Genomic DNA, 57,671 nt, shown 5'->3' on the forward strand with positions numbered 1-57,671 from the left:
CGCAACGCATTGGCCTTACCGACACCCGATCATCCTATAGAAGGGTGAACGGTGCCTAATGTATAAGCCTCCTGCCCCACAAGTCAACGTCGTTCATACGCTGAAATGCTGGTGCCAGCGTACTGTTTTTGGCGTTGACTTGTCGTGATATTTCGTCTCAGGGCGGAGACCTCCCTTCAGCCTTTATAAATGCTCCAGCTTAGCAAAAAAGCATGAGGCCATCCAATTCATGCCCGATAGAGACACCACGGCGCCGCGTCGCTTGCCGGGGCACCTTGAAGCTGACGACGGAAGCGCTGGCGTCAAGCGTCCAGCAGGCGCGTCACCACCCGATGCCAGTCGATGCCATGCGCCGCGTAGGCGCGCCGGCCCTCTTGGCCCATCTCGGCGGTGCGCCGGGGGTGCTGCCAGGCATCGCTCAGCGCCGAGGCCAGGGCCTCTGGGGTGGGTTCGGCCACCCACCCCGTGACCCCCGGTTCGACGAAGGCCAGCGGCCCCCCGCTGTCATGGCAGGTGATCAGAGGCTTGGCGGCGAGCATGGCCTCCAGGGTGACATAGCCATAGTCCTCATCAAAAGGAGGGAAAACCACTGCGCGTGAATGGGCATAGAGCGTGAATTTCTCGGCTTCGCTGATTTGCCCCAGCAGCCTGACACGCTCTCCGAGGCCCAGGGCCTCGATCAAGGCAGCCAGCGCCGCCCGCTGGCTGCCATCGCCGGCCAGCAACAGCCGCACGGGCTGGCGACACTGCGCCACGGCGCGGATCACCAGCGCCTGGCGTTTGAGCGGCTCCAGGCGGCTTGGATAAAACAGGTAGCCCCAGTCATCGCCACAGGTGAAACGCTCGGCGCGATAGGGAGGATGGTAGAGAGGCTCGGCGGTCACCCCATTGTTGGCAGCCAGTCGCTCGGCCACCCTGGGGAGTTGGCGAAACATGCCGTGGCCGCGCTCAAGTGGCGGGTGTCGAATGCCTCAACCTCAGGCTTGAGCGCCTGCAGCTCGGGGCTGGCAACCGCGGGGTCGTAGAGTTCGTAGCACATGCGGTGCTGATGCATCAGCCAGACGACGTGCCGAGGATGTCGCACTCCGTAGCCGGGGAACTGAAGGCTGATCACCCGGTCGACTCGCGCCTCATTCGGCGCCACGACCTCCAGCCCCTCGGCGTAGGCCATCTGCCGGCGGATATGCGCCTCGCCGAAATGAAACGGCAGCCGCAGGCACTCGACCTCGTGCCCATGAGCCCGAAGGGCGGCGACCAGCCCCTCGACATGGTAGTTGGCACCTCCATGGATAAAGGGCGTGTGATTGGCGGTAACCAGAATTCTCGATTCGTCCCCCCGGGAGCAAAACCCACCAGGGCCCGCCGCCGGGCTGCGCCAAGCTCGCCGCCGGACTCTCGCCAGCGCAGCTCGGTGAAACCATGAAACCGCAACAGATGCTCGAGCGTCGCCGGGGTGAGGGGCTGCGGGTCTAGCGGCATGGAACCACCGGGGCCGGCCTCTTCGAGCAGCAACATGCCACCTGGCATCAGGCAGCGCCGCGCCTCACCGACCAGTTCATAGAGCTCATCCAGACGCGTGGCACCCAGCAGCTGAAACGCGCCGAACAGGGCGATGCCGTTATTGAAGGCAGACGGCAGCGCCTCGGCGTGATGCTCCCCATGCTCGAGGCCTTGCCCCTGGGCGGCGTCGCGTTGATCAGGAGCGCTCAAGGGCTCGAAGCCCAGGCGCACGAGGCCATCGAGCCAGTCGGCCGGCACCGCTCCCAGCACTAGCGCCTGTCGGCCGAGAGCGAGGGCGCATTTGAGTTCCTCGCTGAACGGGGCCAGGGCCTGATCGGGAGAGGCGTCACCTGCCTTGCACTCGGCAAGAAACGCCTGGAACCCCTCGGGCGACGCCTCGGCACCCACCTGAGGCGTTCGCCGAGACACACCGGCTGAACCGGGCTGATGCTCTGCGAGGTGCCGCTGGCGGTCGTTAAGCTCCAGCAGGGCGGCTGCCAACACCGGAAGGCCATGATGCAGACGGTGCGCCACGGCCTCTCGGGACCAATGCCGCGCCCGGCACTTGGCAAGCCCGGCCAGCGCTTTTGCCCAAGCCTTGAGCGCTACCCGGCGCAGCACCCCTGAGCGGTCGAGACGCGCTCGCCAGGCCAGAAGCCGGCTTAGGGTCTGCGGCAGAGTCAAGCCTTGGCGGGCCACATGGTGGCGGGCTTCCTCGGCGTGGGCCAGCTCCACCAACACCGTGAGGCGCCCTTGGGCGTGCGCCATCTTGGCGTAGTGCGCCCGCCCTTCCGCATCGGGGGAGCGCCCCAGCAGGTGGCGATAGGCCAGTTCCACAAACGCTTCGGCCGGGTCATCTACCGCCATGAGCTCGGCCAGGCACGGATGCCGTGGGTCACTCAGGTAGGGCCGCTGGCGGGCGTCCGCCATGCGGACGAGCTGTCGATGCCACCCCCCCAGGGGTGGGCCCAGGGGAAGGGAGTCAACATCCAGGTCGGCAGCCGTCTCCCGCAGGCGCCGAATCAGCTGGTCGAGGTCGGGCTGATGGCTCACGAGACGTCCTCGCCGGACTCGGTTGGCGCGTGGCTCATGTCGAAGCGGCACGACAGGCGGCAGACACCCGAGAATTTGCTGTGGCGGTACCCGGCCACCTCGAACTGTTGAACGCTATCGTGCCACCAGTAGCAGTCATCCAAGTGGTGATCGCTGGAGTGCAGGGCGACCGACAGGGTGTATTTCCCGGGGCGATCTCGGCCCCTATCAGCACGCGCACGTCACGCACCTCGCCCTTGGCCATGGCGAACGCGCCCTGGTGCTGGTGGGTGTTCTGGCCAAAGATGTCTTGGCCGAAACGGTCACGGATCAGCACGCCCAGCGCCACGTCATCCAGCGCTTCGCGCGCCTCCAGGCGCAGGTGCACCTCAAGAAGCTCACCGCTACTGATGGTGGCGCTCTGGCTGCTGTGTCCCCGCGCTTCGCAGCGGGTTACTACCACCTTGCCTGAGCCATAGGCACCGGCATGCGCCAGGTGGCGATCCTCGGCCTCCTCGGCCTGGCTGCCCATCAGGCGGTTGTAGAGGTTCACCGCGCTTTCGGGGTCGCCGCTATGCAGCACCCGCCCGCCATCGAGCACGATGGCACGGTCACACAGGACCTTGACGGCATTGAGGTCGTGCGAGACGAATACGATGGCGCCGCCCTCCTCCCTGAACTGGCGAATTCGTTTCATGCATTTTTGCTGAAAGTAGCCATCCCCTACTGATAGCGCCTCATCCACGAGAAAACAAGCCGGCTTAGCATGGATGGCGATGGCGAATCCCAACCGCATGACCATGCCCGATGAGTAAGTGCGCAGCGGCTCGTGGATATAGTCGCCCAGCTCCGAAAACTCGATGATTTCCTGGTATTGCTGGGCCACCTCCTGATGGGTCATGCCCAGCATCAGGGCATTGGTGGTGATGTTCTGGGCGCCGGTCAATTCAGGGTTGAAGCCGGTGCCAAGTTCGAGCAACCCGGTGACGCGCCCGCTGATATCGACATGGCCGACATCGGGCAGCAGCACGCCGGTCATTAGCTTGAGCAGCGTTGACTTGCCCGCCCCGTTGCGCCCCAGCACGCCGAGCACCTCGCCGGGGGCTACATGGAAGCTGACGTTGTCCAGCGCCTGGTGCGTGCTGTGCCGCACCCGTCCGGTCACCGCTTCGATCAAGCGATCGGCGGGCTTGGCAAAGAGCTTGAAGGACTTGCTGAGTCCGGAGACGATTATCATTGCTGGCCCCTAGAGACAGTCTCTCAGATCGCGTTCGGTTCGCTGTAACAGCCACAGCCCCGCCCCGGCAAGCAGCAGGGTCACCAGCAATACCCCCAGCAGCGAGGCAATATCGGGAAGCCGCTGATACATGATCAGATCGCGATAGGCGTCGATGAGATGATACAGAGGATTGAGCTGCAGATAGCGCATCACCCATTCGGGCAGTATCTCGCTCACATAGACGATGGGGGTGGTCCAGAACCATACCGGCAACAGCACTGTCACGCCTTCCTTGATATCCTTGAAGTAGACGGCGAGCACGGCAAGCAGCAGCCCCAGGGCGTAGGTGAAGCTCAGCTGGAGCGCGAACACCACGGGCACCCCCAGCCACCACAGGCTGAAAGGAAAGTCGATTAGCCACAGAAAGATCATGAAAAACATCATGCCGATGGCATAGATGATGGCCTCTGCCACCAGCACCGACAGCGGCAGAATCTTCAGCGACAGCTTGACTTTGGTGATTAGCCCGGCCCTTTCGGTGAAGACTTGGGTAATGGCCGACAGGCTCTTGGCAAACGCCGTCCAGGCCAGAATGCCGGCGATCAGGTAAATACTGTAGGTGTATTGTTCGATCTCGGCGCCGAACCCCTCTAAGCGCGCGCCCATGATTTGCGAGAACACCAGGACGAAAACGAGAATGTTGACCAGTGGCGAGACCAGCGTCCAGGCTCTGCCCATCAGCGAGCCCTTGTGACGGTCTATCAGCTCCTGGCGCACCAAGTGCCAGACCAGTGGCAGCTGGAGATGCCAGCCACGCAAACGCCGCCGGATGGCAGGTGTCATCATGATTTTGCTCCGGGTGAACTGGGGGCAACGGGGGCGGCAGGTCGCTCAGAATCGGCGATAGCCACTGCTGGTAGCTCTGAGCCCAGTCGTTGAAGGGCATGCCGTGGGAGTGTCGCTGCTGCCCCTGACACCAGCGCTCATACCAGGCAACCAGCTCCTCAGCCAGGGCCTCGGCCGTACATCCCTGAAAGTAATCAGCATACTCCCCTGCCACTTCACGAAAAACCGGGATGTCCCGAGCGATGATGGAGATACCGTGGTGTGCCGCTTCGATCAGCGGCAGGCCGAAGCCCTCGCCCAGAGAGGCGGCCACCAGGGCATCGCCTTCCTTGTAGAGCCGATTCAACAGGGCGTCGCTGGCATCGTCGATCCAGAACAGCCGTTTGCCGCGGTTGGGATGCTGCCGAAGCCGCTTTGCCAGCGAGTCTACCTGCCAGCCCTGCTTACCGACGATAATCAGGTTGAGCGGCATCCCCTGCTGCCAGCAGATGTCCAGTGCGTCCACCACCTGCTGGTGGCCCTTGCGCGGCTCGATGGTGCCGACCATCAGCAGGGCCGCCCCATTCTGGCGCCCGAGGGTTGACAGCAAGCGCTGCTCGCTGCTGCTCAATCGCCCCGGCCCATTCCGATTGGCGAAATCGGCACCGAGATGGAAGTGTTCCACCCAGGGAAGGTGCCCGTCAGGCAACGTCAACTGCTGGAGCTGCTGCCTTACGTCTGCCGCCACCGTGGACGACACACAGGTGATACCGTCGGCCAGTTCGGCAATGGCGGCAAACCAGCGCGCCATGGTGTCGGGCACGTCGGAGGGAAAGCGCTCAGGCAAGTGTAACGGCAACAGATCGTGGACAGTGAAGTAACAGCGCACACCATGCGCACGCATCCGCTTGAGCGCCTCTCCCGCCTGCTCCAGTAGCGGCGGCGCCCACTCCACGCTGATATAAACATCACCCGGGCAGGGCTGGTAAGGTCGATCTGGGCCCGGGGGGCCATGCCCAGCTGGCTGCTGGCGAACCCTCTTGCCAGATGAAAATCCTGTCCGCCCCAGCGTATTAGCTCGACGCGCCAACCGGGCGGCGGCGTGCGCAGCAAATGGTCGGCCAGGTGGCGGGTGACCCGCTCGATGCCGGTCTTGAGGTCGTTCCAGGCAATGGTGCTGACATCGAAAAGCAGCCGCGGCGCCCCCCGGGGTGCCAGGGTATCGGTGTCGCTGAGGCTGCGGGTGATGGCGGCCAACTCATCGGCAGGCTTCTCGGCGAGCCCGGGAAGGCCGGCCAGCTCGTCCAGCCAGGCCTCTCGACGCTGACGACGGGCGTGGCGGGCAAAGTGGTCGATCGCATCACGATACGCCTCGGCCACCCCCTTGGGGTCGAGCTGAGCGGCAACCCAGCGACGCGCCCGCTGCCCCAGCTCACGACGCCACGCCGGCGCATCGATCAGCCTTTGCAGACTGTCACTCAGCTGGGCAAGCTCGGCGGTTTCTGGCAGCATGCTCACCGCCTCGGTGGGCAGTTCAGCGCTGCTACCATGGGCATTCACAACAACGGCCAACCCATGGGCCATGGCGTCGAGTATCGCCCCGGAGCTCTCCCCGCGGGAGTGCTGGCGCAGCTGTACGGCTATATCCGCGGCGCCCAGCCAGCGGAGGTATTCGCGGCGGTCAACGTAGCCGGTCACGCGAATGCGGTCGCCTTGGGGATGGTGACGCAGGCGATTCTCCAGGCGCCGGCCGAAACTCCCGGTGTGCTGCGCCCCCACCAGCACCAGGTGCACGGGCGCCTGCTCTGCCCACTGCCCCTCGAGGATGGCATCCACGACGCGATCGGTCAGCTTCTTGGGGTTGATGCCGCCAAAGCTGGCAATCAAACAGGCATCTTCCTCGATGCCAAGCTCCCGGCGACACTGTTCTTTCCATGCCGCCGTTGCCGGCTCGGGCAGCTTGCGAAGATGCGGGATCACCGCTGCGGGTTCCTTCCAGGCCTCGTAGCGCCAGTGGCGGTCAAGCGACTTGGCAAAATGTGAATGGAGAATCAGGCCCGCGCTCTCTTGGGTGACGAAGCCGTTGACCGGATACTCCTCCGGGCCTCTTCCACACTTGTCGCCACTTCCGGAATGGGCATCCAGCGCCAGCACTGCCGGGTAGCCATGGTCCTGGAAAAGCTGGCGACGCAGGCCGTCTGGCCAGAGCCCGCTGTCATCAAGCCACCAGGCCGCATCGAAGAGGTAGATATCGTGCAGGACGACCGTGCCTGGACAGTCCCTCAGCAGCTCGAACTGAAAGACGTGGTAGGGCGAATTGCCAACCTGATAGAGCACGCGATCAAAGGTCGCAAAAGCAGCCCGGAACGCCGATGGCTCAAGAACGGGAAAGCGTTGCGCGAGCGGTGCCTCCACCACCGGCTGGCTGGCTACCAGGGTGATGTCATAGTGCAATGCCAGGTAGGGCAGCAGCTCAGCGCTGTAATCCGCAATGCCAGTGGCTTCCGGAGGAAGCGGAGAGACAAAGGCGAGGCGCGGCCTGGATGGCGATACGGTGCTGCCGTCGGCTGCCAGCAGGCCTTCCACATACGCCTGGCGCGATGGCTGCGCTCCATGCAGCCAATAATGGTGACGGTCGATATCCAAGCCGGCCACTAACCCCCGGATGGCTTCCGCCAGCAGTGCCTGCCCATGGGCAGCCAGCGCCTGTTGCGTATGCTGGCTGATAGCAAGGAGGTCTGTCTCGTCACAGCAGGCTGCCAGCCGCCGGCGAATGGCAATCAGGGCGTCATCGTCGAACCCCATCAGCAGGACCCTATCTCCGACCTCGAGCGCCTCGCCTAGCCGTGACATCCATGGAGGATCAGCCTCGAGCGGCAACCCCGTGGGGTTATCGATGATATACAGGGCTGTCATCTGTGTTGCCCCCATCGCTTGCGCAGGTCGTCCATCAGTCGCTGTTGATAGTCGCTGTGCGGCTCAACGTCATTGACCTTGCCTTGCCGTCCAAAAGAGAGCCACCATGCATCAGTCGCACGACCAGGCTGCGCAGCCTTGGCAGGCGATCCAGGGTTCGTTTGGCGAATGACTTGATGCGTGGCGATTGGGCTAGTCGCTGCAGAAAGCGCGATATCCACCTTCTTAGCGCCCGCTTCATGATACTGGCTCCCTCATTGACTCGATTCGTATTAGCAGCTGGTGCAGGTCACGCCAGAAATTCGGCCGAGCGAAACGCTGGGCTTGCTGCGTCAGCGCGGCAGGGGAAAAGGAGAGCGCTTCGAAGCCCTCGACGGCCGCCAACAGGCTGTCGATGGTCTGTTGCTCGAAGAAGATGCCCGTCGCCTGCTCGCCGGCTTCGACGCCTCGGACGGTTTCCAGCGCGCCCCCATGCCCGTAAGCAATGACCGGGGTTCCATGCGCCTGCGCCTCCACGGGCAAGATGCCGAAATCTTCATCTGCTGCAAACACAAAAGCGCGGGCGCGCGACATGAGGTCACTCAACGACCGGTCAGGCTGATAACCTAGCATCTGGATATTGCTCGCCCCTGCCGCCAGCTGCTCCAGCCGCTTTCGCTCGGGGCCATCGCCAACCACTTTAAGCTGTCGCCGACCATCGCGCCGGAAGGCCTCGATGATCAGGTCGAGTCGTTTGTAGGAGACGAGTCGCGAGGCCGCCAGATAGAAGCCCTCCTTCGGCACCTCTTCCGTTGCCAATGACTTTGACAGGTCTACGGGAGGGTGAATCACCGTGGCCTCGCGGCGATAGAATTTGTTGATGCGGCCTGCCACGTTGTTGGAGTTGGTGATGAAGTGGTCCACCTGGCTGGCGGTAAAGTGGTCCCACTGCCGCAGGCGCTTGAGGGTACGGCGCACGTACCACTCCACGGGAGCGGGGAAGTCGGCATCGCGGAGGTAGGCTTCCTTCATGTCCCAGGCATAGCGCATGGGAGTATGGCAGTAGCAGATGTGGAGCTGTTCGGGGCCGGTGAGTACGCCCTTGGCGACACAGTGGCTGGAGGAGATCACCAGATCGAAACCGCTCAGATCGAACTGCTCGATGGCATAGGGCATCAGCGGCAGGTAGTGGCGGTAGCGGCCACGCGCCATCGGCAGACGCTGAATCAGGCTGGTGTGCACGCGATGCTTGGCAATGCGCCCACGCTGGTCGGCAGGCAGGAAATCCACCAGCGAAAACAGCTCTGCCTGGGGAAAGGCTTCAAGCAGGGCGTCGAGCACTTTTTCGGCGCCCCCCTGAACCACCAGCCAGTCGTGGACGATGGCCACTCGCAGATGGCCATAACCGTCATGTAGCGCCTGGAGCGGAGCGATTTCTCTCATAACGCGCCGCTTGACCGGCCGTAGTCGTCGTTGAAACGCACGATGTCGTCTTCGCCCAGGTAGTTGCCGGTCTGCACTTCGATCAGCTTGAGGGGAATGACGCCGGGATTTTCCAAGCGATGCAGGGTGCCCAGGGGAATGTAGGTGGACTCATCCTCGCTGAGCAGGAAGCTGCTCAGCCGCTCGGCGTCGCCATTTCCCTCGCCCAGCGTTACCCGCGCGGTGCCCTGCACGACAACCCAGTGTTCGGCGCGGTGGTGGTGCATCTGCAGCGACAGTTTGGCGCCGGGTTTGACGACGATCTCCTTCACCTGAAAGCTGTCGGTGAGCACCATGGTGCGGTAGTGGCCCCAGGGCCGGTAGACCTCGGGCAGTGCCCGGTATTCCGGGCGGCGGCTCGCCTTTAGAGCCTCGACGATGCGTTTGGTGTCCTGGGCGTGGTGGCGGTCCGCCACCAGCACGGCATCTTCGGTTTCGACCACCAAGAGGTCCTTCACCCCCACCGTGGCCACCAGCCGTGAGTGGCTTTGGACGAGACTGTCACGGGTGTTATGGAGCAGCACGTCGCCCTGTACGGCGTTGCCCTCGCGCTCAGGGTCGCTTTTCAGCGTGAAGATGGCGTCCCAGGCGCCGATGTCGCTCCAGCCCGGGTCCATGGGCACCACCGCGGCATGACGGGTGTTCTCCATGACCGCATAGTCGATGGACTCGCTGCGACAGGCACCGAAGGCCTGACCGTCGACGCGCAGGAAGTCGAGGTCTTCGCGGCGGCCGGCATAGGCGCCGCGGCAGGCGTCGGCGATATCCGGCGCCTGGGCCTGCAGCTCTTCCAGATAGCGCTCGGCGGAGAACAGGAAGATGCCGCTGTTCCACAGGTAGTCGCCGCTCTCGAGGTAGGCCTGGGCGCGGTCGTGGTCGGGCTTTTCGACGAAGGCCTCGACGCGGTAGCCGGTGCCCAGCATCTCGCCCCGGCGGATGTAGCCGTAACCGGTGTGGGGGCTGGCCGGCTGGATGCCGAAGGTGACCAGTTGCCCCTCTTCGGCCAGCACTTTGCCCTTCTCGATGGCTGCCAGAAAGGCATCGCGATTCTCGATGACGTGGTCGGCGGGCATCACCAGCATCAAGCTGGCGGGCTGGGCATCGCAGGCATGGAGCGCGGCCAGGGCCAGGGCAGGCGCGGTATTGCGCGCACAGGGTTCCAGCACGATATGGGAGGGCGCCGCGTCAATGAGATGCAGCTGCTCGGCCACCAGGAAGCGATGCTCCTCGTTGCAGACCACCAGCGGCGCGGCGGCATCCTCGACCCCCGCCAGGCGCAGGGCAGCCTCTTGCAGCAGGCTGTGTTCCGGCGAGTTGAGCCGCTGAAACTGCTTGGGGTAGTGCTCTCGGGAGGCGGGCCATAGCCGGGAGCCGGAGCCGCCGGACAGGATGACGGGCAGAAGCATGAATGTCTCCTTGAACATGTCGTGGTGGCCAACACCCTATGGCTGCTGATTGATGAAGCCACGGGTAATGGTCATGGCCAGAATCTTCAGGTCCAGTCCCAGCGTCCAGTTATCGATATAGTACAGGTCATACTCGACCCGTTTACGCATCAGTTCGAGATCTTCGGTGATGCCTCGCAGGCCGTTGACCTGGGCCCAGCCGGTCATGCCCGGCTTGACGCGATGACGCTGCATGTAGGCGTCGATGGCGTCCTTGTAGTGATCGTTGTGGTCCATGGCATGCGGCCGCGGCCCCACCAGCGACATTCGCCCCTGCAACACGTTGAACAGCTGCGGCAGCTCATCGAGGCTGGTCCGGCGCAGAAACGCGCCCAGCCGTGACACCCGTGCATCGCCCGGCTGGGCCTGGCGGGTCTCACCGGCCTCGACATGGGGATGCATGGTGCGAAACTTGTAGATGCGAAAGCGCTTGCCATCCAGGCCGTGACGATACTGCTTGAATAGCACCGGCGCCCCCATCCGCCAGCGCACCAGCCCGGCGATCGCCAACATTACCGGTAGAAAGACCACGAACAGCAGCAGTCCCAGCAGGCGGTCTTCCAGTGCCTTGACGGCGCGCATGGGGCCGTTGAGCGGCGAGTAGTTGAGGTCGATGCAGTGCATGTCGGCCACCTGAGCCACCCGGTGGTTGATCAGCCTGATATCCGAGAAATCGGGGAAGTAGCGAATGCCCACCGGTACCGCCAAGAGGGCGTCGGCGAGCCGCTTGACGGTATCGCCATGCGACAGGGGGTAGGTGAGCCAGATTTCGTCAAACTCGCGCTGGAAGATGCTGCGCCGGGCCAGCGATGCCGCCCGCTGCACCATGCTAGCCTCCCCTGGCCGACTTCGACGGCGCTTTCGGCATCGTCGATCAGCGTATCGCTGACCACGTAGCCCAGGGAGGGCTGTGCCTTTAACCGCTTCTGAATATGCGCGATGTTGGCGGGCTGGCCGATCAGCAGTACGCGCTTGATATTGCGGCCCCGCGAGCGGAGCTGGCGCAGCGTAGCGTGGAGGATGGTGCGCAGTGCCAGCCCCATCACCAGAGCGCTTAGGGCGGACAGCGCCATCCAGCTGCGCGAGAAGATCAACGCGCTCTGGGTGAGCACCAGGAACAGGCTGAGCAGCACGATCGCCAGCAGCCAGCCGAGGGCGAAGACACCCAGCATCGAGAAGAGGTTGCGCCCCCGCCAGGGCTGGTAGAGCCCCACCAGCTCGCCGCAGGCCGGCAGCAGCAAGCTGCCGGCCAGGATCAGCAGCGGGTATTCGATGCCATCGGTATGCTCCAGTCCGGGCATCCACCAGAGCATGGCGAAGCCGGAGGCCAGCGCAATGGCGGCATCGAAGGTGCGCATCGCGCGGCGAAGCCAGTCCCTGGCGTTCGGTCCTGTGGCCATGTGGCGTCCGTGGTCAGGAGCCGCTGGGGGCAATGCTGTCAAGCAGCGCCATGACCTGCTCCAGGTCTTCCGACCCCAGGGTGCCTACCGCAGAGTGCAGGCCCAGACGGTCGATCACATAGCGCCCCAGGGTATCGACGTACTGAATGCGCTGGTCGAAGAGCCGCGCACGGGCGTCCAGTACGTCGACCAGGTCGCGCAGGCCGAGCTGCTCGCCGCGCTCGGCGGCCTCGAGAAACAGCTGGCTGGACTCCAGAGCCTGATTGAGTGCCTCGAGCCGGCGAACGCTGCCGTTCAGCGAGCGAAGACGCGAGCGAACCTCCTGCACGGCCAGGTTGCGCTCGTGATCCACGGCCGCTTGGCCGGCCTGGATGCGCTTTTCACCCTGCCTAACGCTGGCGCTGGTATAGCCGCCGCGATAGATCGGCATGTTGAGCTCGACGTTGGCCGTGTAATCTTCGCTGGTGCGCAGCTCATCGTCGCTGTCGCGATCGCTGTAGCTCAGGTTGAGGTTGATTTCGGGAAAGTAGCCGGCGCGCCGGGTGCCGGTATCGGCCTGGGCCACGCGCTGCTCCTCCTGGGCCAGGCGGACGTTGAGGTTCCGACCGGTGCGCTCGATCCACTCGCGCTCATCCCCCAATCCCGCTGCAGCTGGACGCTTTCCAGCTCACCCATAGCCAGACCTCGCATATCGGGCCGGATGCCGGTGAGACGCTCCAGTTCGCTCAGGGCGTCATCGAGGTCGTTCTCGGCTTCTACCGCATCGGCAATGGCCTCGTCGAGGCGTGACTGGGCTTCCAGCAGGTCGACGCGGTTGCCGATGCCAAGGTCGAAGGCGCGGCTGGCCTGGCGCACCTGCAGTTCCAGCGACTCCCGCTGCGACTCGAGCAGCCCCAGGCGCTGGGAGGCCAGGTAGGCTTGCACGTAGGCTTCGCTGACGCTGAGGGCCAGGTCGCGCTCCACCACGGCCAACTGGATTTCCGCTGCGCTGATCTGCGCATCGGCAACGTTTAGCCCACGCCAGCGCTCGAGACTGAAAAGCGGTTGCTCTAGCTGCAGTCGCCAGTAGTGCTCGTCAAACTCGCCGGGGCGCGTAGCGGGCTGGTCGAGCCCGAAGCCTTCCGGGTCGGTCTGCACGTTGGTGGAGTCTTGCCACAGGTAGCCGCCGCTGGCGCTGATCTGGGGGAGCAGCTGAGAGCGCGCCATGGGGCGCTCTTCACGGGTGGCGTCCAGTTCGTGACGCTGGCGCTCGAGCCCGGCGTCGTTCTCCAGGGCACGCACGAACAGCTCCGGCAGCGAAGGTAGGTTGTCCGGGCGCGGTGTTGCCCCGAGCTCCGCGCCGTCCTGGGCTTCCAGCGCCTGGAGTTCCGCCATCGCCTCTTCGCCGGCGGGAACGTCGTCCTGGGCAACGGCCGCCACGGGCGCCAGGGCCAGCAGCGATGCCAGCGCCAGGGCGCCTGACGGCGCCTTCGTCGGAATCGTGAAGCGAGCCATCAATCCTCCCTAACCGCGCGAGCCAGCATGTCGGTGATCGGCTTGGCGATGTAGCTGGCGAAGGTGCGCTCACCGGTGCGGATCATCACCTCGGCCGGCATGCCGGAGAGCAGCTGCATCTCTTCGGTCATTCTGTCGCGCCCCTTCTCGGTGACGCGAACCCTGGCACGGTAGTAGCGCTGGCCGGTGGCCTCGTCCTCGAAGCTGTCGGCGCTGACGTAGATGATCTCGCCGGGTATCTCGTTGGTCAGCCGCTGATTGAAGGCGGAGAAGCGAATGTTGGCGTCCTGGCCGAGGAAGATGTTGTCGATATCCCGGTTGGGCACCCGCGCTTCCACGACGAAACCGTCGCTGGAGGGCACGATGTCCATGATAGTGTCGCCGCCGCGAATCACGGCACCCGCGCTGTGGACCTGGCGGTCCACCACGCTGCCGGAGACCGGTGCGACGATCACGGTGCGCTCGACCTGGTCGCTCAGCGAGGTGATCTGCTCTTCGGCTTCGGCGATCTGCGCCTGGGCCTGACGCAGCTGCTCGCCTACCTCTGACTGGAACTCCTGCTGGCGCACTTCACGCTGCAGGCGGTTCTCGCTGATCTGTGAGCGCAGCCGGGAGATTTCTGCGCGGTGCTGGGCGACTTCCCCTTCGAACTGGAGCACCTGGCGTTCGAGCTCACGCAGCCGCTGGTTGTCGCCGAGCCCTTCGCGGAACAGCGAGCGGAAGTCTTCCGCTTCGCTGCTCAGCGAGGCGATGCGCCGGGTGTTGACGTTCACCAGCTGCTCGAGCCCTTCGATCTGCTCGCGCATCTGCTGGCTCTGCTCGTCGAGGGATTCCAGGGCGCCGCGCAGGGATTCGCGCCGTGCCACGAACAGGCTCTGCTGCACCGCCATGACCTGCTGGACGCGCGCGCTGTCGCTCTCCACCAGCTCCTGGGGAACTCGAGGGCGTCGGCTCCCTCCTGCTCGGCCAATAGCCGCACCTCCATGGCGCGATTGATCAGGTACTGAGAGCGGGCGATCTCGAGCTGGGAGCGCGCCTGGGTATCGCTGAGCACCACCAGCGGATCGCCGGCCTCGACGTGCTGGCCGTCTTCCACCAGGATCTCGCTCACGATGCCGCCTTCCAGATGCTGAACGCTGCGCTTGAAGGATTCCACGGAGACATTGCCCGGCGCCACGACGGCCACCGCCAGGGAGCCGGTCATCGCCCAGGTACCGAAGCCGCCGAAGGCCAGCAGCAAAATCACGAACCCCAGGCGCCGATAGCCCTTGTCACTGGTGGGCAGCACCTCGGCGTACTCGCCCTCGAGGGTCTGGGGCTTGGGTGTCACGTCGATCTCGGAGCGCTTGGCGACGTCCTGGTTCGAGGTTTGGTCGGTCATTACTTCTGCTCCTCGGGATTGCTACCGCCGGGCTGACCGCCCTCGCGGCCGCCACGAATGGCGGCCACGCGGCTGTTGGCGGCCTGGGCAACCCGCTGCTGGGGCTTTTTGGCAAACTGGGCCAGCACCTGGTCGCGCGGGCCGAACATGCTGACCTGGCCCTCTTTCATGACCAGCAGCTGGTCCATGTTCTTGAGCACGCTGGTGCGGTGGCTGATGACGAACAGCGTGGTGCCTTCCGCCTTGAGCTGTTGGATTGACTGGGCAAGAGCCCGTTCGCCGGCGTCATCCAGGTTGGAGTTGGGCTCGTCGAGCACCACCAGCACCGGGTTGCCATACAGCGCCCGCGCCAGGCCGATACGCTGACGCTGGCCGCCGGAGAGGGCGCCGCTGGTGGAGGAGATGACGGTGTCGTAGCCGTTGGGCAGCTCGAGGATCATTTCGTGGACCCCGGCTTTCCTGGCGGCCGCGACGACCTTCTGGGGGTCGACTTTGCCGAAGCGGGCGATGTTCTCGCTGATCGAGCCGTCGAACAGTTCGATATCCTGGGCAAGTAGCCGATGTGCGGGCCCAGCTCGTCGCGGTTCCACTGGGCGATATCGGCGCCGTCGAGGCGCACATTGCCCACCTGGGAGGGCCAGACGCCCAGGAGCACCCGGGCGAGCGTGGATTTGCCGGCGGCGCTGGGGCCGATGATGCCGACATGCTCGCCCTTGGGCACCTCGAAGTTGATGCCACGAATGGTGGCCATGCGCACGCCGGGCGGCGCGGCGGCCACGCCTTCCACGGCGACGCTGCCGTGCGGGGCGGGCAGCGACATGCGCGGCTGCTCTTCGGGAATCTGGGTGAGCAGCTCGTTGAGGCGGTCGTAGGCGCCGCGCGCACTGACGAAGCCTTTCCAGCCGCCGATCATCTGGTCGATGGGGGCCAGCGCCCGGCCCATGATGATGGAGCCGGCGATCATCATGCCCGGGTCATTTCGTTGCGCAGCACCAGGAAGGCGCCGAGACCGAGGATCATCGACTGGGCCAGCAGGCGCAGCACCTTGGAGGTGTTGGTCAGCGCGCCGGCGCGGTCACTGGCCTGGGACTGCTTGGAGAGAAACTCATGGTGCTTGTTGGCCCAGCGGCCCATGATCCCCGGCAGCATGCCCATGGCGTGCAGCACTTCGGCGTTGCGAAGGTTGGAGTTGGCCAGATTCTGGGCCTGGATGTTCTCGCTGTTGGCTTCGGCCAGCAGGGTCTTGGTGGCCTTCTCGTTGGCGATGGCCAGGATCAGCAGCACGATGCCGGAGATAGTGGCGAAGATCCCCAGCCAGGGGTGGAACAGGAACAGCACGGCCAGGTAGACCGGCACCCAGGGGGCATCGAAGAAGGCGAACAGGCCGTTGCCGGTCAAAAACTGACGCAGGCTGGTCAGGTCGTTGAGCGGCTGGGCGCTCTGCTGACCCTGGCTGACCACGCTGCGACGAAACATGGCGCTGTAGAGTCGCGCGTTGATATTAGTGTCGAGCCGGTTGCCCACCCTGACCAGCATCCGCGAGCGGACCAGCTCTAGCCCGCCCATGACCATGAACAGGAAGACCACCAGCAGGGTGAGCATCAGCAGCGTTTCGACGCTTTGGGTCGTGAGCACGCGGTCGTAGACCTGCAGCATGTACATCGGCGGCACCAGCATGAGCAGGTTGACGAACATGCTGAAGAAGCCCACCGATGCGAAAGAGCCCCTGCATGCCTTGAGCGCACGCTGGAGGTCCGTAGCGTCCTGTTGCTTTGCCATATGGCGAGTCACCGTTAGAGATAAAGACTGTCAAGCGGGGAGGGTCAACCGCGGGAGGATAACAGAAAGCCCCGTCCTACCGGTAGGGGACGAAACTGCTCGGCCGGGAAAAAACCACTGCGGTCAGTCGGGCCAACCATCGACTAGGACTCGAGGCTGACCTCCGGCCGGCCGAACAGAAACCCCTGAAAGAGCTGGCATCCCCGGGAGGCGAGGCAGCGGTGCTGGGCGGGCGTTTCCACCCCTTCGGCTATCACTTCGAGATGCAGGCTGGCCGACAGCGAAATGATGGTCTCGACGATGGCGGCACTGGCCTGGTCTTCGAGCAGTTCACGCACGAAGCACTGATCGATCTTGATCTGATCGAGGGGCAAGCGGCGCAGATAGGCGAGCGACGAATAGCCGGTTCCGAAGTCATCCAGCGACAGGCGCAGCCCTAACGCCTTGAGGGCGACCATTCGCTCGCGCACTGCCTCGGGGTCGTCGATCAGCAGCGACTCGGTCACTTCGAGCTTGAGCCGGGAGGGCTCGGCGCCGGTGCGGGCCAGCACGGCCTGGACCTGCTCCACGAAGCAGGCCTCGCGAAACTGCACCGGGCTCACGTTCACCGATACCGTCCAGCCGGCTGTGGCAGGCGTCTTGGCCCAGGCCACGAGCTTCCAGCAGGCGCTTTCCAGCACCCACTCGCCCAGCTCGACGATCAGCCGGGTCTGCTCGGCAATGGGGATGAATTCGACGGGTGACACCTCGCCCCGCACCGGGTGCCGCCAGCGCAGCAGGGCTTCGGCTCCCACGGTGTTGCCCCGAACGTTTACCTGCGGCTGGTACGCTACCGCCAGCTCTCCCCGCTTAGCGCCTGGCGAAGGTCGATCTCGAGCTGCGCCCTGGCCTTGAGCCGCGACTGGACCTGAGGGTCGAAGAAGCAAACCTGGTTGCGACCGCTTTGCTTGGCCTGCATCAGCGCCAGGTCGGCCTGTTTGAGCACGTCTTCAACGGAGACCCCGTGCCGGCAAAACAGGCTAACGCCCAGGCTAGCGGTGACCACCAGCGGCTGCCCGGTAATCGTCACGGGTTCCTTGAGCGATTCCAGCAGCTTGGCGGCGACCCGCTCGACCGCAATGGCGGCCGCATCCGGGTCGTCGTGAATGTCGTGGAGCAGGATGGCAAATTCGTCGCCGTTCAAGCGCGACAGGGTATCGGTGTCGCGCAGGATGGTGACGAAGCGTCCGGCCAGGGCGAACAGCAGCTGATCGCCGACCCGGTGCCCCTGGGTATCATTGACCGTCTGGAAGTGATCGAGGTCGAGGAGGATCAGCGCAGCCAGCTTGCCACTGCGGTAGCTGTCCTTGAGGACCCCGTCCAGGCGGTCCAGCAGCAGCCGGCGGTTGGGCAGCCCGGTCAGCGGGTCGAAGAAAACCAGATCGTGAAGCTCCTGCTCCACGGCCTTGCGCTCGGTCAAGTCATGGAGGGTGGCAACATAGTGGGTAAGCTCCCCCGAAGGGGTGCGCACGGCGCTGATGGTCAGCCACTGGGGGTAGGCATCGCCTCCCTTGCGGCGATTCCAGATTTCCCCTGCCAGCGGCCGTTGAGCTTCAGCGACTCCCACATGCGCTCGTAGAAGGCGGCATCCTGCAGGCCAGAACTCAACAGGCGGGGATTGCGACCCAGCACCTCGTGACGCTGGTAGCCGGTGATCTGGGTGAAGGTGGCATTGACATCGATGATCTCACCGCTGGCATCGGTGATCATCATGCCCAGGTGGGTCTCGAATGCCGTGGCGGCGATGCGCAAGCGCTCTTCCACGCGTTTGCTCTCGGTCACGTCGCGCACGACCATGACCAGATGATCGGCATCGTCACCGGTATTGAGCGGGCTTAGCACGGCATGGCGGTGAGCCAGCCTTGTCTCATCGCTGGCTTCGGCGTATTCCAGCTCGGCGGCGCCTTCGCGCCAAACCTGCCGCATGGCCTCTTCCAGCGGGGCGGCGGACAGCGCCGGCAGCAGATCGACCAGTCGCTGGGCGTTGCCCTGCTCAGCTCGCGGCTGGCCGTTGGCGAAGACGACCCGGCCGTGGCGGTCCAGCACGTAGAGCTGATCGGGTATGGCGCCGACCAGCGCCTCGAGACGGATCTCATGGGCACGGTGCCGCCGTTCGCGGGCCCGCAGCCCCAGGTAGTGGCAGACGCCCCACAGACCAAGCCCGGCCAGCAGCAGCCAGCTACCGGTCAGCAGCAAAAGGTACTGCCAGCCGCCGAACGGCTGCGCGCTGCGCTCGTAGAACAGCAAGGCAGCAAAAAGTGCAGCGACCAGTAGCGTGATCAGATAGGCAAGCCATGCGCATCTTGCTACCGATCTGGCAGGTTCAGACGGTGAGTCTGTCGAATCGTCCATGAGCGGCTGACTCCATCAGCATGCTTCAGCCCATACCTTGCGCACCAGGAGACTACAATTTGGTTCTTCGCATTTTAGCGTGAACATGTTTGGCAGGTTCTATGGTGGGAGGCCGGCTCTGCCGGGCGAAGGCGCCGCAGGCGCCCCTGGGTAGCGCTGCGCGCTACTTCGCGAGCTGAAGCTCCCTCCCACAAGGCCCATTCACGCCAGTCTGCGATGAACCTAAAATTTCTGTGTGGCAACCCGGGCCCCCATATGACTTCCAGCAGTATGGCGCATCTAGTCCATTCTGCCGAACACCTCTCATTGCGCCATGTGCCGACAGCTGCCGAGAGGGGCACTTCGCCATTCGGTGTGGAGCCGCGCGGGGGCGTGGCAAACCCTCCTGACAGCGGCGTGCCATCAGGCGAGTCACTCCGCATAGCCTTGAGGGTTGGTCGACTGCCAGCGCCAGGTGTCCCGCAGCATTGCCAGCAGATCACGCTCGGCTCGCCAGCCGAGCTCCTGTTCAGCCTTGGAGGCATCGGCCCAGAAGGCCGGCAGGTCACCGCTGCGGCGTGGCGCAAACCGGTACGGAACATCAACCCCGGTGACCTGCACGAACCCCTTGACCATCTCGAGCACCGATACGCCCTTGCCCGTGCCCAGGTTGTAGCGCCTGACGCCAGGCTGATTCAGCGCCTGCAGCGCCGTCAGGTGGCCCAGAGCCAGGTCGACGACGTGCAGGTAGTCACGCACGCAGGTGCCGTCGGGAGTCGGGTAATCGTTGCCGTAGATGGCAAGCTCCGGCAGCCGCCCTACTGCCACCTGGCTGATATAGGGCATCAGGTTGTTGGGCGTTCCTCGCGGGTCCTCGCCGATCTGCCCGGAGGGATGGGCACCAATGGGATTGAAGTAGCGCAGCAGCGCCACGCTCCACCGCCCGTCGGCTGCCGCCATATCTTCCAGTACCCGCTCCACCATCGCCTTGGAGGCCCCATAGGGATTGGAGGTGGTGCCCCGGGGCATGGATTCCAGGTAAGGCACCGGTGCTTCGATGCCGTACACCGTGGCTGAGGAACTGAAGATGATGCGATGGACTCCGGCCGCTGCCATCGCCTGGCAGAGCACCAGGGTGCCGTACACGTTGTTATGGTAATACTCGAGCGGCTGGCCGACGCTCTCCCCCACCGCCTTTAAACCGGCGAAATGGATCACCGCTGCTATCCTGTGCGCGGCGAACACGTCATCCAGTAGGGTGCGGTCACGAATGTCGCCATGAATGAAGGTTGCCTGCCGGCCGGCGATATTCCCCACGCGGCGCAGGGCGTCTCGTGAGCCGTTGCAGAGATTATCGACTACCACCACCTCATGCCCGGCCTGCAGCAGCTCCACCACGGTATGCGAGCCAATGTAGCCGGCACCGCCGGTTACCAAAATCGCCATGGGTTGTCTGATATGCCTCAATACGCGTTCTTGTTGATGAAACCCTTGAAAATGGTCAGGAAGATAATGCGCAGATCCAGCCAGAGTGACCAGTTGTCGATATACCACAGGTCGTACTCAACGCGCTTCTCCATTTTCTCCAGGGTATCCGTCTCGCCGCGGAAGCCGTTGACTTGTGCCCACCCGGTAATGCCCGGCTTGACCTTGTGGCGGCGCATGTAGGATTCGACCAGCTCCTTGTAGTGTTCATTGTGAGCCAGGGCGTGGGGCCTTGGCCCCACGATGGACATACGCCCCTGCAGCACATTGTAGAACTGCGGGAGCTCGTCCAGGGAGGTACGGCGAAGAAAGGCTCCGATAGGCGTGACGCGGGCATCGCCCTTGGTCGCCTGAGTGACCTGGCCTGCTGACTCCTGATGAATTCTCATGGAGCGGAACTTGTAAACCTTGAACTGCTTGCCATTCACCCCGGTGCGATACTGCTTGAAAAGTACAGGCCCCGGGGAGCTGATCTTGATAGCCACCGCGATGGCCAGGCAAACGGGCAGAATCATCAGGCTGAGCAGCCCCCCAGCACGACATCCTCCAGGCGTTTGACAACCCGCGCCATGCCATTCATCGGCGACACGCTCAGGTCGATGGCGTAGTGCCCCGCCACTTCACTAATACGATGGTTCAGCAGGCGCATATCCTTGAATTCGGGGATAAATCGCACTTCGGCCGTATGGTTTCGCAGTGCAAAGAAAATCGAGCGCACCACATCGCCGCGTTCGAGCGGCACGCAGATCCACACTTCACGGGCACCGGATTGCTGAACGCGTCTGGCCAGTCTATCCAAACCGCTCTGTGGCACAGCTTCCAATGCCGCAGGGCCCAGCCGTTCAACGCCTGCTATGGAGAAACCTTCTTCGGCAGATGCCCGCATCCCTTGCGCCACTTCCACCAGGTTTGGACCGGGCCCAACCAGAAACACCGAACGCCGTGCCAGCCCCTTGATGCGTGCCTGACGCAGCAGAAGCTGAGCCAGCACACGGACTCCGCCTGCCAGCACGAATGACATGAGCAGGGTCATCCCGACCCACAGCCGGGAGTAGCGCTCGGCCACATGGGCAAAGTAGATGATTGAGGTGGCCAGGACCCCGACCGCTAGCCAAACCAGAAGCAATCGACCCAAGAGCGTTGAGATAGTGGTTACCCGCCAGCGAGCATACCCTCCCAGCGCAGCGTTGAGCATCACCACCAGCAGGGCCATGATGGCCATGGCCAGAACAAAGCGCTCTGGTAGCTGAATATTGCCAAAACGCCACCAATGTGCCAGCAAGCCGCCCAGCACAATGGAAAAGACGTCTACAACTGGAACTAGCAGCTGGGTAGGGTAACGTTCCGTAAGCCCTTTCGTATCGCTAGGCATTCAAGCTTCTCTTACCAAGTAAAAATAGACGATCGCTCAATCAAAAATAGAAAAGTCTTCATTTCTTTACATGATACATAATGACATCGCGAAGGAACACCACCAGAAAAACCGGATAATAGAATAGATAGCGAAGAATCAGCTTTGGCTCATCAATCATTCGATATAACCAGCGTAGGTGGAAGCGATCCATCCACTTAGGATAATACTGCCTACCACCGTACGCCGTTTGATGTAGAAAGCCTCCGCAAGTATATGCAACTCCTTTCCAGCCTACCCGCTTGAGATCAATAATAAACTCCTCTTGAAGCGGGGTCCCCATCCCCACAATCACCACGTCAGGGGAGCAAGACCGGATACGCTGGAGTTCCTGATCCCTTTCAACCTTGGATGAAAAGAAACCATGCCGCACACCAGACACCTTGAGACCCGGGTAGAGCCCTTGGTAGACCCTCACCGACTCTTCCGGAATTCCGGGCTCACCTCCGATGACATACAGGTTTTTTCGATTCTGAACAGCTTCCGAAAATACGACTGGCGCCAGAGATGTCATATCGAAACTAACGCGCTTGCACTTTTTCCCGGTCAACCTCATCAGCGTAGAGAGCAACACTCCATCACAATAAAAAAAATCCACCTCATGGTATACATCAGAAACCTTTCTCAACTTGAGGTAGGAATAAGGGTTAAGAAAACTCACCAACACCGTATCACTGGCGGCACTTATCTCGCCTGACGAGCGCCCAGACTCAACCTTATCAATAATCATCCTTCACCTAAATCCCAAAATCTCAAAGCCTCTTCCTCTCTACCGAAAATGATTTATAAAGGAGGTAGGCCCTACGCATGAACAGAGAGGGAATAAAGAGAATCGATAAATACACCATAGCCCGCTTGAGCGAAACACCCGACGCCCCTTCAAGGCTTCCCAGCGCACGAACGGCTTCTCGCTTTCTCCCACAGCGAGCGGCTTTGATAGCAACAAAATAAAAACAGAAGCCATTGAAGGCCTGCTTAGTCATTCTACTTCGGTTTTCTATCGCCCAGTTTCGCGAATAGCTTATCGATTCCCCTTTATCTGCTGGCCTGGCTTGTGAAGTCCAGTATATTGCAGTACCCGGAAAGTCTACCAGGAGAAAACTATAGCCCTGGTGGTATAGCGAGAGGCAAATATCGTAATCCTGATGCCTCGGATAGGATTCATTGAAACCACCGCGAGAAAAAAAATCCTTAGGAATCGTCAAGGTGGATGTCTGCATAATCTCGCCATCGACGAACAGGTAGTCGGCAATATGTTCGCCATCCGAAAGTCGGCGGGAAGGCACCTCCCGCTCTATCTTATCATTAAAGAAAACTCGCGCCCTATTATAGAAAACAGCATCCACAACTGGACAAGCATCAATGTTTTTTTTGACTGCAGCAAGCTTTCCTTCCAAGAACACATCATCAGAGTCAAGAAATGACACCCAGGGAGAACTTGCCATCCTTGCCCCTGGTTTCTGGTCTTGGCCGCGTTAGATTTTTTATTATTTTTAACAAGAACCACCTTATCGTCTCCGATAGACATCAGCGCTTCTTCAATCTCATCAATATTATCACTACAATCATCAACAACGATAACTTCGCGAACAAAACAACCTTGCACCAGGGCACTATTGACAGCTCGAACCAGCGACTCCACTCGATTATAGTTGGGTATAACAACGGAAAATACTGCGGCGCATTTCATGCATGCCCCAAACTTTTCAACACATCAATAATAGCCAGCCTCTGCTCGGAGAACGCACTCTCCAAACGCTTGATGACCGCCCCCTTCCTTTTATCGATTTGGCTCACATGATCGAGAATATCTAGATCGGAGTTGATATCATGGAGCAGTTCCTCAACCCCTAGCGACTCAAACACTCCTGTAATTTTTCCATGCCTCTTCCTATCAACGACTGCAATAGGCACTGCCCCCTGCATGGCGGCAAACAACAAGACATGAAGACGATTACTCAAAACGTATTCAGCATGCCTGTAGCACTCTAATATGTCACCACCATCGCCATCATCAAAAACAACTTGATCGGATCTGACACCCAAGTTTTCAGCAAGCTGGGAATTATAACCTTCATCGCTCGCCACTTGCGATACGAAAAGTAGTTCATCGGGATTAAAAACGCTAGCGCTCTTGACAACACAGGCAATAGACTCAGCTCCTCACCATCATCCGAAAGCGTCTTTTCCCTAAAGCTATACACCACTCTCCCAGACCTATCTTCTGCCTTTCCCCCACGTTCGCCCTCCATCAAGAATGCCATGTCAGGGCAATAACTAACGCGCTCAATGCCGATCTTCTTTGCATACCCTAACGACACCGCCTCCCTAACCGTATAGGCATGGAAAAAGCGTGACTGCCATCGCTCCAGCCGCTCAATCATTGGCGAAAACGGGCCGACCGATGCACCGACTCGGCAAATCCGGACACCTGAAAGCTTCATTAGGCCATAACAAACCAGCACAGCAGCTTTCTTGACTAAGCCGCCATCTTCACCATGAAAGTGTCCGGGCTTGAGAAAAAAATCGACTTCCTCTCCCTTCAGGGAGCACCACAACAGGCGCTTTATAAAAGCGAAATACCCCTCATTCACCAGCATGCCATCCACTGTCGCCAACATGTTACGATAGTTGTCGGCACAGTGTCTGACATTTATCGTGATCTCGCTACGCTTAGAAAGCTGACGCAGCAATAACGTATTGATAACGAGATCTCCTAAATTGTCAGCCTGGGTATTGGCGACATAAAACACCTTTCGCCCCATTCACCACTCCCATTTCTGAATTATTCCATCGCCACGCAGCGCAATCACCTTGGCAGAAAAAGCCTTTGTTTCAGCCCATCCAAAACGCGTCGCCTCGGAACCGAAGGAGTCCCCATCAAGGAAAACACTGTGGGATCAACACCTAGACGCCTACGTATCGCGATAACAGCCAGCACGTTCCAAACAACTTTAGCCAAGACAAAGCTCAAAGCTGCACCAACCACCCCCATGAAATATGCGAAAACCGGCAATAATACAATCGAGATAAGCAGGCTGCCGCCCTGAAAGATTATCTGCCACCAATGCATCCCCCCCAACTGAAACAGCAGCCCGGTAGAACCAGATAGGGCGTTGACCAGCATACCCAAAACCAGCACCCTCAAGAGGTTTTCATGCTCGACAAATGATGCGTCAAACACCAGCATAAAATAAGGCGAAAACGCGAGCACAATAACACTTGCAACAACCGTTGGGATGCCAAGCAGCACGATGGCGGCATTACACTCTAACTGGAGATTTTCCGGCCGCTTCTCAGCCACAGCTCGGGAAAGCCTTGGCGCAACAACGAGTGACACCGTCATCAGAAACAGGTTGATAAGCTCAGCGGTCTTCAAAGCCGCAAAGAATGCGCCCACCACCTCGCGCTCGAACAGCATTCCGATGACTAGGGTATACAGATACAGATCGGCGCCGGATATGAGCCCAACGAGAGCCAAACCCAGGCTTGTACCAATCCAGAACTTGACAAGAGAGGAAGGCCTGCCCTCCCCAGTTCCCTGACATTTTTCACGGCGATACGTAGGTGGTATACGAGCACACCAAACAGCACCGCCGACATGATGGCGAACACCAGTACCAGATCGCTGACGCCATCCATACGAAACTGACCAATGGCTAGCCAACAAAACAATATGACCAAAACCCGCCACAGTAAATCACGGGTTGCAATAGCGATAGAGTCCTGATTCTGTACTCTCAACGCCCCCATCGTTGACTGGGTTGCTGAATACAAGAAGCAGAGCAGTGCACTGAAAAAAGCGACTTGCACGCCCCCCTCTGCCGGATCACGGGGAAGCACCAACAGAAGCACCAATGAGGTAACCAAGCCCGCAGCAATGGTTGTGATCAGTGAGAAGCGGTAGACCCCCTTCTCTCTATCCACTCGGCCCTGTGTTTGAGCGGCGGGGATTTCCTTGACCAGAAACACCTGCTGACCAAAACACCCTACCAAGGCACCCAGCATTGCCGCACTGAAATAAAAGCTGAAGACGCCAAAATCTTCAGGGGACAACAGTCTTGCGATCACTGCAAGCAACACATAGCTCGAGAGTGCTGCCAGCAGCTTGATGGCGAATGCCAACAGCGAATTGATGACCGGGCTATCCAGTCTCGAGACTTTTATCACTGCTATCCCTGTTCCTCGTTTTCACTCGCACCCTGGCGAATCGTTGAGCCGCAAAATAGATCATTGCACGGCGAAGTATCACCGCATCACCGCGGACCACAACCGTTGACGTGGTGATGCGCCACCTTGAGCGCCATCACGTTCAGACACGCTACCGCCCAAGGATTGTGCCGGGTTTTTCCCATACCCTTAAGACGCCACGCCCCGGTTAGCCCGCTCTCGGGGAGGCTGCACCGGCATGCCGCCGGCCTCGTACCGGACATACTCTACCGAAGCGGGGAGGATTCTACCTTGTTCGATGACGAAGACTCCATGTGAGCCATGCGTCTATCGCCGTACTGGTCACGAGTCGCTTCGACGGCTCCTGGGTGGTAGAAGTGGCTTAGTGCCGGCTTATCTGGCAGCGCCAACGGCCCTTGCATGCATTTCTAGCAACAAAGTTCAAGGCTTTTTTTGCTCAAAAAAGGCCGGCATACAAGCCGGCCATTGGATGGAACCTTATCCAAGCCTTACTCAGCCTCAGCGAGATCCGAAGCCGGTCACCAGGATAGGCATGGTCTTCAGGGAGACCAGCACGTCCAGCCACAGCGAGAAGTGCTTGATGTAGTAGAAATCGTACTGCAGCTTGGTACCCATGCCGTTCACCTCGGCAGCATAGCCTTGGTTCACCTGGGCCCAGCCGGTGATCCCCGGGCGCACCACGTGGCGATAGCTGAAGAAGGGTACCTCCTGCTCGTAGCGCCCTGACAGCGAAGCCGACTCAGGCCGGGGGCCGATGAAGCTCATCTCCCCTCTGAGGATATTGAAAATCTGCGGCAGCTCGTCCAGGCGGTACTTGCGGATCACCCGCCCCACCCGCGTAATGCGAGGGTCGTCATCGGAAACGGTAAAGTCCTCGCCGCTCATATCGTGATACATGCTACGGAACTTGAACATCAGAAACGGCCGCGCCCGATAACCGATGCGCGGCTGCAGGAACAGGGCGGGGCCAGGACTGTCGAGCTTGACGATGGCGGCCACCAGCAGCATGAGCGGGGCCAGCAGCGGCAGCAATAGCAGCGCCCCGATAAAGTCCATGACCCGCTTGGCCCCCACATAGAATAGTGGCGGGAGCAGGGTGCCAAACTCATTTTCAGAGAGGTGGTCGATCTTCACCCGCCCCGATAACGCTTCCGAGACCTGGCGAACGTGGTAGACGGGAATGTGCGATAGCGTGCAATACGCCAGGAAACGCTCCCACTCGGGTGGCAGATCCGTGGCGCGCAGGTCAGCCACCACGGCATCGTACCTCACGCCGCCAAGATCGACGGAATCCAGCATCCTCAGGTCAGCCTGGTTCGCCCCCAGCAGCTGCCGGGTATCCCCAAACGGCACCAGGGCCAGCTTGACCCCTCGAAAGCGCCGGCCGATGAAGTAGCCCAAGTAGAACCAGACCAGGCTGGAGAGGTAGCCGCCGAACAGCACCTGGCGCGTATAGCCCTCACGCGCAAAGAGCAACAGGGCAGCAGCCAGCAGAAACGCGATGGAAACCGTCGGCATAATATGGGCCGCTAGCTGCGAGCCGGGGAAGCGAGCCATTCGCCGCAGCGTCAAGGCCGAGGCCAGAAAGGCAAGGGCGATGGCAATGATGGTGTTACTGCGCTCATCCGGAAGATAGAGCCAGAACTCCCAGCCCCAGCGGTCGATAGAGGGGATGCCAATGACAAGCGGCATGCCGACCATCACTTGCAGCGGCAGGCCAAGTAGCAGCACTTCGTACCACCGTGAGTGGCGGCGCTCGTATTCAAGGGTCATGACGTTTTCACATCCCCCCGCATAACGCCTTGTACACATGCTGGGCCAGGAACCGCCCTGACTTCAGCGGCCCCAGCTGCTCCTGTCCGCGATAGATGCGATACACATCACACGCCTTGGCGAGCTTGCCAGCCGACAGGCTAACCCCCCCAGTGTGGTAGACGGCATGCATCCCGGGTACTTTCGCCCTGCCCCTCCCAATCGGGTCAACGCCAACCACAGCCCCCAGTCCTGGCCACGGCGCACGTCGGGCATATATACCTTGCCCAGGGCGTGCTGTTCGTAGGCCGCCGTCAGGCAGCCGACGGGGCAGCCCCGCAGCAGATCCGCATGGTTCACCGTCGAAGGCGCCACATGAGTGCGCAGCAGCGCCCCGCTTTCACGATCGCAGCGCTGATAATCGCCGTAGCTGAATACAGCCTGCTCACGCTGCATGAAGTCGAGCTGGGCGTCGAGCTTACCGGGCAGCCAGAGGTCATCGCTGTCCAGAAAGGCGATATAGCGGCCACGGGCCGCCTCGATGCCCAGGTTACGGGCTGCCGCGGCACCACGATGGGGCTGCCACAGGTACTCCACCTCAGGATAGTCTTCCTGAAAGGCTTGCACACGCTCCCGCGTGGCATCCCGGGAGCCGTCGTCCACCACTATCACCTGCAGCCGATAGCGGGTGGGCAGCAGCGCCGAGGCCAGGCTGCGCGAGAGCACGCCGGCGGCATCGTGGGCCGGCATCACCACCGAGACATCAACGGTCACCCGAGGCCCCCTTGCCGGTCAGGGCTCGGATCAGGCGCCACAGCCAGGCCGGGCGGCGCTCGTCAGGCGATGATGGCGAGGGCCGTGAAAGCCTGGCGTCGGCCTCCTGCCGCCCTAGCCGCTCGCTCAGCGAGCCGATCATGCCTCGCGCCGACTGCAGATTGGTGCGCAGCGCCTCGATTTCGCGTCGGCTGCGCGCCTTCTCCACCGACGCCGCAAACACGTCGATGTCGACGGCATCGGCAGTCTCCGCAGCCTGCTCCCCTGGCGGCTGGAGGCGTCCGTCAAGAAAGGGAAATTCCTTCAGCGACACCTCGCCCGGGGCCACCTCGGGCAAAAAAGCGTGAAAGGGTACGTCGCCCGAGTCGTTGTAATCCCCACCGCGCGAAAGTAGGCCGGCTCGGCGGCGTCCAGAATCACCGGGGAGCGCCGGTCGATTCGCACATGGCTGCCCAGGCCGTAGACATGGGTGGGCCGCGCCCGCCAGCCGCCACGGGCCTCGAAGTAGTTGATCTGCGCCAGGCCCAGCGCCACCTTGGGATAATACATCCGCCGCAGGCGGCCCACTCGGGCGCTCTCGCTCTCCACTACCCCCTGCAGGCCATAGGGAAAGCTGACCACGAAGCCGGCAAGCTCCGGGCGCAGGTAGCTGGCCAGGCGCTGGCAGTAGCCGGCGGCCAGGGCATCGTCGTCATCCAGGCGCACCGTGGCTACGCAGCAGCCGGGCTCACTCTCCACCACCTCGTGCAGATAGGTCTCGATCGCCGTGCCGATGGAGCGCTGGACCGTCGTTTCACTCTCCCCATCAGGTGCTGCCGCCACGGCGAGAATTCGCGTTCGGATGCCGCTCTCTTCCGCCATCCCGGCCAACAGCGCGTCGAGCGCCGCCCGGTGCGCCTCCGGCAGCGCATCGGAGATCAGCAGCAGAAAGTGCAGCTCTCCCGCGAAGGGGCGCTGTGCCATCAGCGAGGGCACGGTAATCGACCGGAACATCTCGAAGCGCGCCTGCAGGCGAGCCGCATCGAGCAGGGTGGCCCGGTAGGCCGCCAACGACTCGGCATCGCGAGCCGAGCGGGTGCTCTGCATGCGGCTATCCACTACCGAGTAGCGGGTGACCACCACCACGTGGCGCGGCGCCTGGGATGCCGGCACCTCCGGCCGGGCGGCGTCAGGCATGGGCCGCCTCCGGCTCGTGCACCAGCGGATTGGCCAGAATACGCTCCACCGTCTCCAGCGCCTTGGCGTAGCGGGTCTGGGCGATGTCGTGCTCCAGCTCCCGGCACAGCCCCACCAGCGCCAGGTGGTGGCGCGTCAACGCCTCCTCGGGCAGCCCCCTGGCCTGGCGAACCCTGGCCAGCATGGCATCCAGTTGCTCCGCCTTGAAGGCCGGCGGCACCATGTAGCCGATATGCTCCAGGCTCCAACGGCCCCAGCTCATCACCCGGTGGTCGCCCGTCTCGGTCACCATGACGTTGCCGCGATTCATGTCCGGGTTGAACGGGTAGAGCGGCACCTCGGCCAGGCGCTGCTTGAGAGTGTCAAGCGCGCCCAGAAAGCGCTGAAAGCCAGCCCGCTGGGCCGGGGTATCCACTCCCAGCGCCATGCGCTGCACGTAGTCGGCATTCAAGCGCCCCTCCAGGGTCTGCCGCGACGTGGCGTAGGCGCGCTGCAGCGCCACGGGAGGCACCAGCGACCAGGCGTGGACCAGCAGTTGTTCCAGCACCGCGTTCCACTCCTTCGCCGCCACCGTTTCACCGCGCCCAAAGGCGCTCACCTTGCAGGTGAACTCCCCCACGCTGAAACGCGCCACCGCCCGGGGAGCCAGTAGCGCCTGGCGCGACCAGCTCTCGAACAGCGCCTCCTCATGCTCCAGTTGATGGAGCTGCCCCTTGGGATAGATCCACTGCAGCCAGTGGCACGCTTCGCCCTCAGCGGCTGCCGGCTGCGTCAGATGGAAGGTGAAGAGCCCGCCCTGGGAGAATCCATCCACCACGATGCCTCCGGCAGGGGCGCCCCCTCGCCCCCCTGCTGCGCCATGGCCTCGCGCACCGCAGCCAGCCGCGGCTCGGCGCCGAAGGCCTGGCGCAGGCCCGTGATCGCGGTGTTCTCCTTGGTGACGGCTTGGCGGCTGCGAAATACCAGCGGGTCGATCTGCAGGCGCGCCTTCCATAGCTCCGCGTTGGCGACGATCACCCCGCTGAGCGCGCCGAACAGCTGACGCATGATCAGCACCGACAGGATCGCCAGCAGCAGGTTGCCGCCCTGCTCCATCACAAAGGGCCACAGCAGCCAGAAGAACCCGGCCAGGAAGTTGAGCGAGCCCAGCGTATCCAGGTAGTTGCGGGTACGGTAGCGCACCAGACGCTGAAAGCGTCCCGGCGCCTGGGCGCTACCGCGTGAAAGCCCCAGGGCGGTGGCGCCGGCCTCCAGCAGCAGCAGCCCCAGCAGCAGGGCCACCAGGGCCGGGTCCAGCAGCGTCAGCACCCCCAGGCCCAGCATCACGATCAGCCAGTTGGCCACCACGCCGCAGAACTGCGCATAGTAGCCGCGCGCCTCGTCACGCAGCCGGCTGGCCACTGCCAGCTCGTTGGCGCCTTCCAGCACTTCCAGGCTCCCCGCCTCGGCCAGGCGCTTGGTCAGCGCCTCCAGCAGCAGCGTCGCCACGAAGGCCGCCACCGCCCCCAGCGAGAGCAGCACCACCCAAAAGCTCTTCTCATCCGGGGCGATGAAGAACTGGAAGTAGCGCGGCACCCCTTCGGAGCCCGCCAGGATGATCACCTTCAGCGGCAAAAACAGCGCCAGCAGGTTGAATATGCGGTTGAGCACCTTGGCCACCACCGCGCCGAGTGTCACCAGCGGCCGGACCCGCCAGAACACGCCCATCACGCGGGCCAGCCAGCGCAGCGCCGCGCCGGCCTCAGTCACAATTTGCATCGCGTATTTAACTCTTGAATATGACAACCGACTCGCTGACCGCCGCCGCTTTCGGGACCGCCTGCACCAGGCGCTGCAGCGGCACGACAAGGGCCGAGGCCGCCAGCGGCGACACCGGCTCCGGCAGCGTCATCGCGCTCACCGCCGGGATATTGGCGTCCGCCGCGAGCAGCTCGCGATCGCGGGAGGAGACCGCCACCCAGGTGGCCGGCCGGCCGAAGGCCTCGGCCAGATGCGCGGCCACCTGACTGGGTGACCAGACCCCGACGGGAAAGCCGCTGCCCTCCGGATGCCCTGCCACGCAGTAGAGCGCCCCCACCTGCCAAGCGGGAAAGCGGTCCTTGAGGTGGCGGGCCACCATGGGGTCGCAGACCAGCGCGCAGCGCGCCCGGAGGGCATCCTCTGCGGCGAGGATATCCAGCCTGCCTTCGGCGGCCAGGGCCTGATAGGTGTCACGCACCGGGCGCATGGCCGGCTTCTCGTAGCGCCGCCAGTGGAACAGCGCCACCCGGTAGCCGGCCTGCAAGGCGGCCCTGACCAGGCCCTCGGCGTACTCCCCACCCCCTTGGCGAGGGTGAAGTCCCCCACCAGCAGCAGGTCGTACTCCCTGGGCGCCGGGCTGCGTGCCAGCAGGTTCGGCGGCGCGGGAAGGCGCCGTTCGCTGTCCTGTAAGGGCATCTTCAGCGCCGTAGGCGGGGCACTGTTGTGCCACCAGGTCTGCGCTTCCCGATACACCCGGCGGGTGCCGTAGAAGATGGTCTTCACATGGGTGGGCCCGGTCTGGGTCAGCGAATCCTCCTGGCTGAGCGAGAAGGAAAGCGGCACCTGGGGATGCACCACCTTGATGGCGCCTTTGCCGCAGGCGGCCTGGATGCGCCAGATGAACTCGGTATCCGCCGCGGCGCGCACCCGATCCCAGGCGCCCAGCGTTTCCACCAAAGGGCGGCGAAACATCAGCGACGACTCGTTCTGGCGCTGCAGGTTGGGACCTGGGATCACGCCCACTCGGTTGATGTAGAGATTATGTGAGGCCCGGCACCAGGCGCTCATGCAGGCCACCAGGCTGTCATCCTCGAGCAGCACCTGGACCTGCGCTTCGATCTTCTGGGGATGCGACCAGTCATCGGCATCATGCACGGTGATGAAGTCGCCGCTCGCCTGTTCCAGCGCAGTGAGCCGCGCCCCGTAGGCGCCGGTATTCTCCTGGTGGCGCACAGGCTTCACCCGCGGGTCCTGCTCGGCAAAGGCCTGTAATACGTCCCAAGTATCGTCCGTGCTGCAGTCGTCGACGGGGATGATCTCGAGGTTTTGCCACGACTGGGCCAGCAGGCCACGTATCGCCTTCTCGATGGTGGTGGCCGAATTGTAGGCGGGCATCAGCACGCTGACCTGAGGGCCATCCTGCCCTGCCACCGGCTTACGGGCGCACAGGTTGTCGATGGCCAGCGGCGCCGTGCCATCCCGCAGGCCCAGCGCGGCGAAGCCGTTGGCGGCGAAGAGGCGATTGAGCCACGCCAGGCGCTGCTCATCCCCGGCACCGGCGGCACAGAGCACGTTGGCATAGGCCAGACAGTAGTCGGCAAGCTCGCCCTGGCGCGCGATGGCCTGCTCCAGGGTGGCGCGCGCCTCATCGGCCCGGGCCAGGCGATTCAGGCAGTCCACCTCCAGCAGCACCTGGCCGGGCTCCTTGCCCTGGCTTGGGTCCAGCGAACGCATCAGCAGCGCGTAGGCCAGCGCCAGCTCGTACTCGGCCCGGGCGGCATACCAGCGGCCCAGCGACCAGGCCGCCTCGGCACGGGTGGCAGGCGTGACACGCCGCGAGGTCAAGATGCGCTGCAGGTCCGCCAGGGCATAGCGGGAATGGCCGGCCCAGAGTTTCTTCTCCAGGGCCCGGGGCGAATGCGGTGCCGACTCCAGGTGCCAGCCCAGGGCATCCTGCACGCCCAGCGGCACGAAGCGGCCCAGGCGCGCCTTGGCCGGCTGCCACAGGCGGCGCCGCACGGCCGATTTCACGCGGAAATAAAATACTCGATCCATGCTTACCTATAGTTTTCAATCGCTGCCGAAAAGGTCGCGGGTATAGACCTTCTCGACCGCGTCGCTCAGCTCATCGACCATACGATTGGCGAGGATCACATCGCTGAGTTCCTTGAACGCCTCCAGATCACGCAGCACCCGGGAGCCAAAGAACTCCTCGTCTTCCAACACGGGCTCGTAGACCACCACCTCGACGCCCTTGGCTTTGATGCGCTTCATCACGCCCTGCATGGCACTGGCGCGGAAGTTGTCGGAGCCGGTCTTCATGATCAGCCGGTAGACGCCCACCACCTTGGGCTTGCGCTTCAACACCGATTCGGCGATGAAATCCTTGCGGGTGCGGTTGGCCTCGACGATGGCCTGGATCATGTTGTTGGGCACATCTTCGTAGTTGGCCAGCAGCTGCTTGGTGTCCTTCGGGAGGCAGTAGCCGCCGTAACCAAACGAAGGATTGTGGTAATGGTTGCCGATACGCGGGTCCAGCCCCACCCCATCGATGATCTGGCGGGCATCCAGGCCGTGGGTTTCGGCATAGGTATCCAGCTCGTTGAAGTAAGCCACGCGCATGGCCAGATAGGTATTGGCGAACAGCTTGATCGCCTCTGCCTCGGTGCTGTTGGTAAACAGTACCGGCACATCCTGCTTAACGGCGCCCTGCTTTAGCAGATTCGCAAATGTCTCGGCCCGCTCGGAACGCTCGCCAACGATGATCCTTGAGGGATAAAGATTATCATAGAGCGCCTTTCCCTCACGCAGGAACTCGGGTGAAAAAAGTAGATTTTGCGTACCAAATTTCTCACACGCCTCAGCGGTAAAGCCAACCGGCACGGTGGACTTGATCACCATCACTGCATTGGGGTTGACATCCAGCACATCCTGGATCACCGCCTCAACGGTGCTCGTATTGAAGTAGTTGGTCTCCGGGTCGTAGTCCGTCGGGGTCGCGATCACCACGAAGTCTGCTTCTCGGTAGGCCTCCTCCTTTTCCAGTGTCGCCGTAAAACTCAGCTCTCGGTTGGCCAGAAACTCGGCAATCTCCGCATCCTCGATGGATGACTGCCTATTGTTGAGCAGTGCAACCTTCTCGGGAACGATATCCAGCGCCACTACGTCATTACGCTGAGCCAGTAGCATAGCGTTGGAAAGGCCGACATAGCCGGTTCCTGCGATGGCTATTTTCACATCAATTTCCTCGATGGTTTCAGCACCCTTAAACTCAAGCACAACATCTGAAGCAGGGTTGTGACTGTAGCGCTAAAATTGCGGCCGCAGATTCAACCCGGATTCTGAGCGCAACGCATCAACGACATTCTTACCACGCTTAGCGCGCTCTTCTAACAATTGCTCTAACAACACGCTGGCTGATTGACCTGATGCTTTCAATCTTTTCCGCTCTTCAATAATTTTTTTCTCCACATGGGAGATATAATCTAGAGTCTTATAACCTCCGAGCACAGGCAATGCCTTATCCAAATCAATCCACTTTTTTAACATCTCGGAATCAACACCAAATGCATCTAGGTCCTGGGAGCTTATCTCGTATTTTGACTCATCTACAAGCATATCACTTACGCGATTTTCGTAATTGGAGTCAGACATTCTATGAATAGTATAAAGGGCACGCGCCTTGCTGCGGTCCAACCACACACCATGACCATATCGTTTCATCAAACCCTTGTGGCCGCCATTATAAATATTTGTCTCGCTTTGCGAATCTTGCAACAAGCTCAGACCAATCGCATCCGGCTCTTTAACAAAAAAATCTTTCGCAATATTTACTTCTGGAATGAAACGAGTAGTTGACCTTAATGCAATAGTGCAGCTCGACACCCCTGAGGTCATTAAATTTTTAGCGGTCAAATTAATCTCATTAAGAGAACAGATTGATATTGCGTCATCGTCGTCTATCCTGGTTGTTAAAACATGGGTATAGCTCAGATTATAAACTTTCTCCTTGCAATACCTTCTCAAGCCAACTCCACGATCCGAATGAAGCTGAAGCTTCTGAATAAAAAATGGAAGCCCAAACAACAAGTCTCTTAGACGATCGAGCCACTCTTTGGAGATTCTTTCATCCACCTGCACGAGAAAATGCATACTCTCTCGCCACTCTTGCTTTTTTAATGATGGCACGGTGATAGAAGATAGCAAACCAAATCGATGCCTAAGCCATAGCTCATCAAAAACCCCAACCCCAAACCTCATCACAACCACATGGAGTAGCGACAGGTTCGCAGAATTTTTATCTCTTCGTCCAGCAACACTTAGAAGCCAAAATATTTGGATGCCATCGTGCGGAGCAAAGCAAGCTGGTGCAACGAACTCATCATGCTTAGCCTCTGTAGAAAAGAGCCCCAGGCTTCTACCATGAGACTTGATAGGCAAAAAGCGCCGATGATCAAACTCGTCGATCTGAGGATACGGCCATGGGGAACCTTCGTGTGCCAGCAGCCACTCCACGGCCTTGCGTAGGGGATGGTCGGGTTCGGCGGCACGCGAAACAAAGGTGCCATCGAATCGCGTGGCCAGGTTCAGCAGGTTCAACCAGCCCATCAAAGTAAAGCAGCAGTAGTGGGCCGTGAGGCTCCTGGCCATTTCTTCATGCTGAACGCCTTCTGACGAGATCTGCAGCGGGATGCGCTCTTCGGCCCGGGCCAACGTGGCATACAGGGTGTCGTGGTCGTCCAGAAAAGCCGCAATAGCCGCTACCTGCAGGTCGTAGTAGGTGCCATGGTTATTACGGGCCTGTGCTTCCTTGGTACCCTGCTTGCTGGAGAGCAACCAGTCGAGGTATTCGCGGAACCAGGCGCGCAGGCGCTCCAGCTGGTCGCTGGACAGCGCGCCGATGTGGTGCAACAGGCGCACCGCATCCAGGGCGTAATACAGATCCTTCATCTCAATGACGCCAGATTGGGCACCGCGATTTCCGTTCCTGCCCCAACGCACCTGCGCATAGCTCATATTTGGTTTCATGCAGGTCTTGGGGGCGATGAACCAGCGCTCCAGCCAGCGAACGGCATGGGTGGCGTAGCGCTGGTCTCCGGTCACATATGCCGCCAAAGCCAGAGTCGTCGTATCATCGAACAGCCTCTGCAGGCGAGTCCGATCGTAGCGGTCACTTTCCTGTTCGTACATTCGGGTGCCCGGCACACGCTCTCCATCGCGCCGCACGTAGGGCAGACCATCGCTGGTGTCCGGGTTGGGCCACCAATAAGGGGCGGGGTGGTAGTAGTCCTGCAGGTCACCGGAGGGGCCGGGCTCGGGCTTGTCCACCGGGGATCCCGGCTGGCGCTCCAGCGCTTCCGCTGCGTTCTGCAGCAGGGTTCGCTGCAGCCCGGCCTGGGTGCCGGATTCAGCCTGCTCCCGGTACTCGGCCCGCAAGGCTTCGATCGCCTCGAAGCGATAACAGGTCAAGCCGATGGGGTCGGGCTGCGCGGAGACTTGCCGCGTCACATGGTTGATGGCGGCGCGAATCGCCTTCTGGCGCTCGCGGCCGCGGTTCTTGAAGCTCTCGGTGGTCGAGGCCTCCAGATGGGCCTTGCCGCTGGCAAGCCGCGCCACCCATCCGGCCACTCCCCATGCGCTGGCGTCGGGCGAAAGCGCGGCTCGCGGCTGTTCCCAGGGGTCGTCCTTCCAGCGGTCCCATTTGCCGGGTATGCCCAGGCGCCAGAAGAGCTCTACCTTCGGACGCCGACCATAGGGGTGGTTTTCGCCAAAGCGTTCGCGGGCATCGCGACGGAACAGCAGTTGCGGCTCTTCCACCGGGCTGGGGGTAAAGTCGTCCCGCAGTAGCTCGGCGTTGTCTGTAATGCGCTCCATAGGTACGGCGAAGTACGGCAGGTGCGGCGCAGTGCAAACGGCGGAGCGGATCGACTCCCAGGCGGAGGCGGTGACGAAGCAGTTGCCATCCCAAGGCAATACCCATTTGGCCCGTCCTAGTCCATCCTCCAGGGCGGCGTTGCGCGCCCCGTTATTGTTCATCAGGTAAAGGTTCTTTTTCCGGTAGGCCGCGGTGAATACCCGCTCCTGTTGCAGCGTCCCCAGCTTGTGAAAGGTAGCGGAGCTGAGAAAGCCTGGCTCCGGATAGGCGGAGTAATCCCACCCGACCTGGGCAAACGCCTCGGCCTCGAACGGGATCTCCAGATACGGCTGGTCGTGCTGCTCCAGCAGTTCGATGATCGCCTGGCGCTCGCCGGCATCGAAGATGCGGTTGAGCACCCAGCGCTTTTCGCAGTCTGCCAGCTCGGGCTCGTTTTCCAGGATGAAGCGCACGTTCTGGCGCGACTGGCCCTTCGCATGGCGCGGGTAGAGATCGTTGCCGATGATGCGATACAGCACGAAGGAGTCCGCTTCGGTACTCAACGCCGACTCTCGGTATGAGGTCTTAAGCTCGCCCTCGAAGGGGCAGCGGCGGGCATACAGGACTTTCAACTCTTCAGGGAGGTTTTCGAACTCTGGCTTAAGCTTCCCGGCAACGACATCAACCGCAGGTCGTACTTGATGACTCACACCACCGGCAGAGACGGCTTTCTTGCTTTTCTTTTCCTTACATGAACTGCTCTCGGATTTATTTTTATTCTTTAAATAATGTGCTGCCCGCACAGACCTAGGATTCAGCCTGATAGCACGACTGTAGGCCCCTTCGGCTTCGCTTGCTTTGTTTAGCCGTTCAAACACCATCCCCATATTTTCATAAGCAAAGTATGTCTCTTTCTGCTTGAGCGATTTTTTATATTCCTGAATTGCTGCCTCGAGCTTTTTTTCTCGGAACAGTTGATTGCCTTTTGCAAACGGGGTCTTGCTCATGCCATCTCCACACACAAATTATTCAGTAAGCCAGGATCCAGCCAGACTTAAATTGACCACATGACGCTTTGAGATTCGGCTGACAACGGGCTTCCCGCTCACCTGAGAACACCTGATATCCATAAAAGGTCAGCTTCATCCCGCTTTTAGGCTGAACATCGTCGGATAATGTAACTGTTTCAGGCCATTGCACGAGTAGCGATTTTATATCACTGACACTACCTGTAATCACATCATGCCGCTCAATCACACTCTGTTTGAAATGGTATTGAGTATTTAAGCAAAGAGCTTTATTCAACTGTTGCTTCCAGCTCAAAACATAGCCCTCAGCATCTTGCTGCAGTTCGATATTATAAAAACCATCGACCGGCCAAATCTCTTCGTTATTCTGAAGCTGTATTTTTGGCACCAAGAGTGGAAGAGACGTATCAGGCAGGCCTTGAATGTCTAAACTTGTGTAAGGTATAGGAAGATAAGCACTTTTTTTTGCGTACTCTACGCCATTGACAAGAGGGATGTTAAATACTCTACCACCATCCCTGTAGGTAAAAACTGCTTGCTGCACTTCACCTTCCTGTCCTTTATGAAACCAGGTCAGGGTTGCCTTAGGCAGCCGATTTAACCAATGACGATAGTTGTCTCGGCTAAAGATAGACTGCCCTCCTCCTAACTGGTTCCAAACATTCTGTGCATGGAGATGTTGACAAACCAGGCTGAAGCATTCACCCAAGATACGATATTTACTGCGATATCCGTCAGTGACTCGGCCATCTTCCCAAAGGTTTACGCTACCGCGGCTCTCGTCCCACCAATAGTCAATGAATTTCTGAGTACACTTGCCGCTAAAATAATGGGCCACGTTCACTTCTTCAGCGCTCAACAGGCCATACCAGGCCGCAGCAGTAAGAATTTCAATAAAGGCGGCATCACCATAGGCGCCAATGCTGCGCCCATACTGAAAGCCATCGCCCTGCTCATTAAGATTTATTAGCACATAATCAGCAGAGCCTCTAAGGCTCTTTTTTAGACTCTGAGGCAACACAAGGCCGGCTTCTCGCATACGGTGGGCGATTTCTGCCACTAGCAGGAACGAGTAGCGGTCATAGCGCCCTTTCCCTTGGGTTTCATCAGCAAAGCCAAACTCACCGGAGACATTATCATAGTGATCTTGTAGCGCTTCCAAGAGCCGGTAGCTAGACTCTGCACTTTCCCATCCCAGCTGAAAGCGTAGCTGGGAAATAGCATAAGCAACTTGGTAAAAATTGGTGGGCTTGCTTTTCAGCTTGAACGTTACAGGGTCAACAAAGGAGTTCCAATGGAGTTCCTCTTTCAGGCTCAATAGATGATTGACACTGAAGCAAGCGTCCAACAAGCCGGCCTCCTGAAGATGCCTCAATCCTTTTAGGTAGAAAAACACGCCCCAGCTAGTAGATGATTCATTTTCCAACAAACCAATGATATGACGAGCCTTTAGGATACGCCAATTAGTGATCGGGCCACCTGGCCGATACTCCGTCAACCAATAAGACAGTGCCATGACAGCCTTGCCGGCCATGAATGGATCTTTGCCATTAAAAACCGGCATACCATCCAGCTGCATTTCCTTGCCTTGCGCTGCCATCTGGGTCAGCAGCTGATCTATGTAGGCGTATAGCTGCCTGGTCAAACCGTTTTGCGGTTGGCAGGGTTGACTGGGCTCTGTAATGTTCAGCTGAAGGGCGGTCAAATGATTCAGATCCAGCCCAAGCTTGCTTGCCTGGTGAGTCATGCGTAGGGGTGCCAGCAATTCTGGGTCACCGGGACAAGGCCCTTGCTGTAATGCCTGGAAGAAATGCTGGTGCGCGGCTTCCTGTCGGTTGAGTAGCAGCGACGAGCGGCCTAACCCATTATGAATGACTGATCGTAGCAGTTGCAGTTTCTGATGGCGCTCTGCCTCAATGAAACTAGGCTCTGTAGTGGCACTGAGATCACCCAGCTCGATACGGGCAGCCACCTTGAGTAGGGTTTCTGCCTGTTCGTTTTTTAAGGCATCCCACTCACCCAGCTGCCACTGAGTGATCTGACGATCATTAGGTGGCTGGCTCATGAAACCTCTATCAACTCTTCTAGTTGTTGTAGCTGCTGCTCAAGGCGCTCATGCTCTATTTTGAGCTTATCCTGAGTCGCAGCAAGCCGCTGGTTTTCCTCTTGCAAATTCTGGTTTCGCTTTTGCAAATGGCCAAGCTGGGCATAAAGCTCATGCTTTACTGCCTTCTCAGACTGCTTTGCCCCCTCGCGCTGTTCGCTTAACTCGGCTGTCATCCGCTCGATCTTCTGCTTGCACTTCTCTACCGACTGCTTTGCTTCATCGCGCTGCTCGGCAAGCTTGTTAGCCGCCTGCTGGTGTTTACCGAGTTCGTCTGCATGAGCCTTGGCGTGTTGCTTGGCTTCTTCATCACGCTTGGCAAGCTCCTCGGCATGGACCTTGGCCTGCTGCTGATGTATTTCCTGCGCCTGATTAAACGCTTCACGCTGCTGGGCAAGTTCCTCAGTCAAGGTCTCGATATGCTTCCGCGTGGTCTCCAGCTCCGCCGTTAACTGCCGATTGGCCTTCCAAAGTACATCGGCGCTGGCGTGGTAGGTGCGCTCATCGCCCTGGCCGGTGATCTCTTCCAGGCGGTAGCCGGCCTGCAGCATAAGCTTGCGCAGCTTGGGCCAGTCGCGCTCGGCTTCCGGGGCCAGGGGGCCGAGCACCAGCGAGAGGTGAGCAACGGGCTGGGAAGGCGGGTGCTCGGCCAGTGCCTTCAGCGCTGGGGCAAGCTCCCCTGGCGCGTCGAGAATCAGCCAGTGGGCCTGGTCGTCTGCCAGGTTCAGGCGCTCCAGCAGCTCGCCCAGCGGCTGGGCGGTCACGGTTGCCTGAGACGCTACCTTTAGCCCCGGCCAGCGCGGCGGGGGAGCCGGCAGCGGGTGCAACGTGGACTGGCCTTGCATGGTGTAGCGGTGCAGCGTGGCGCTTCCGCCTTGCTGGGCCACGGCGGCTTCGATCACCTCCACGCGTGGGTGCGCATGCGTGCGCTCGCGCAGCGCCTGGGCAAGCTCTGGGTCGGGCTCTACCAGTACAATGCGTTCGGCGTTGGTGGCCAGGTAGGCCTCCAGCGCCGCCGCACTCCCCGCCCCCACGTGGATCAGGCTGCCGTTGGTGGCCTGCCAGGCGGTGACTGCGTGCTCTGCCATCACTTGGCTCCCTGCTTGCCGCCACCCAGCAGCCGCACCAGCTTGCGCATCGGCGCGGTCACCTTCCACGACTTGGAGGCCTTGAGGGCCTTGAGCTGCTGGCGAGCCTCCTGAAGCTGCGCCACCAGGCGCTTGTTCTTCTGCGAGAAGGCGTGCAGCTTCTCGTTCTTGCGCGTGATGTCGCGCTCGAGCTTGGCCACCTGGGTGCTGTTGCCCTTGTGGCCGAGGATGTACTGCTCCAGCTCCTCCTGGACCTTGTGCAGCTGTTCGATGATCAGGTCGTTCTCTTCCTGCAGGTCATCCACCTTGGCCTGCAGGGCCTGCTGTTTTTCGCTAGCGGCCTTGGTCTGCGCTTTGTCACGCTCCTGGCTGGCCTGCTGGTCCTTGAGCGCATCGTACTCGGCCTGAAGCCGCTGCTGCTCTTTCTGCCAGCCGGCCTGTTCCCCTTGCAGGCGATCACGCTCGCTCACCAGCTCCCGGTAATCCTCAATGGTGATCTTGGGGGTGGCTTGCAGCGCGGCATGATGTAGATCGAATAGGTCATCCAGCTGGTCAAGCATCGCCTCGCTTTCCTGCAGCGGCAGCGAGCTCGCCTGCAGTTCTTCCGCCAGGCGCCGGGCCGGACCATGGGAGAGCGCCTGCAGCGCCAGCAGGCGCTGAGTGGCCTGCTGCCACTCGGCTTGGGGGCTCATCTCGGCGTTGAGCGCTGCCACCTTGACCCGGCCCAGAGCGATGCCGCTGCGCTTGGCGAGCTGTTCGGCCAGCGCCTTGGGCGTTTGGTAGAGCGCCTGGGGCTCTACCAGGGTAATGCGCTGGTAGTGTTCCCGGTAGAGGGTAAGCAGCGGTTCCACCAGGTTCTGCCAGTTGGCCAGCGCCTGGGAGGGCGCCCGGCCCAGGCCGAGTTCCCGGGCGACCTGCGCCTCAGGGGCATCGTGACACAGCAGCGCATAGGCGCCGGGCTCGGCATCCAGCAGCGCCCTGGCCTCGTTCAGGCTCTCCACCACCTGAGGGTGCCAGGGCTGGCCGGCCTCGCACATGGCATCGAGCCAGGCATCGACCGGCTCGCCGGAGAGGTTGACCAGCACCAGCGTCTCGGCACGGTCCTGTGTCTCCACCATCGCCTTGAGCGGCACTGCAGCTGCACTTGTCATCGAATTGTCTCCTGTCGTGTTATAGGCAAGCGGATAGGGGGCGCCGGATTGATGCAGCGCTGGAGTGAAGGGGGGTGCTCAGCGGCGCTCGGCCTTGCCGGCACACAGCAACCTGATGGTCTCGTGGGCTTCCACGCCCCACAGGCCGGCCTGGAGCACACAGGCGGTGAGTCGATAGCCCAGCGGCTGGCGGGAGCGCAGCAGAAAGCGGTACCAGGCCAGCAGCGGGGGTGTAAAGGTGCGAATCAGCCATAGCGCCCGCTGCCGGGGCGTGCCGGCCGTCAGCTGGCCGCCTTTGATGCGCCTTGCCTTGGTAGCCAGGGCCTGCCAGGTACGCCGGGCCGGATGTGCCACTTCCGCCTCGGCCACGTAGTAGAGCGAGGCCCCCGCTGTCTTGGCGCGGCGAGCGAGCTCGGCATCGCCCCCGGAATAGCGGCGCGCATCGAAGCCGCCCAGCCGATGCAGCAGCTCGGCCGGCAGCGCCAGGTTAGCGGTCACGGCGTAGCCGCGGCTGACATACCAGGCCTGGGGAATGCCCTTCACCAGGTCGTATTGTTCATATCGGTTCGGCACCGCTTCGGCCCGCATCTGGATGGCGCCGGCCAGGATAGCCGGCTGGCCCTCCAGGCGCTCGGCCTTGCCCATCAGCACCTCCAGCCAGCCCGCTACGGGCAGGCAGTCGGCGTCGGTGAACACCAGCCACTCACCTCGCGCCTGCTGCACGGCCAGGTTGCGCGCGGCATAGGAGCCGGGCGTGGCGCAGTGCAGCAGGCGAGTGTTGTCGGGCAGCGTGTCAGGAGGCGCGAAGCACGTCGAGCCGTTATCGACCAGTAGCACCTCGAAGCGCGACTGGGACAGGGTCTGGCGCTGCAGGCAAGCCAGAAGCGCGGGAACCAGGTGCCAGTGATCGAACACCGGGACGATGACGCTAAGGCGCGGATGCGGGCTGATTGACGACGGCTGAGAGGGCATGGCGTTGTTTTGCAACCTGGGCACGCTACCGCCCGAGGATTGATGCCGGGCGCATTCCCATACCCTGTAGATGGAAGAATCGACTCTGGGCATCCCGCCATCTTCGGAAAAATGAAGACGGCCGAATAGGCACCAAAAGTGGAGCGATTCTATCCAATGACTGGGAGGGACTCGATGCGTTAGATCAGCTATCGGGTGGCTTTTTGTAACCCTCTACCACCGTGATCGGATGCCCTGCCGCCCCGGCCCAGGCCTCGATGGCGGCCTTGAGGGCCCGCTGGGCGTCGGGGTCGCCGTGCACCAGCCGCACCTCCCGCGGCGGGCGGCGCATGCGCCTTATGAAATCCAGGAGGTTGCGCTGATCGGCGTGGGCGGAGTAGCCGCTGACGGTGGCGACCCGGGCACGGATGTCGATGCGCTCGCCGTCGAGTTCCACCCAGCCGCCCCGTGGCCCGTAACGCTGGATCGTGCGGCCGGGGGTGCCCTCTCCCTGGTAGCCGATGAACAGCACGGCGTGGCGCGGGTCGGGCAGCATGCGCTTGAGGTAGTTGACCACCCGCCCGCCGCTGACCATGCCGCTGGCGGCGATGACCACCGCGGGGCGGTGGCTGGTGGCCAGGTAGTCGACGCTGCGTTCGTGCTCCTCGTGGCTTTCGACGGTGTAGAGATTCTCGAAGCTGAGCGGGTGGCGGCCGCTGCGCAGGCGCCGGTGGGCCTCGGCGTCCCACCAGGGCTTGAGGTCGCGGTAGACCTGAGTGAAGCGGGCGGCCAGGGGGAGTCGACGACGATCTCCAGCTCGCGCCAGCGGCTGTCCCGCGCGCGGTGAATCAAGCCTTCCAGATCGTAGAGCAGCTCCTGGGTGCGGCCAATGCTGAAGGCGGGGATGACCACGGTGCCGCCGTCTTCCAGGGCGCCGTCGATGGCGGCCTTGAGCCGCGCCTGCCGCCGGCGGCGGTCCTCGTGCAGGCGGTCGCCGTAGGTGCTTTCCAGCACCAGCACGTCGGCGCGGCTGGGCGGGCGGGGCGCGGGCAGCAGCGGCGCATGGGGCGCGCCCAGGTCGCCGGAGAACACCGTGCGCTGGCGTTTCCCACTGCTCTTGTCTTGCGTATCCATTTCCACATAGGCGGAACCAAGGATGTGCCCGGCGCGCTGCAGCCGGACCCTGAGGCGGTGGCGCTCGTCGTCGAGGAGGGTGTGCCAGCTCTTGTAGTCGAGGGCGACCAGGCGCGATTCCACTTCGGCAAGAAAGCGCTCGATCAGCGCCCGGTCACGGGTGAAGCCGATCTTCAGAGCATCTTCGATCACCAGCGGCAGCAGCCGCGCCGAGGGCACCGAGCAGAGGATCGGCCCCTGGTAGCCGGCGGCCAGCAGGTAGGGCAGCCGCCCGATGTGGTCGATATGCACGTGGGTAACGACCAGGGCCAGCACGTCGTCGACGGGGAAGCGCACCTGGTGCTGCTCGAACGCGCCCTGCCCTTCGCCGCCGTGGCCCTCGGCGGCCTGATCGGCAACGTCCTGGCCCTGGAACAGGCCGCAGTCGACCAGCAGCGCCCGGTCGGGGCGAGCTGCAGGCGGTGGCAGCTACCGGTGACGCCCGAGGCGCCACCGTGGTTAATGATGCGGGGGTAGTCGTCCATGACCGGTTTCCTTGTGGGTGGGGCCGGGCTCACACGCCTTGCGGCACGGCAGCCAGCGATTCGCCCCGCCCCACGGCGTAGTAGAGCAGGCCGGCCTGGCGCGCCAGCGCCGGGTCGTAGAGGTTGCGGCCGTCGACCACCACGGGGGTGGCGAGCTGGGCCTTGAGCCAGTGGAAATCCACGGCGCGAAAGTCCTTCCACTCGGTGCAGATCACCAGGGCGTCGGCACCCTTCACCGCCTGGATGCGATCGCCGGCCAGCATCAGGTCGTCGCGCTCGCCGTAGAGGCGGCGGCATTCGGCCATGGCTTGGGGATCGTAGGCCTGCACCCTGGCGCCGGCTTCCCACAGCGCCTCCATCAGGGTGCGGCTGGGGCGTCGCGCATGTCGTCGGTATTGGGCTTGAAGGCGAGCCCCCAGAGGGCAACGGTCTTGCCGGCCAGCTCGCCGTCGAAGGCCTGCAGCAGCTTGGCGAACAGGCTGCGCTTCTGGCGCTGGTTGACCGCCTCCACGGCGCCGAGCAGCTCGGCGCGATACCCCACCTGGCCGGCGGTGCGCGCCAGCGCCTGGACGTCCTTGGGAAAGCAGGAGCCGCCGTAGCCGCAGCCGGGGTAGATGAACTGGTAGCCGATGCGCGGATCGGAGCCGATGCCCAGGCGCACCTGCTCCACGTCGGCGCCCAGCCGCTCGGCGAGGTTGGCGATCTCGTTCATGAAGCTGATCTTGGTGGCCAGCATGGCGTTGGCGGCGTACTTGGTGAGCTCGGCGCTGCGCACGTCCATGAACATCAGCTTTTCCTGCTGACGAATATAGGGCGCGTAGCATTCTCGCATCAGCGCCTTTACCCGCTCGGCCTCGGTGCCCACCACGATTCGGGCGCCGTGGGTGAAGTCGTTGATGGCCGCCCCTTCCTTGAGAAACTCCGGGTTGGAGCAGACATCGAAGACCAGCGCCTTGCCCCGGGAGTCGAGGACGCCGGCCACGGTCTCGCGCACCCGGTCGGCGGTTCCCACCGGCACCGTCGACTTGTCGACGATCACCTTGTAGTCGGCCATGTGCTCGCCGATAGTCGCGGCCACGGCCAATACGTACTGCAGGTCGGCGCTGCCGTCCTCGTCCGGTGGGGTGCCCACGGCGATGAAGTGCAGGGTGGCGAAGGCCACCGCCGCGGCAGGGTCGGTGGTGAAGGAGAGCCGCCCCGCCGCCACGTTCTCCTTGACCAGCCCTTCCAGGCCGGGCTCGTAGATGGGGATCTCCCCCTGCGTCAGGCGCTCGATCTTGGCGGCGTCCACGTCCATGCACAGCACGTTGTGACCCACGTCGGCGAGACAGGCGCCGGTGACCAGGCCCACATAGCCGGTGCCGAAGATGGTGATGTTCATTGATCACTCCGTTGAGGTTCGAGGTTCGAGGTTCGAGGGCCAAGGTTCGAGGTTCGAGGTTCGAGGTCCGAGGTTCGAGGTTCGAGGTTCGAGGTTCGAGGTTCGAGGTTCGAGGTTCGAGGGTCGAGGTTCGAGGTTCGAGGTTCGAGAAAGCTATTAACGCTGCCGGAAGTGTTGCATCAGGCCGTAGAGCATCCGGGAGAGTTCGTGGGTTTCTTCCACCCACTGCTTACCAGAAGCTCTGTCGATATAACCAACCTGCATGCCTATATATATCTGAGTGCGCAGCTCGCCACACGAGCCTTTTGCGTAGTTGAGAAAACGGATGCGATCTTTCTCACCGACACGTTCGTATCCTTCAGCAATGTTACTCGCAACTGAGAGCGATGAGCGGGTGGTCTGATCCTTGAAGCCATAGTCCCGAGAATCCCCGAAATGACGGTAGATACACGTGCAAAGGCGCGCAGCACGCTTCCATACCTCCAGATCCTCGAACTGCATGACGCCCCCTCATCCTTGAATGACGCATGATATCCAAGAAGCTTCCTCGCCTCTCGCCCCTATTTCCTCGCCCCTCGCTCCTCGCCCCTTGTCCCTCGCCCCCTCGTCCCTATCTCCTCGCTCCTCGCCCCTCGTACCTATCTCCTCGTCCCTCGCCCCTCACACCCCGTAAAAGTCCCGATACCATGCCACGAAGTTCGCTACCCCCTCCTTGACCGGCGTCGAGGGCCGGTAGCCCACCGCCTGCGCCAGGGCGCTGGAGTCGGCGTAGGTGTCGGGCACGTCGCCAGGCTGCAGCGGCAGCAGCTCCTTGATGGCGGGCTTGCCCAGCGCTTCCTCGATGGCCTCGATATAGTCGCTCAGCTTGACCGGGGCGTTGTTGCCGATATTGAACAGCCGGTACGGGGCGTTGCTGCTGGCGGGGTCGGGGGCGCCGCTGCGCCACTCGGGGTCGGGCGTGGCGATATCGTCGCTGGCGCGAATCACGCCTTCGACGATGTCGTCGATATAGGTGAAGTCGCGACTGTGGTGGCCGTGATTGAACACCGGGATCGGCTCGCCGGCCAGGATATGCCGGGTGAACTTGAACAGCGCCATGTCGGGCCGGCCCCAGGGGCCGTAGACGGTGAAGAAGCGCAGGCCGGTGGTCGGCAGGCCGAACAGATGGCTGTAGCTGTGGGCCATCAGCTCGTTGGCGCGCTTGGTGGCAGCGTAGAACTGCAGCGGGTGGTCCACGCCGTGGTGCTCGCTGAACGGCATGGCGGTGTTGGCGCCGTAGACGCTGCTGGTGCTGGCGTAGGTCAGGTGGGCGATCTTGCCGTGGCGGCAGGCTTCCAGAATATTGGTGAACCCCAGCAGGTTGCTCTGCACGTAGCTGTGGGGGTTTTCCAGCGAGTAGCGCACCCCGGCCTGGGCGGCCAAATGGATCACCCGGTCGAAGGCGTGATCGACGAAGCACTGCTCCACCGCCGCAGGGTCGGCCAGATCGGCGCGAATGAAGGCGTAGTCGCTGCCGGTTTGGCGGGCCGTCGCTTCCAGCCGGGCCAGCCGGGCCTCCTTCAGCGAGACATCGTAGTAGTCGTTGACGCTGTCGAAGCCGACCACGCTGTCGCCGCGCTCGAGCAGCCGCTTGGCCACATGGTAGCCGATGAACCCGGCGTTTCCGGTAACCAGCAGTTTCATGATGTGGCGTCCTTGATCAAGCTGCGGCGGGGAATTTTTGGCTCATCGCAGACTGGCGTGAACTTGCCCTGTAGGAGGGAGCTTCAGCTCGCGAAGTAGCGCGCAGCGCAGCGCTACCCATGGGGCGCCTGCGGCGCCTTCGCCCGGCAGAGCCGGCCTCCCACAATACAACCTGCCAAACATGTTCACGCTAAAGTGCGAAGAACCAAATCTTTCACTCCACCAGGCTAGCAGGCTGCCGGGCATGGCGCCGATCGCTCCATGCCCGGCATACCCCGGTCTCGCCCCTCAGCGATAGACCGGGAAGTTGGCGCAGACGGCCTCGACCTTGCCCTTCACCTCGGCTTCCAGGGCGGCGGTGTCCTGCCCCTTGGCCATGGCGTCGAGGATGTCGCAGATCCAGCCGGCCAGATCGCGGCACTCGGCCTCGCCGAAGCCGCGGGTGGTCACCGCCGGGGTGCCGATGCGCAGGCCCGAGGTCACGAAGGGGCTCTGGGGATCGCCGGGCACGGCGTTCTTGTTGACGGTGATATGGGCGCGGCCCAGGGCGGCGTCCGCGTCCTTGCCGGTCAGGCCCTGCTTGATCAGCGAGAGCAAGAAGAGGTGGTCCTCGGTGCCGCCGGAGACGATGTCGTAGCCGCGCTCGATGAACACCCCGGCCATGGTCTGGGCGTTCTTCACCACCTGCTGCTGGTAGGTCTTGAACTCGGGGTCCATGGCCTCCTTGAAGCAGATCGCCTTGGCGGCGATGACGTGCTCCAGGGGGCCGCCCTGTCCGCCGGGGAAGACCGCCGACTGCAGCTTCTTCTCGATGGCCTCGTCGCCCTCGCTGGAGAGGATCAGGCCGCCGCGGGGGCCGCGCAGGGTCTTGTGGGTGGTGGTGGTGACCACGTGGGCGTGGGGCAGCGGCGTGGGATAGACGCCGGCGGCGACCAGGCCGGCCACGTGGGCCATGTCGACCAGCAGGTAGGCGCCCACTTCGTCGGCGATCTCGCGGAACTTGGCCCAGTCGATGATCTGGGAGTAGGCGGAGAAGCCGGCGATGATCATCTTGGGCTGGTGCTCGCGGGCCAGGCGGGCGACTTCGGCGTAGTCGATGCGGCCGCTGTCGTCGATGCCGTACTGCACGGCGTTGTAGTGCTTGCCCGAGAAGTTGGGCTTGGCGCCGTGGGTGAGGTGGCCGCCGGCGTCCAGGCTCATGCCCAGCACGGTGTCGCCCGGCTTGACCAGCGCCTGGAAGACGGCGCTGTTGGCTTGGGAGCCGGAGTGGGGCTGGACGTTGGCGTAGCTGGCGCCGAACAGCTCCTTGGCGTAGTCGATGGCCAGCTGCTCGACGATGTCGACGTATTCGCAGCCGCCGTAGTAGCGCTTGCCGGGGTAGCCTTCCGCATACTTGTTGGTGAGCTGGCTGCCCTGGGCTTCCAGCACACGCGGGCTGGCATAGTTCTCTGAGGCGATCAGCTCGATGTGCGCCTCCTGGCGAGCGACTTCCTTCTGCATCGCATCGAACAGGGCGTCATCGAAACCGGCAATCTGCATGTCACGGCTGAACATCGGCGGGAAACCTCGCATCTCGGGGAGAATCTGAGCGGGCATGATACCCCAGCCCATGACGGCTTTCACATGAAAGGGCGTCATGGGTGGGTGCAAGAATTCTCATGCGAGGTTTAGAGAGAGCGCGGTCACAGGCGGGTGTGCGGGGATGGCGGCAACATCACGCCAACCATTGATAACAGTTTTCATTTGCAATAGAGTCGTCCTATCCGCGGTTCCGACTACCCGATTCGACAACCGGAAGGACTCCCTCATGATGACGCCCGACGCACCGCTGCCTGCCTTGACGCAAGATCGCCTGTTCTGCGCCTGCCTGATCGCCACCGTTGCCACCTCGATCGCCTGTATCGGGCTGCAACTGGTGCCCTTGCTCGTCACCACTGATCTCGCCTGGCGCACCACCCTGGAGCCGGCCCTGGTGGCCGCCGTGATCGTGCTCTCGGGGCTGACGGCATTGGCGGCGTTTCGCCACCTGCGCCGCTCCCAGCAGGTGCTTTCGACGCACTGACGAGACGCGCTGTGCCAGCATCAACACGCCCCGCTCGACCATGCCGAGCGGGGCGTGTTGGCTTGTGTCAGCCGCCATCGACCGGCGGCTGACGAGTGGCGACCGCCTCAGCGGGTCTCCACGTTGAACGAGACCTTGTCGGGCAGGCCCAGGGGGTCGCCGGTGTAGGTGGCCAGGTTGCTCTCCGCCGGCAGGCCGATAGCGACCTCCAGTTCGCTGGCGTTGCCTTCCAGCAGCTCCACCAGCCCCATCAGGACCGCCTGCGCCTCGGGGCCGAACATCATGCCGAAGCCTTCAGCCTGGGTGCGCGCCTGCTCGATGAACTGGGCCTCGGTGACCCCTTCCATGGCGGCGCCCAGGGTGGCCAGGCGGCCGAACAGGCCCTCGTTGCCGATGGTCAGGCGGATGTCGCCGCCCAGCAGAGTGGCGGTTTCGATCAGGCCGGTATCGGCGAAGACGTCGGCCGGCTCGGCGCCCTCGGGCAGCAGCATGGGCAGGTCGATATCGAACAGCAGGCGTACGGCGTCATGAGCGGTGATATGGCTGTCGCTCTTCACCCGGCTGTGGTCGCTGCCCTCCTCCCAGTTGCCGAGAAAGGCGGCGTCCAGATGCAGCGTGCCGCTGCCGTCGGTGAGCACGTTGCTGACCATGCGCAGCTGGGCGCGCTCGCTCTCCGGAGCCAGCTCGATCATCTTGGCCAAGTCGAGGGCGAACTCCTCGAGGCGCAGGCCACCCTCGCCATCGCTGAAGTCGCCGTCGATCTCGAGCCTTGACAGGCTGCCCACCAAGCGGTCGGACTCCACCGCGAAGTCGCGCATCAGCAGCGCGTCGAGGCGCTCCTCATCGCCGTCCAGGCCCGAGAGGCCGTCGATGCGCAGCGAGGCCAGACTGAAGGAGCCCGAGCCCAGCTCGTCGAGATTCTCGCCGGCACCGGCCACGCCCTCGATCTCCAGCATGCCGATGGCGTCATGGGCCAGCGCCTCGCCGCGCAGGCTGTCGATGGTCAGGCGACCCTCGCTGGCGGTGAAGGGGGTGCCGTAGAAGAGGTCCTCGGCGATCTCCGAGGCCAGGTCGACGACGATATCGTCGATGGCCAGGCGGCCCAGGGGAAGTCCTCCGGCGCCAGGCTGTCGTCGAGCGGGAAGACCGCCCGGGAGGGCTCGCCCAGCACGATGCGCGCGGCGCTCATCAACGTCAGGTCGGTGAGGCCATCCTCGATGCGCACCCCCTCCAGGGTCACCTCGTCGGGGCTGTCGTAGTCGCCGCTGACCACGTAGCGGTCGATGATCAGGCGCTCACCCTCATCGGCCTCGAAGACGAAGTCCTCGGCGGTCACCCGCGAGCGCATCATGGCGCTGGAGACATCGCCGATCTCGACGCTGCCGTAGCCGCCGAACATGGCGCGCAGGTCGGCTTCCAGACGCTCGGCATCGGCCAGGGCGCTGCCGGAGACCCCCAGCAGCGCGGCCAGGGCCAGGGCGGAGCCGGCCCGGGCCGGACGGGTACAGGTTGCAATGGTCATTCGTCACCTCCGTTGTGATGGAACCCTTGAGTCTAACAGCCGCTCCGAAAGATGCGAGTCGGTGCTGCCAACCGGGGCGCCTGCGGCGCCGGGGCGCCTGCCACACCGGGGCGCCTGCCACACCGGGGCGCCTGCCACACCGGGGCGCCTACGGCGCCTTCGCCCGGCAAAGCCGGCCTCCCACAACAGCCAGCAGGCAGTGGTGCCTGCCGCACCGTGGGAGGGCGCTTCAGCGCGCGAAGTAGCGCGCAGCGCTACCCAAGGGGCGCCTACCACTTCCAACCGGGGCGCCTGCGGCGCCTTCGCCCGGCAAAACCGGCCTCCCACAACAGCCAGCAGGCAGTGGTGCCTGCCGCACCGTGGGAGGGCGCTTCAGCTCGCGAAGTAGCGCGCAGCGCTACCCAAGGGGCGCCTACCACTACCAACCGGGGCGCCTGCGGCGCCTTCGCCCGGCAGAGCCGGCCTCCCACAACGGCCAGCAGGCAGTGGTGCCTGCCGCACCGTGGGAGGGCGCTTCAGCGCGCGAAGTAGCGCGCAGCGCTACCCAAGGGGCGCCTACCACTACCAACCGGGGCGCCTGCGGCGCCTTCGCCCGGCAGAGCCGGCCTCCCACAACAGCCGGCCTCCCACTCCCGCAACAGCCAGCACTGCCAATCCCCAGAAGGCTGAAGTGAACTAGGCTGAGACCAAACGTCTTCAAGGATGAAACGCGATGTTCAACAGCCAGAGCCTCCGGCTTGGGCGACGATCACTGCCCGGACATGACTATCTCATCACCATCGTGACTCGAAAACGCCAACCCTATTTTGCAGAATTCCAACCTGCCTGTTCAGCATGCCAACAATTCTATGCCGAGGCAGTGGAGCGGCATGGACAAACTTTGAGCTTTGTCGTGATGCCGGACCACATTCACTGGTTGTTGCGACTAGAAGGAGACCTGTCACAGGCCGTGAGGCTCTACAAGGCCAAGGTATCCCTCAGCGTGGGCACTCGACTCTGGCAGGATGGTTTCCACGATCATGCCCTTCGTGATGACGACGACTTAAGGCAGGTTGCTCGATACATCGTGGCCAATCCGTTACGCGCTGGCTTGGTCAAAGACATTGGCAACTATCCTTACTGGAATGCTATTTGGCTCTGAGCCAGTGCTGCCAACCGGAGCGCCTGCGGCGCCTTCGTGGGAGGGCGCTTTAGCGCGCGAAGCAGTGCGCAGCACTGCCAACTGGGGCGCTACCACTGCCAACCGGGGCGCCTGCGGCGCCTTCGCCCGGCAGAGCCGGCCTCCCACAACAGCCAGCTAGCCTGTGCTGCCAACCGGGCGCCTGCGGCGCCTTCGCCCGGCGGAGCCGGCCTCCCACAACAGCCGGCCTCCCACAACACGGCCTTGCTCCACTCCCCGTGTCACGCCTCCCCCAGCAGCCCCAGGCTGGCGGTGGGGGCCTGGCGGCGCAGGCCGCGGGAGAGCAGGTGGCCGATGGTGCCGATCAGCAGCGCCCCGCCCAGCGGCAGCAGCACCCATAGCCAGGGGTGCGGGCGCGGCGCCAGGTCGAGCCAGGCGATATAGATGCCGGCGGTGGCGAGCTCGGCGAGCAGCGCCCCCATCAGCCCGCTGGCGAGGCCGAGGATGGCGAACTCCGCCCCCTGCACCCGCGAGATCAGCCGGTTGCCGGCGCCGAACACCCGCAGCAGGCCGCTCTCGTGGGCGCGCTGGGGACGGCTGGCGGTGAGCGCCGCGTAGAGCACGCTGACGCCGGCCAGCAGCACGAAGCCGAGCACCAGCTCCACCGCCCGGGTGACCTGGGTGAGCACCTCGCGCACCTGGCCGAGGATGGCGTCCACGTTGAGCAGCGAGACCCCGGGGAAGTCGCGCACCAGGCGGCGCAGGGTGTCGCTCTGGTCAGCCTCCAGATGGAAGGCGGTGATATAGCTGTGGCCGAAGCGCTCCAGCACCTCGGGCGGGAAGACCACGTAGAAGTTGGGCCGGAAGCTGTCCCAGTCCAGGTTGCGCAGGCTGGTGAGCTCGCCGACGATCTCCTGGCCGCCGATGGCGAAGGTGACGGTGTCGCCAAGCGACAGGCCGAAGCGCGCCGCCAGGCCATCCTCCATGGAGATCGGCACCCGCTCGCCGTTGGCGAAGGCGCCGTCGTCCAGGGCGTCGAACCACTCCCCGGCCACCAGGCGATTGCCCTCGGGCAGCTCGGCCTGCCAGGTGAGGTTGAGCTCGCGGCGCAGGGCGTTGTCACCGCGGGACTCCACCGGCACCGCCTCCCGGGGCGGCTGGTCGTTGATGGCGCTGATGCGCCCGCGCACCATGGGATAGAGGGCGGTGCGGTCGTCGGCGGCGTCCTCCAGGGCGGCGATGAAGGGGTCGCGCTCGGCGGGCTGGATATTGATGGCGAAGTAGTTGGGGGTGTCCTCGGGCAGCTGGGCCTGCCAGGTGGTGAGCAGGTCGCCGCGCACCATGGCGATCATCGCCATGGCGAAGAAGGTCACTGCGAAGGCCAGCAGCTGGCCGAGGCTGGCGCTGCGCCGCCGCGCCAGCTGGCGCCCGCCCAGGCGCAGCGCCTGGTAGAGCTCGCCGCGCCCGCCTTCGGCACGGGGCAGCCGGGCGGCGAGGCGCAGCACCCCGGCGAGCAGCAGCGCCCCCAGCCCCCACAGCACCACCAGCATCGCCAGGCCACCGACCAGCAGCGCCGCGGCCAGGCCGAGATCGCCGGAGTAGAGCCACAGCAGGCCGCCGAACACCAGGCTGGCCACGGCCACCACCAGCCAGGCGGAGGCCGGCAGCGGGTCGAGCTCGCGGCGCAGCACCTTGAGGGCGCTGACCCGCTTGAGCCGCAGCAGGGTCGGGCCGGCGAAGCCCACCAGCACCGCCAGGGCGGTGAGCACGCCCAGCGCCAGCGGCAGCATGCCCGGCGGCGGCAGGGTCAGCGGCAAAAAGGCGGTGAGCAGGCGCAGCAGCAGCGCCTGGCCGACCAGGCCCAGGACGGCGCCCAGCAGCGAGGCGGCCAGCGCCAGCCACAGCAGCTGCAGGGCGAACAGCCGGGTGAGCTCGCGCTGGGTGGCGCCGAAGCAGCGCAGCAGCGCGGCGGTGTCCAGGTGGCGGTCCACGTAGCGGCGGGTGGCCATGGCCACCGCCACCCCGGCCAGCAGCACCGCCGCCAGCCCGGCCAGGCTCAGGTACTTCTCGGCGCGCTCCAGGGCGTTGCCCAGTTGAGGCCGGTCGCGGCGCACGTCGCGCACCTCCACGCCGTCCCGGGCCAGCTCGCGCAGCCGCGGGGCCAGGGCGTCCAGGGCGGCGGGCTCGCCGGCGCCGAGCAGCGTATGGCTGACCCGGGAGCCGTCCTGGACCAGGTTGCTCGCCTCCAGGTCGTCGGCGTGCATCATCAGCCGCGGGTTGAAGTTGCCGAAGCCGCCCTGCTGGTCGGGCTCGCGCTCGATCAGGCCGGCCACGGTGAGCGCCACCTCCCCCACCTGCACCCGGTCGCCGAGCTCGGCCTCCAGCAGCAGCGCCAGCCGCGGGGCCAGCCAGGCCTCGCCGGGGGCGGGGCCATGGGGACGCTCTCCTCGCCCTGCCCCAGGTCCACCAGCACCTCGCCGTAGAGCGGGTAGCGTCCGTCCACCGCCTTGAGGCTGGCGGGGTGGAAGGCGTCGTCGAAGCTGACCATGGTGACCATGCCGGTCTGGTCGCTGAGCTCGAGGCCCGCTTGCGCCAGGGTGCGGCGCAGCTCGGCCTCGAAGGGGCGGCTCTGCTCCAGCACCAGGTCGCCGCCCAGCAGCTGACCGGCCTGGCGGGTCAGGCCGCGGTCCAGGCGGTCGAGGAAGAAGCCGATCATGGTGGAGGCGGCCACCGCCAGGGCCAGCGCCAGGAATAGCGCCCGCACGTCGCTGGCGCGCAGGTCGCGCAAGAGGCCCCGGGCCGAGAGGCGCAGGGTGCGCCCCGCCGCGCCCCGGGCCTCGGGGGTGGGATGGGCGGCGGCCTGGCTCATGCGCTCACCTCGTCCAGACGCATCTCGCTCAGACGCCCGTTCTCGAGCGACAGGCAGCGGTCGCAGCGCCGGGCCAGGGCGTGGTCGTGGGTCACCAGCACCAGGGTGGTACCGGCCTCGCGATTGAGCGCGAACAGCAGGTCGATGATGCGCGCCCCGGTGGCCTGGTCCAGGTTGCCGGTGGGCTCGTCGGCGAACACCAGCTCGGCGCCGGTGACGAAGGCGCGGGCCAGGGCCACCCGCTGCTGCTCGCCGCCGGAGAGCTGCTTGGGCAGGTGGTCGAGGCGCTCGGCCAGGCCCACCCGGGTCAGCCAGTCGCGGGCCCGGGTGGCGGTGTCCGGCAGCGGCGAGAGTTCCAGCGGCAGCAGCACGTTCTCCAGGGCGGTGAGGGTCGGCAGCAGCTGGAAGTTCTGGAACACGAAGCCCACCCGACCGGCGCGCAGCTGGGCCCGGCCGTCCTCGTCCAGATCGCCCAGCGACTGGCCGAACAGCGCCAGGGTGCCGCCGCTGGGCTGGTCGAGGCCGGCCAGCAGCCCCAGCAGGGTCGACTTGCCGGCGCCGCTCTGGCCGAGGATCGCCACGCTCTCGCCGGGGAACACCGTCATGTCCAGACCACTCAGAATGGTGAGCTGCCGTTCGCCGCTGGTGACCTGCTTGACCAGCCGCTCGGCGTGTAGAATCGGCCTGATCTCCCCGCTGCCGGGGCATCGGGCGTCGAAACAGCATCACGAGTCGAGGAGTGGGACATGGTGAAGGGCTTCCCCAGAGGTTGGATGGTGACATATCGCCGGCTTGGCCTGGCCATCATGGCCGGTGCCGCGCTGTGGCTGGCCGCGCTGGTAGCCGTGGCGGACGATCGCCCGCGGCTGCTGGTGATGGGCGACAGCCTGAGCGCCGCCTACGGCATCGAGCAGCAGCAGGGCTGGGTCAGTTTGCTGGAAGCGCGACTCGACGGAAAGGCCAGCGTCGTCAACGCCAGCATCAGCGGCGAGACCTCGAGCGGCGGTGCCAGCCGGCTTCCCGAGCTAATCGGACAGCACGAGCCGGACATTGTTCTGCTCGAGCTGGGCGGCAACGACGGCCTGCGCGGCCTGCCGCCGGGCCAGTTCCGGGCCAACATGACCCGCATGATCGAGGCGAGCCTCGAAGCCGAGGCCGAGGTGCTGCTGCTGGGCATCGATATTCCGCCCAACTACGGCCAGGCCTACCGCGACGCCTTCACCGGGGTCTTCTTCGAGCTCGCCGAGGCCTACGAGGTGGCGCTGGTGCCCTTCCTGCTCGACGGCGTGGCCCTGGAGGAGGGGCTGATGCAGTCCGACGGCATCCACCCCACCGCCGAGGCCCAGCCGATCATCCTCGATAACGTCTGGCCTAAACTGAAACCCATGATAGAGGAGATGAACCATGGGTAATCCAGATTGGGACAAGCAGGAACGTAAGGAACAGGCTGAAGCCTTGCTGGAACTGCTACAGCTAGGCGAAGAGAGCCGAGCAGCCGGCAAGAGCATGACCCCTGATGAGTTCATGGCCAAACTGCGGTCTCGGCAAGAGTGGCAGCGGGATCAACAGAGACTGTCCAGCGAACACGATCATTCAACCTGAGCCGCCGGCGCCGGGCTCTTCTGGCGCTGCTGCAGGCCCAGCCCGCCGAGGATCAGTACCAGCCCCACCAGGGTGGAGGGCAGGATCGGCTCGCCGACGATAAAGAAGAGCAGCAGCAGCGACACCGGCGGCGAGAGGAAGATCAGATTGGAGACCTTGGCGGTGCGCGACACCCGGTGCACGGCGAGCTGCCACAGCACGAAGGCGATGCCCATCTCGAACAGCCCCACGTAGATGCCGGCGGTGA

49 protein-coding genes and 8 pseudogenes (1 of these 57 running past the window's edge) are annotated in these 57,671 nt (G+C 63.0%); 4 read left to right on the top strand and 53 right to left on the bottom strand.

The features are described from left to right. Positions 1-302: 302 nt before the first annotated feature. The 48 genes and pseudogenes from ACSJDS_RS17660 to glyA form a co-directional block, all read right to left on the bottom strand. Positions 303-935, bottom strand: a complete 633-nt coding sequence (locus ACSJDS_RS17660; protein ID WP_473034375.1) for a glycosyltransferase family 4 protein — start codon at positions 933-935, stop codon at positions 303-305. Between the two features lie 175 nt (positions 936-1,110). Further along, the gene (locus ACSJDS_RS17665; protein WP_473034376.1) at positions 1,111-2,553 is read right to left on the bottom strand and encodes a DUF4214 domain-containing protein; all 1,443 of its coding nucleotides are present in this window, start codon (positions 2,551-2,553) and stop codon (positions 1,111-1,113) included. 34 nt (positions 2,554-2,587) lie between these two features. Next, complete coding sequence (locus ACSJDS_RS17670; protein ID WP_473034377.1) at positions 2,588-3,769, bottom strand: ABC transporter ATP-binding protein; 1,182 nt, start codon at positions 3,767-3,769, stop codon at positions 2,588-2,590. Between the two features lie 9 nt (positions 3,770-3,778). Further along, entirely contained in the window at positions 3,779-4,597 is an 819-nt protein-coding gene (locus ACSJDS_RS17675; RefSeq protein WP_473034378.1) for an ABC transporter permease, read from the bottom strand. A 196-nt stretch (positions 4,598-4,793) separates the two neighbouring features. Continuing rightward, a pseudogene (locus ACSJDS_RS17680) lies at positions 4,794-5,387 on the bottom strand (glycosyltransferase); the annotation flags it as partial. Continuing rightward, positions 5,309-7,492, bottom strand: coding sequence for a glycosyltransferase family 4 protein (locus tag ACSJDS_RS17685; RefSeq protein WP_473034379.1), 2,184 nt, complete (start codon positions 7,490-7,492; stop codon positions 5,309-5,311). The gene ACSJDS_RS17685 and the pseudogene ACSJDS_RS17680, both read right to left, overlap by 79 nt. Before the next feature lie 237 nt (positions 7,493-7,729). Beyond that, positions 7,730-8,914 carry a glycosyltransferase gene (locus ACSJDS_RS17690; RefSeq protein ID WP_473034380.1) on the bottom strand — a complete coding sequence of 395 codons (1,185 nt, stop codon included), beginning with the start codon at positions 8,912-8,914 and terminating at the stop codon, positions 7,730-7,732. Then, positions 8,911-10,359 (bottom strand): mannose-1-phosphate guanylyltransferase/mannose-6-phosphate isomerase, encoded by a 1,449-nt coding sequence (locus tag ACSJDS_RS17695; protein WP_473034381.1) that lies wholly within the window; start codon positions 10,357-10,359, stop codon positions 8,911-8,913. The genes ACSJDS_RS17690 and ACSJDS_RS17695 overlap by 4 nt, the downstream gene beginning before the upstream one ends. 36 nt (positions 10,360-10,395) lie before the next feature. Next, positions 10,396-11,229: pseudogene (locus ACSJDS_RS17700) on the bottom strand (exopolysaccharide biosynthesis polyprenyl glycosylphosphotransferase); the annotation flags it as partial. A gap of 92 nt (positions 11,230-11,321) precedes the next feature. Next, positions 11,322-11,798, bottom strand: a pseudogene (locus ACSJDS_RS17705) (Rossmann-fold NAD(P)-binding domain-containing protein); the annotation flags it as partial. 13 nt (positions 11,799-11,811) lie between these two features. Continuing rightward, the gene (locus tag ACSJDS_RS17710) at positions 11,812-12,363 is read right to left on the bottom strand and encodes a TolC family protein (RefSeq protein WP_473034383.1); all 552 of its coding nucleotides are present in this window, start codon (positions 12,361-12,363) and stop codon (positions 11,812-11,814) included. Then, on the bottom strand, positions 12,300-13,292 hold the full coding sequence (locus ACSJDS_RS17715; protein WP_473034384.1) for a TolC family protein: 993 nt from the start codon (positions 13,290-13,292) through the stop codon (positions 12,300-12,302). The genes ACSJDS_RS17710 and ACSJDS_RS17715 overlap by 64 nt, the downstream gene beginning before the upstream one ends. Then, positions 13,292-14,215, bottom strand: coding sequence for an HlyD family type I secretion periplasmic adaptor subunit (locus tag ACSJDS_RS17720; RefSeq protein WP_473034385.1), 924 nt, complete (start codon positions 14,213-14,215; stop codon positions 13,292-13,294). The genes ACSJDS_RS17715 and ACSJDS_RS17720 overlap by 1 nt, the downstream gene beginning before the upstream one ends. Positions 14,216-14,672: 457 nt before the next feature. Continuing rightward, positions 14,673-15,640: pseudogene (locus ACSJDS_RS17725) on the bottom strand (type I secretion system permease/ATPase). Further along, a complete protein-coding gene (locus ACSJDS_RS17730) occupies positions 15,637-16,452 on the bottom strand; it encodes an ABC transporter transmembrane domain-containing protein (protein ID WP_473034386.1) in 816 nt (271 codons plus the stop codon). Before ACSJDS_RS17730 ends, ACSJDS_RS17725 begins: the two are co-directional and overlap by 4 nt. A gap of 143 nt (positions 16,453-16,595) precedes the next feature. Continuing rightward, positions 16,596-17,246, bottom strand: coding sequence for a putative bifunctional diguanylate cyclase/phosphodiesterase (locus tag ACSJDS_RS17735; RefSeq protein WP_473034387.1), 651 nt, complete (start codon positions 17,244-17,246; stop codon positions 16,596-16,598). 35 nt (positions 17,247-17,281) lie between these two features. Continuing rightward, positions 17,282-18,058 carry a diguanylate cyclase domain-containing protein gene (locus tag ACSJDS_RS17740; RefSeq protein ID WP_473034388.1) on the bottom strand — a complete coding sequence of 259 codons (777 nt, stop codon included), beginning with the start codon at positions 18,056-18,058 and terminating at the stop codon, positions 17,282-17,284. Then, positions 17,974-18,738 (bottom strand): PAS domain-containing protein, encoded by a 765-nt coding sequence (locus tag ACSJDS_RS17745; RefSeq protein ID WP_473034389.1) that lies wholly within the window; start codon positions 18,736-18,738, stop codon positions 17,974-17,976. The genes ACSJDS_RS17740 and ACSJDS_RS17745 overlap by 85 nt, the downstream gene beginning before the upstream one ends. A 516-nt stretch (positions 18,739-19,254) precedes the next feature. Further along, complete coding sequence (galE, locus tag ACSJDS_RS17750; protein WP_473034390.1) at positions 19,255-20,268, bottom strand: UDP-glucose 4-epimerase GalE; 1,014 nt, start codon at positions 20,266-20,268, stop codon at positions 19,255-19,257. A gap of 17 nt (positions 20,269-20,285) precedes the next feature. Then, positions 20,286-20,822 (bottom strand): exopolysaccharide biosynthesis polyprenyl glycosylphosphotransferase, encoded by a 537-nt coding sequence (locus ACSJDS_RS17755; protein WP_473034391.1) that lies wholly within the window; start codon positions 20,820-20,822, stop codon positions 20,286-20,288. Then, positions 20,822-21,679, bottom strand: coding sequence for a Rossmann-fold NAD(P)-binding domain-containing protein (locus ACSJDS_RS17760; RefSeq protein WP_473034392.1), 858 nt, complete (start codon positions 21,677-21,679; stop codon positions 20,822-20,824). Before ACSJDS_RS17760 ends, ACSJDS_RS17755 begins: the two co-directional genes overlap by 1 nt. Positions 21,680-21,737: 58 nt before the next feature. Next, positions 21,738-22,448 carry a WecB/TagA/CpsF family glycosyltransferase gene (locus tag ACSJDS_RS17765; protein ID WP_473034393.1) on the bottom strand — a complete coding sequence of 237 codons (711 nt, stop codon included), beginning with the start codon at positions 22,446-22,448 and terminating at the stop codon, positions 21,738-21,740. Positions 22,449-22,470: 22 nt separating this feature from the next. Continuing rightward, positions 22,471-23,163, bottom strand: a complete 693-nt coding sequence (locus ACSJDS_RS17770) for a glycosyltransferase family protein (RefSeq protein ID WP_473035113.1) — start codon at positions 23,161-23,163, stop codon at positions 22,471-22,473. Between the two features lie 17 nt (positions 23,164-23,180). Further along, positions 23,181-23,408 (bottom strand): annotated as a pseudogene (locus tag ACSJDS_RS17775) (glycosyltransferase family 2 protein); the annotation flags it as partial. Next, a complete protein-coding gene (locus ACSJDS_RS17780) occupies positions 23,405-23,680 on the bottom strand; it encodes a hypothetical protein (RefSeq protein ID WP_473034394.1) in 276 nt (91 codons plus the stop codon). The gene ACSJDS_RS17780 and the pseudogene ACSJDS_RS17775, both read right to left, overlap by 4 nt. Positions 23,681-23,706: 26 nt before the next feature. Next, complete coding sequence (locus ACSJDS_RS17785; protein WP_473034395.1) at positions 23,707-24,483, bottom strand: polysaccharide pyruvyl transferase family protein; 777 nt, start codon at positions 24,481-24,483, stop codon at positions 23,707-23,709. Between the two features lie 44 nt (positions 24,484-24,527). Further along, on the bottom strand, positions 24,528-25,139 hold the full coding sequence (locus ACSJDS_RS17790) for a lipopolysaccharide biosynthesis protein (RefSeq protein ID WP_473034397.1): 612 nt from the start codon (positions 25,137-25,139) through the stop codon (positions 24,528-24,530). Positions 25,140-25,147: 8 nt separating this feature from the next. Next, on the bottom strand, positions 25,148-25,888 hold the full coding sequence (locus tag ACSJDS_RS17795; RefSeq protein ID WP_473034398.1) for a lipopolysaccharide biosynthesis protein: 741 nt from the start codon (positions 25,886-25,888) through the stop codon (positions 25,148-25,150). Between the two features lie 519 nt (positions 25,889-26,407). Beyond that, complete coding sequence (locus ACSJDS_RS17800) at positions 26,408-27,682, bottom strand: sugar transferase (protein ID WP_473034399.1); 1,275 nt, start codon at positions 27,680-27,682, stop codon at positions 26,408-26,410. Between the two features lie 63 nt (positions 27,683-27,745). Further along, the gene (locus ACSJDS_RS17805) at positions 27,746-28,435 is read right to left on the bottom strand and encodes a glycosyltransferase family 2 protein (RefSeq protein WP_473034400.1); all 690 of its coding nucleotides are present in this window, start codon (positions 28,433-28,435) and stop codon (positions 27,746-27,748) included. Then, the gene (locus ACSJDS_RS17810; RefSeq protein ID WP_473034401.1) at positions 28,425-28,748 is read right to left on the bottom strand and encodes a hypothetical protein; all 324 of its coding nucleotides are present in this window, start codon (positions 28,746-28,748) and stop codon (positions 28,425-28,427) included. Before ACSJDS_RS17810 ends, ACSJDS_RS17805 begins: the two co-directional genes overlap by 11 nt. Further along, complete coding sequence (locus tag ACSJDS_RS17815; RefSeq protein WP_473034403.1) at positions 28,739-29,611, bottom strand: glycosyltransferase; 873 nt, start codon at positions 29,609-29,611, stop codon at positions 28,739-28,741. The genes ACSJDS_RS17810 and ACSJDS_RS17815 overlap by 10 nt, the downstream gene beginning before the upstream one ends. Continuing rightward, positions 29,604-30,428, bottom strand: a complete 825-nt coding sequence (locus tag ACSJDS_RS17820; RefSeq protein ID WP_473034404.1) for a hypothetical protein — start codon at positions 30,426-30,428, stop codon at positions 29,604-29,606. The genes ACSJDS_RS17815 and ACSJDS_RS17820 overlap by 8 nt, the downstream gene beginning before the upstream one ends. Then, positions 30,383-31,369: a hypothetical protein gene (locus ACSJDS_RS17825; protein ID WP_473034405.1), complete on the bottom strand. Its 987-nt coding sequence runs from the start codon at positions 31,367-31,369 to the stop codon at positions 30,383-30,385. Before ACSJDS_RS17825 ends, ACSJDS_RS17820 begins: the two co-directional genes overlap by 46 nt. 7 nt (positions 31,370-31,376) lie before the next feature. Then, positions 31,377-31,502, bottom strand: a complete 126-nt coding sequence (locus ACSJDS_RS17830; protein ID WP_473034406.1) for a hypothetical protein — start codon at positions 31,500-31,502, stop codon at positions 31,377-31,379. Positions 31,503-31,507: 5 nt separating this feature from the next. Further along, positions 31,508-33,382, bottom strand: a complete 1,875-nt coding sequence (locus tag ACSJDS_RS17835) for a glycosyltransferase (protein ID WP_473034407.1) — start codon at positions 33,380-33,382, stop codon at positions 31,508-31,510. A gap of 39 nt (positions 33,383-33,421) precedes the next feature. Beyond that, a complete protein-coding gene (locus ACSJDS_RS17840) occupies positions 33,422-34,588 on the bottom strand; it encodes a nucleotide sugar dehydrogenase (protein WP_473035064.1) in 1,167 nt (388 codons plus the stop codon). Between the two features lie 72 nt (positions 34,589-34,660). Beyond that, on the bottom strand, positions 34,661-38,212 hold the full coding sequence (locus ACSJDS_RS17845) for an alginate lyase family protein (RefSeq protein ID WP_473034408.1): 3,552 nt from the start codon (positions 38,210-38,212) through the stop codon (positions 34,661-34,663). Positions 38,213-38,234: 22 nt separating this feature from the next. Continuing rightward, entirely contained in the window at positions 38,235-40,298 is a 2,064-nt protein-coding gene (locus ACSJDS_RS17850) for a hypothetical protein (protein ID WP_473034409.1), read from the bottom strand. Beyond that, positions 40,295-41,425 carry a hypothetical protein gene (locus tag ACSJDS_RS17855; RefSeq protein ID WP_473034410.1) on the bottom strand — a complete coding sequence of 377 codons (1,131 nt, stop codon included), beginning with the start codon at positions 41,423-41,425 and terminating at the stop codon, positions 40,295-40,297. The genes ACSJDS_RS17850 and ACSJDS_RS17855 overlap by 4 nt, the downstream gene beginning before the upstream one ends. Beyond that, positions 41,425-42,576 carry a hypothetical protein gene (locus tag ACSJDS_RS17860; protein WP_473034411.1) on the bottom strand — a complete coding sequence of 384 codons (1,152 nt, stop codon included), beginning with the start codon at positions 42,574-42,576 and terminating at the stop codon, positions 41,425-41,427. The genes ACSJDS_RS17855 and ACSJDS_RS17860 overlap by 1 nt, the downstream gene beginning before the upstream one ends. Before the next feature lie 78 nt (positions 42,577-42,654). Continuing rightward, the gene (locus tag ACSJDS_RS17865) at positions 42,655-43,572 is read right to left on the bottom strand and encodes a glycosyltransferase family 2 protein (RefSeq protein WP_473034412.1); all 918 of its coding nucleotides are present in this window, start codon (positions 43,570-43,572) and stop codon (positions 42,655-42,657) included. Between the two features lie 160 nt (positions 43,573-43,732). Further along, the gene (locus tag ACSJDS_RS17870; RefSeq protein ID WP_473035065.1) at positions 43,733-44,779 is read right to left on the bottom strand and encodes an MBL fold metallo-hydrolase RNA specificity domain-containing protein; all 1,047 of its coding nucleotides are present in this window, start codon (positions 44,777-44,779) and stop codon (positions 43,733-43,735) included. A gap of 167 nt (positions 44,780-44,946) precedes the next feature. Next, a pseudogene (locus ACSJDS_RS17875) lies at positions 44,947-45,129 on the bottom strand (hypothetical protein); the annotation flags it as partial. A gap of 85 nt (positions 45,130-45,214) precedes the next feature. Continuing rightward, a pseudogene (locus ACSJDS_RS17880) lies at positions 45,215-46,566 on the bottom strand (UDP-glucose dehydrogenase family protein). Positions 46,567-46,722: 156 nt separating this feature from the next. Beyond that, positions 46,723-47,067 carry a four helix bundle protein gene (locus ACSJDS_RS17885; protein WP_473034413.1) on the bottom strand — a complete coding sequence of 115 codons (345 nt, stop codon included), beginning with the start codon at positions 47,065-47,067 and terminating at the stop codon, positions 46,723-46,725. 159 nt (positions 47,068-47,226) lie between these two features. Then, positions 47,227-48,249: an NAD-dependent epimerase gene (locus ACSJDS_RS17890; RefSeq protein ID WP_473034414.1), complete on the bottom strand. Its 1,023-nt coding sequence runs from the start codon at positions 48,247-48,249 to the stop codon at positions 47,227-47,229. Positions 48,250-48,537: 288 nt separating this feature from the next. After that, complete coding sequence (glyA, locus tag ACSJDS_RS17895) at positions 48,538-49,803, bottom strand: serine hydroxymethyltransferase (RefSeq protein ID WP_473035066.1); 1,266 nt, start codon at positions 49,801-49,803, stop codon at positions 48,538-48,540. A gap of 253 nt (positions 49,804-50,056) precedes the next feature. On the opposite strand from glyA, the gene ACSJDS_RS17900 reads away from it, so the two are divergent. Continuing rightward, positions 50,057-50,311 carry a hypothetical protein gene (locus ACSJDS_RS17900; protein WP_473034415.1) on the top strand — a complete coding sequence of 85 codons (255 nt, stop codon included), beginning with the start codon at positions 50,057-50,059 and terminating at the stop codon, positions 50,309-50,311. Positions 50,312-50,418: 107 nt separating this feature from the next. Here the strand turns inward: ACSJDS_RS17900 and ACSJDS_RS17905 are convergent, their stop codons facing one another. Beyond that, the gene (locus tag ACSJDS_RS17905; RefSeq protein WP_473034416.1) at positions 50,419-51,267 is read right to left on the bottom strand and encodes a hypothetical protein; all 849 of its coding nucleotides are present in this window, start codon (positions 51,265-51,267) and stop codon (positions 50,419-50,421) included. Positions 51,268-51,314: 47 nt separating this feature from the next. Continuing rightward, positions 51,315-51,833, bottom strand: coding sequence for a hypothetical protein (locus ACSJDS_RS17910; RefSeq protein WP_473034418.1), 519 nt, complete (start codon positions 51,831-51,833; stop codon positions 51,315-51,317). Positions 51,834-52,545: 712 nt separating this feature from the next. On the opposite strand from ACSJDS_RS17910, the gene ACSJDS_RS17915 reads away from it, so the two are divergent. Beyond that, complete coding sequence (locus tag ACSJDS_RS17915; protein ID WP_473034419.1) at positions 52,546-52,974, top strand: REP-associated tyrosine transposase; 429 nt, start codon at positions 52,546-52,548, stop codon at positions 52,972-52,974. Between the two features lie 260 nt (positions 52,975-53,234). Here the strand turns inward: ACSJDS_RS17915 and ACSJDS_RS17920 are convergent. Then, positions 53,235-55,822 (bottom strand): annotated as a pseudogene (locus ACSJDS_RS17920) (ABC transporter permease). Beyond that, positions 55,819-56,511, bottom strand: coding sequence for an ABC transporter ATP-binding protein (locus ACSJDS_RS17925; RefSeq protein ID WP_473035067.1), 693 nt, complete (start codon positions 56,509-56,511; stop codon positions 55,819-55,821). Before ACSJDS_RS17925 ends, ACSJDS_RS17920 begins: the two are co-directional and overlap by 4 nt. Positions 56,512-56,595: 84 nt before the next feature. Between ACSJDS_RS17925 and ACSJDS_RS17930 the strand changes: the two genes are divergently transcribed. Both ACSJDS_RS17930 and ACSJDS_RS17935 read left to right on the top strand, forming a co-directional pair. Then, positions 56,596-57,234 carry an arylesterase gene (locus ACSJDS_RS17930; RefSeq protein WP_473034420.1) on the top strand — a complete coding sequence of 213 codons (639 nt, stop codon included), beginning with the start codon at positions 56,596-56,598 and terminating at the stop codon, positions 57,232-57,234. After that, on the top strand, positions 57,227-57,424 hold the full coding sequence (locus ACSJDS_RS17935) for a hypothetical protein (protein WP_473034421.1): 198 nt from the start codon (positions 57,227-57,229) through the stop codon (positions 57,422-57,424). Before ACSJDS_RS17930 ends, ACSJDS_RS17935 begins: the two co-directional genes overlap by 8 nt. Here the strand turns inward: ACSJDS_RS17935 and ACSJDS_RS17940 are convergent. Continuing rightward, positions 57,412-57,671 carry the end of a DMT family transporter gene (locus ACSJDS_RS17940; protein ID WP_473034422.1) on the bottom strand. 634 nt of this gene lie beyond the right edge of the window, so 260 of the gene's 894 nt are visible here — the last part of the coding sequence; its start codon lies off the right edge, out of view; it ends in the stop codon at positions 57,412-57,414. The two genes, ACSJDS_RS17935 and ACSJDS_RS17940, sit on opposite strands and share 13 nt — an antisense overlap.

Source organism: Halomonas sp. SL18_1 (assembly GCF_055755715.1).

Excerpts from the sequence above, each read along its gene's own strand:
- ACSJDS_RS17675 (WP_473034378.1), bottom strand. The coding sequence starts at position 4,597 with ATGATGACACCTGCCATCCGGCGGCGTTTGCGTGGCTGGCATCTCCAG.
- ACSJDS_RS17670 (WP_473034377.1), bottom strand. The coding sequence starts at position 3,769 with ATGATAATCGTCTCCGGACTCAGCAAGTCCTTCAAGCTCTTTGCCAAG.
- ACSJDS_RS17830 (WP_473034406.1), bottom strand. The coding sequence starts at position 31,502 with ATGACGCTGCCGGAGCCGGTGTCGCCGCTGGCGGCCTCGGCCCTTGTC.
- ACSJDS_RS17685 (WP_473034379.1), bottom strand. The coding sequence starts at position 7,492 with ATGACAGCCCTGTATATCATCGATAACCCCACGGGGTTGCCGCTCGAG.
- galE (WP_473034390.1), bottom strand. The coding sequence starts at position 20,268 with ATGGCGATTTTGGTAACCGGCGGTGCCGGCTACATTGGCTCGCATACC.
- ACSJDS_RS17715 (WP_473034384.1), bottom strand. The coding sequence starts at position 13,292 with ATGGCTCGCTTCACGATTCCGACGAAGGCGCCGTCAGGCGCCCTGGCG.
- ACSJDS_RS17690 (WP_473034380.1), bottom strand. The coding sequence starts at position 8,914 with ATGAGAGAAATCGCTCCGCTCCAGGCGCTACATGACGGTTATGGCCAT.
- ACSJDS_RS17800 (WP_473034399.1), bottom strand. The coding sequence starts at position 27,682 with ATGACCCTTGAATACGAGCGCCGCCACTCACGGTGGTACGAAGTGCTG.
- ACSJDS_RS17660 (WP_473034375.1), bottom strand. The coding sequence starts at position 935 with ATGTTTCGCCAACTCCCCAGGGTGGCCGAGCGACTGGCTGCCAACAAT.
- ACSJDS_RS17915 (WP_473034419.1), top strand. The coding sequence starts at position 52,546 with ATGTTCAACAGCCAGAGCCTCCGGCTTGGGCGACGATCACTGCCCGGA.
- ACSJDS_RS17910 (WP_473034418.1), bottom strand. The coding sequence starts at position 51,833 with ATGACCATTGCAACCTGTACCCGTCCGGCCCGGGCCGGCTCCGCCCTG.
- ACSJDS_RS17935 (WP_473034421.1), top strand. The coding sequence starts at position 57,227 with ATGGGTAATCCAGATTGGGACAAGCAGGAACGTAAGGAACAGGCTGAA.
- ACSJDS_RS17850 (WP_473034409.1), bottom strand. The coding sequence starts at position 40,298 with ATGAGCCAGCCACCTAATGATCGTCAGATCACTCAGTGGCAGCTGGGT.
- ACSJDS_RS17885 (WP_473034413.1), bottom strand. The coding sequence starts at position 47,067 with ATGCAGTTCGAGGATCTGGAGGTATGGAAGCGTGCTGCGCGCCTTTGC.
- ACSJDS_RS17760 (WP_473034392.1), bottom strand. The coding sequence starts at position 21,679 with ATGCCTAGCGATACGAAAGGGCTTACGGAACGTTACCCTACCCAGCTG.
- ACSJDS_RS17905 (WP_473034416.1), bottom strand. The coding sequence starts at position 51,267 with ATGCTGGAGATCGAGGGCGTGGCCGGTGCCGGCGAGAATCTCGACGAG.
- ACSJDS_RS17860 (WP_473034411.1), bottom strand. The coding sequence starts at position 42,576 with ATGACAAGTGCAGCTGCAGTGCCGCTCAAGGCGATGGTGGAGACACAG.
- ACSJDS_RS17790 (WP_473034397.1), bottom strand. The coding sequence starts at position 25,139 with ATGCTGTTCGAGCGCGAGGTGGTGGGCGCATTCTTTGCGGCTTTGAAG.
- ACSJDS_RS17770 (WP_473035113.1), bottom strand. The coding sequence starts at position 23,163 with ATGGCAAGTTCTCCCTGGGTGTCATTTCTTGACTCTGATGATGTGTTC.
- ACSJDS_RS17825 (WP_473034405.1), bottom strand. The coding sequence starts at position 31,369 with ATGCAAATTGTGACTGAGGCCGGCGCGGCGCTGCGCTGGCTGGCCCGC.
- ACSJDS_RS17695 (WP_473034381.1), bottom strand. The coding sequence starts at position 10,359 with ATGCTTCTGCCCGTCATCCTGTCCGGCGGCTCCGGCTCCCGGCTATGG.
- ACSJDS_RS17900 (WP_473034415.1), top strand. The coding sequence starts at position 50,057 with ATGATGACGCCCGACGCACCGCTGCCTGCCTTGACGCAAGATCGCCTG.
- ACSJDS_RS17755 (WP_473034391.1), bottom strand. The coding sequence starts at position 20,822 with ATGATTCTGCCCGTTTGCCTGGCCATCGCGGTGGCTATCAAGATCAGC.
- ACSJDS_RS17730 (WP_473034386.1), bottom strand. The coding sequence starts at position 16,452 with ATGGCAAAGCAACAGGACGCTACGGACCTCCAGCGTGCGCTCAAGGCA.
- ACSJDS_RS17845 (WP_473034408.1), bottom strand. The coding sequence starts at position 38,212 with ATGAGCAAGACCCCGTTTGCAAAAGGCAATCAACTGTTCCGAGAAAAA.
- ACSJDS_RS17930 (WP_473034420.1), top strand. The coding sequence starts at position 56,596 with ATGGTGACATATCGCCGGCTTGGCCTGGCCATCATGGCCGGTGCCGCG.
- ACSJDS_RS17855 (WP_473034410.1), bottom strand. The coding sequence starts at position 41,425 with ATGGCAGAGCACGCAGTCACCGCCTGGCAGGCCACCAACGGCAGCCTG.
- ACSJDS_RS17765 (WP_473034393.1), bottom strand. The coding sequence starts at position 22,448 with ATGATTATTGATAAGGTTGAGTCTGGGCGCTCGTCAGGCGAGATAAGT.
- ACSJDS_RS17815 (WP_473034403.1), bottom strand. The coding sequence starts at position 29,611 with ATGCCTGACGCCGCCCGGCCGGAGGTGCCGGCATCCCAGGCGCCGCGC.
- ACSJDS_RS17785 (WP_473034395.1), bottom strand. The coding sequence starts at position 24,483 with ATGGGGCGAAAGGTGTTTTATGTCGCCAATACCCAGGCTGACAATTTA.
- glyA (WP_473035066.1), bottom strand. The coding sequence starts at position 49,803 with ATGTTCAGCCGTGACATGCAGATTGCCGGTTTCGATGACGCCCTGTTC.
- ACSJDS_RS17890 (WP_473034414.1), bottom strand. The coding sequence starts at position 48,249 with ATGAAACTGCTGGTTACCGGAAACGCCGGGTTCATCGGCTACCATGTG.